A 57,671-nucleotide genomic window follows, 5' to 3' on the forward strand; every position below is an offset into this window, starting at 1 on the left:
GGATCGAAAAAATCATGAAACTCGAATGTATGTGGATCAGTTTTTCAAGAATGATGTATGAAGATCCAACAGCTCTTTGATTTGATTTATGTTTATATTGTCGGACTTATGTTTTGCTACAGGTTCAAAGAAAATTAATTTTACAATTATGTCTGATGAGAATTTGAGAATCGTTTGTCAAAAGAAAACATCTTTACTATATTATATTACCATTAAAATACATTTAAATGTAAAATAAGATCAAAAATGCACATTAAATAAGTCCATACAAATCATCCAAGTTATAACTGACAGTGAAATAATAAAAAAGCAAACATATAAGCATCTATAATTTATTTGATCTTAATGAAGATTTTAACGCTAGTAGATGGATCTAACCATTCACTAAGAGCTTTAGAATATGTCTCGAATCTTCTTGGATCAGTTCCAGAGGATTCCGGCCCAGGAAAAAGTGAATTACTCCCTAAACATGAAATGATAATTTTGACCGTATTACAACCATTCATTTTGTCAAAAGAAGTTATAAAAAATTTTGAGTCCATGGGTCAAGGAAGGAAGAAACTATTAGATAAATATTTAAAAGATATTTATTCGGTAATGCAGACTGAGTGGATCAAAAAACTCTCTTCTCTCAAATCAAAGTATAATAAAATAGGTCTAGCCATAAGTACAAAAATAATCACTGGTAGTCATTCGAGCCGGTTTATTGCCTATACCATTGTTAAATTTGCTGAAGATAAAGGAATTGATTTAATTGTTGTAGGAAGTGTAGGAACGGGAGGCATTTCCAAAAATAAGTCTCTTGGAAGTGTAACAAGGAACATAGCAGAAATATCTACTAGTCCTGTATTAATAGTTCCTTAATGGACAACCTCCAGGTTGTATAAACACCATTTATTCAATGAAAGTATTAATAAACCAAAAATGTGAAATATCCTGTTTCAATTGATTTTCTGGAATTGGAAGGTTACTTGCTATAACCGTAGAGAGCAAATCTTTGTTTTCAACTAAATATCTAAAGATATCTTTATCTGTCAAAATTCCTGCCAATTTATCATTCTCTAAAATGATAACTCTTCTTATTTTTCTCTCATACATCAATTTCATAGCATCTGCAATAGTAGCTTTTGATGAAAGTGTGATTAAAGGATGGCTCATATGTTCTCTTACAGGGACTACCATCTGATGTGGCTGTAACATACCAATTGTCCTAATGACGTCTCTTTCGGTAATAATTCCAATGGGTTTTCGGGTATTAAGGTTGTCTACAATTACCACGCAGCCAATATTATTATTAGACATTATTCTCGATACTCCAATTAAATTTACATTCTGTTCAGCGACTATGATATTTTTGTTCATTAAATTTGTGATCCCAATGGAATCAATACTCATATAGTCTTGATATAATACGTTTATATAAAAATACCTTCTTTCTGATTTGGTTGTATTTTATTATTATTTAAAAACTAGGTTAATGTCAGGGTTATCACTAAGCCACTTTGCATTATACTAATTTAATTGATCAAAAAAATTTTTCTAGTATAAAGATAAGTGATATGAATGGACGGATATATTAGGTCAGCAAGAATTCACGAGTATAACAAACCATTGGAATTGGATAATATTTACAAACCTGTCATAAGTCGTGATGAAGAAGTCCTAGTAAAGGTTGGAGCTTCAGGATTATGCCATAGCGACCTTCATCTTATTAGCGGCGAATGGAGAAATATTATCCCATTAAATCTACCAAAGACACCAGGGCACGAAATAGCAGGATGGATAGAAGAAGTTGGTACATCGGTACCGGAAAATATCATGAAACCAGGTGACTTGGTAGCAGTTTTTGGCGGCTGGGGTTGTGGTTGGTGCATACAATGTAAGTCAGGAGATGAGCAACTTTGTGCTTTTGCTAAATGGCCCGGGTTATCGTCTTTTGATGGAGGATTTTCTGAATACCTGCTAGTCCCCTCATACAGATTTTTGGTGAATGTACGGAGTTCGGAAGTTGTACCTGAGAATTTGGCACCATTAACTGATGCAGGTTTGACGCCTTATAGAGCAATTAAGAAGATAAAGAGCATACTTGGACCAGGTAGAAATATCGGAATACTTGGAATAGGTGGTTTAGGCTCATATGCCGTACAATATGCAAAAATCTTGGGAGGCGGTTCTAAAGTATTTGCGATGGATAGATCTGAAAGCAAATTAGAATTAGCAAGCAAATGCGGCGCGGATCATTTGGTCAATCTGCGTTCTATTGATAATCTGGTTGATAGAATTAGGGCCCAGACAGGAGGTAAGATGCTAGACGTCATCATTGATTGCGTAGGAACAGACAAAACGTTTTACGACTCTATAAGTATACTCGCAAAAGGAGGCTGTGTAGTAATAGTAGGTCTGTTTGGAACGGCTGCCAAGATCCCAATAGCAATGACTGTACTAAATGAATATAAAATATTTGGATCCTTATGGGGCAATTATAATGAACTAAGAGAAGTAATAGAATTATTAAATGAAGGTAGAATTAAGAACCATATAACCAAGTTTAGACTGGATGATGTTAATGAAGCTATCAAATTGTTGAAAGAGGGTCAAATAATTGGAAGAGGTGTGTTAATTCCATGATATTCAAATATTTATGATACGGAATTGTTGTTGATGAACCTAATTGGGGGATTTAACCTAAATGTTAATATCTATCAACAAAGATATACCATACTGTAAATAATTTGACTTTATGAAAATCATAGTTCCTATTGATGGTTCTACTCCATCCATAAAGGCTTTGGGATATGCAATTTATCTACTCAAACTTATGAATCCCAATACCGGCGATTCAAGAAATAAATCTAACGAATACTGATAACCATACTTCCTCAATTTCATCTGCCTTTAGGGTTTGAAAAAAATCCATGTAGTCTATTGAGATGGGTCAAAATGTTTCTTTGTCTCATTTCATCGAAGAAATAAATGGATAATGGAGAAATAGTGGCTAAATAAGTTATCGGAGAAGAGAGCTCGATATCCCAAATCAGATATTTCTATAAGAACAAACTTGTTGGAAGGAAGTAATTCTAGGAGGGCCATTGCTGGAAGAACTGTAAAATTTTCAATAGAAAGACAAGTAGATCATGTCATAGTAGGGAAGTTGGATGAGGAGGTATTTCAAAAATAAAGGCCATTGGCAGTGTTTCAAGAAATTTAGTAGAAATATCAAAACATCCTGTATTAATAATACATTAACGATGACAATGAATTATGTACCTCCAAATCTGCAAGTCGATACTCGGATCACTTTTCTTTAACGAGCTAGCAGTTATTGATTGTAGTTGAAAATTAGACAAAAAAAACTATTACTGAAATAGGCCTTATCATTGTATAAAATTATATATAAAAGCTTAAGAAGGTTCCTACCATATAGGAAACTAGTGCTGCAACGCCTCCTATTATTAATGTGATAAGGCCCGACCTTATTGAGGATTTGTTAACAACTCTTCCCGTTATATAGCCTATGCAAAAAAAAGCTAATAGTGTAAAAACAATCGAATAAATAAAAATATCATTAGTGGTAAAACCTGCAGGATTGTTTATGATAAATAGAAAGATAAAAGGAAGGAGTGGGATAATGCCAACCACATTGAAAGCAACAAATGTTGTAACTGCTTTGAATATTGGATTCTCATCGTCTACATTCGATATCCCCATTTTCTCTTTCATTAGAACATCGACCCAAATCTTTCTATTAGAAACTATAATCTTGATCAAGTTTTCTAATAATTCATCTTTAAAGCCCTTTTCTGCATAAATATTTTTAATTTCAGATATCTTGAATTCAGGAAACTCTTGAACTTCTTTATTCTGTCTATTTCGCTCTTTCTCGATGTACTCAATTCTTGATCTTGTGGATAAATAATTACCCATAGCCATTGAAAACCCATCTGCAAAAAGGTTTGCAAATCCTAAAATTATAACAATGGCAGGTGCTAATGATGCGCCCACTACACCTGCAACTATTGCAAATGTGGTAACAGCTCCATCTGTTGCACCATAAACAAAATCTTCTATCGTCCACTTCAAGATTATGAATATATCTTCTCTAGGTTATATAATACGATTTGGATAGTGTCCCTAAAATTCAAATTAAGTCTTTTCACAAAGCTTTTTGATAAAAAGATTGTACTAAAGAGTTAAAGATAACCCAATTATGGCATATTAATTTCGATATGGGGTCAAGAAATCCTAAATTCGATATTATTTGGATAGGTGGCATTGTAAGAAACACTCAAGAACAACAATATAAACATGCATCTTATTTCATAATATATGAGATTATTAGCATTGGTTGACGGTTCTGAACATTCACTAAGGGCACTAGATTATTCGATAAACCTATTGAACGGAATTGGTATAAGTGAAAATAGACCTAAGAAAAGCGCTAAAAATAATCACGAATTAATAATTTTAAATGTGTTACCAACTATACATTCTTCACCTGGAATTTTAACTCCAATCAAACCATCTAAGGATGGTAAAAGTATTTCATTGGATCAGTATACTAACCAAGTTAATAGAATTATAGAATCAGAATGGGTTAAGAATCTTGAGGAGCTCAAAATAAAATACGAGAAATCCGGAGTACGCACAAGTACGAAGATTCTCAAAGGAAGTCATTCCAGTCGTTATGTTGCATACAGTATCATCAAATTTGTAAAGGACCAAAAGGTAGATCTTATTGTCCTAGGAAGTGTTGGCCTAGGAGGGGTCTTAAAAAATAAGGCACTTGGTAGCGTTACTAGAAATATTGCTGAAATTTCTACATGTCCAGTTCTAATTGTACCCTGACATAGAAATAATTCCTTTGGCTTTTAAGAATCACCCACATATTTTTACAAGATTTCTATATCTCTTTTTAAGTTCATCGCTGATTTGCTGAAAATTCTTTTATCCATTTCCTTTATTTCTGTAGCCATCTGGGGCTTAAATTCCATTTTCTCTAAAATATCTTTGTCAATATCAATACCTGGTGCGGTTTCTACCAAAACCAATTCGGTTCCATTTAACTTGAATACGGCTCTTTCTGTAACATACATAATCTCCTGTCCATATTTAGATGCTTGATACGAACTGAAGGAAATTTTATAAACATCTTTAACAAACTTTGCGATTGGTCCATCCTCGAGTATTTTGATTCCGTTCTCTTTTACATCTATAATATTATTTCCTCCCCTAAATGATCCTGCAAAGTAAATTTTAGATACTCCACCTGCAATAACTGGGAATCCACCTGTGCCAAATAATCTATTAGGTAGTATTGAGGGATTTACATTTCCGAATCTATCAATTTGTAAAAAGCCCAGAGATGCTGCATCGATGATTCCACCCTCAAAGTTAGAAAACATGTCTGGCATTGTGGAGAGTGCAAACGCCCCCATCGCTAATCCAAAGTCATTTCCTGACAATGCCACTCCTCCCCACGGTCCCGATTCAATAACTGTTATTATAATATTTATAATGTTTTCTTCGGCAGCAACTGATGAAATTAACGCAGGAATTCCAATTCCTAAATTCACTAATACAGGGGCCTGTTTCTGTGTAAAGAGTTCGAGGAACTCAAGAGTCACCCTCCTAGCAATCACCATTTCATATTCTTTTGATTTATCTAGAAGAATACCACGATCCAAATTATTATACATGGGAGAAACAATTTGACTAGATAATCTTGGGTCGTATGCAATTGATCCTGTTTGCCAGTGGTATTCCATTGGAGAAATTACAATGTGATCAACAAGTGGAAAAGGTACATCAACATGTCTTGGATTTATGGCCCCAGTCTTTGTTATCCAGCGCACTTGTGAGATTACTTTTCCCTGTTTTGGTCTTGCTTTGGTAGCCTGTGCAATACTAAGTACGGTTCCTCTGATTCCCTCCTCTTGTGTTGACAAATTACCCATTTCATCTGCAATAGAAGTTCTTATTAGTGCATAACTTGGTTTTGGCGCTCTATATAAAAGATAGTCCTCGCTGTCAATACTTAATAGTTCAATATTACATGTTTTTTTGTTTCTCCCCAATTCGTTGAGAGCAGCATCATCATTTCTTGGATCTAAAAATGTATTCAAGCCTATTTTAGTTAATAGACCCGGCCTTCCAGATGCTATTTCTCTAAACCAGTAAGCAGTGATTCCTATCGGCCAACCATAACACTCTATTCTGTTGTCTATAACCATTTTTTGTAACCATGGGGAAAACCCTAAAAATGGCATTAACATACCCACTAAAAATTCTTGATCGGCATCATGAAACAATATTTGAGCAACCTGATCTAAGGATCTCCCTGGGACTGCTGGTAGTGCATCAGAAATTATGAAAATATTCTTTGGGTGACCTGTTCTTTGATACGTTTTAAAAAGCTCGTTTATCAAGTATTCGGGAGTGGTTGCCATATTAAAACCAGATATAGCTACTACAGAATCATCACCAATACTATCGAGGATAGAAACGTCATCCACCTTACCTAACATATTATGAAATACTTATCACAGTATGTTCATAAGGATATTGATATTTGATAATGCTCCCCATCTGGATGGATATTCCTTTAAATTTTGAGTAGAAAGTTGATATTTCTAATCGGCTTCCTCCGTACTGAATTCTTGAATATTTAGATACCCCAATCTTCGGTATTCAGATCCTGATTCCCTTAAAGAACAATTCATAAATGTATATCTTAGTTATAAAAGCAATATCAAATTTTGAGCAGTTTCTCTTTCTATTGATATAGAATTTTCTAGAATTCCATTATCAAGAAAGTTCAACTAAACTCCCAACGATTTGAGACTCTTGTTGGAGAACATGTTCAGAACAATACATGTGGAACAATAAAAGACTAAAATTGGTCCATAGAGGGCCAAACGATCATTTGGTATTAATCTTTTAACGAAAGTGGATCCATCATTCACATATAAATAGTACTCATTAAAGATCAGCCTTGGAGGTAATATTCACCATTTTAATATTTGTACATTTAAACAAATATTGTTATTAAATCCGACTAAATTACGTATAACATGATATCTAGCATATTGGTGACTGATGATGGAACCGAATCTTCTGACAAAGCAATAGAGAAGGCATCAGAACTTGCAAAACAAATGAATGTCCTCCTAATCTTGCTACATGTCATTGATGATATTGGAATGCCCCGAACACTAGTTTTAGGAAATGACAAACCTGCAATTGAAGTAGCTAGAGTAACAATAGGGAAAGCCATAGAAAAAGGATGGAGACAAAGAGCTAAAACTATAATCGATAAATTGGAGAAGGAGGAGAAAATACCAAACGTTCGAAGTCATTGTGTATGGGGAGTTGCTTCAGAAGAAATCTTAAAGTTTGCAGAAAGAAACAAGATAGATATGATTGTCATGGGTCCTGGCAAACGCCTAAAAGGATTTTCAAAGATAGGGGCTCTGGGAAGCGTTACCAGGAAAGTATCTGAGTTGGCTAACTGCCCAGTCCTAATAGTTCACTAAAAAAAGATTGTTATTTACATTTGTAACTCGATTTCGTAATATGTTTAAACAGAAGAGTAATTAATTTTGCATATTTCAATTTTAAAAAATGAGTGTATGCCAGATAATTATTACTAACAAAAGAATCCTCAGTAAACGTGTTAATCGTAGAATAGAATGAATGAAAGGTGAAAAAGAAATGGTCCAAAAACTTGACTAACGGTTTTATCTATCTAAATTATAAAAACATCCACCTCTATTTTCTTTTTTTATTCCCTTAAATCGGAATCTGTTATTTATTTAAGAAATGAACCCTACAAAAATAAGTGGATTAACTAAAATGATTGTGTTAATTATGCACACGAAATGGATATTCTACATTGAATTTACTTTCAGAAAGAAAGGCAGATGGATCCCCCAACCCCATTTCTTATTTGGCCCAACCTTAATATATCTAGATTGAGGATTACCTGTATTCGCCGTATAACTGCTTTGATGATCAACTGCGTCCGCTATTCCTTATATACTAATACACGGGATTTGCAAGGATCAGTATTCTTTAAATCTTCTTTAGTTAGAGCACCCCCTGTTATTTATCAAATATTTATCTAATTTGTAGATTTAAGATTATTCATTCCACCTACACAAAAATACTTGATACCAAAATCAAAACCTACCTGAACATCACCTAGAAGACACTTGCATATCGGAGGTGGAAAATGAACTAGAAGTGGCTATTTTCGAAATTCCGATTTAATATAATCAATTTCTATTTCAGCAAATATTCTTCTTATATTATTAATTATCCGATGTTGGTTTTAAAACTAATCTGTATTTAAAGGACTCGAGGTTTATGACTTTTACTTAGAAGTAGAGATTTGGATTTGGTAAATTTTTATGCTTATAGGGTGTTCGGATGGATATTTGTTTACGAGGTTTTCTTAGAGTAAAACAAACTCTATAATCTATAATTAGGAAGTATCAACTTAGAATTTGTTAATTAGATTCATACCATCTCGAAAAAACAATTTGAGTTCAGTATTTATTAATACCTGATCTAATATTTCATATTCTCCATGTATTGTCAAAAATATTTAAACTGCAAAATGCTAAGCCAATATCCATTAAACAAATGAATGCCGAGGACAGTAAGTATGATTAGTCTCTGTATAATGTAAGTAGTCTACAAAATTTTAATATATATTTAACATCTATCATAAAATATGCGACATATTGCAATCAACGGGTTTGGCAGAATTGGACGAATTTTTTTGAGGACAGCATTGAAAGATAAGGAATTTTCAGCATTGGTCAACGTGGTTGCAATTAATGATCTGGGAGATATAAACACTCTTGCACATTTATTTAAATATGACAGTATTCACGGAAAATTTGACGGTCAAGTTACCGTCGACAATAAAGACAATACCTTAACGATAAATAACAATAAGATAAAAGTATTTTCCGAAAAGGATCCTGAACATTTGCCTTGGAAAACGTTGAATGTGGATCTGGTTTTAGAATCTAGTGGGAAATTTAATGATAGAGAAAAAGCAGTAAAACATCTTCATGCAGGAGCGAGTAAAGTTGTAATTTCAGCTCCCGCCAAAAACCCCGATATCACAATGATTCTTGGGATAAATGATGAAAAGTACAAACCTCTTGATCACCATATCATATCAATGGCATCATGCACAACTAACGCACTTGCTCCTGTTGCAAAGATATTAAATGATGAATTTGGAATAGAGAAAGGGTATATGACTACAGTTCATGCTTTTACCAATGATCAGAACTTACTTGATCTGTCACATAGAGATCTAAGGAGAGCTAGATCGGCCCCAGAATCTATAATTCCAACAACTACTGGAGCAGCCAGATCAATTGGAGAGGTCATTCCGGAACTAAAAGGAAAGTTAGATGGAATGGCTTTAAGAGTTCCTGTCAGTGATGGTTCAATTATCGATCTGGTGGTAACACTAAAAAAGGACGTTACCAATACAGAACTTAATAACGCCTTTAAACAATCGTCTGAGAAAAAATTCAAGAATATACTTTCTTACACTGAAGACCCTATTGTTTCATCGGATATTATTGGAGACCCACATTCCTCTATTGTTGATGGCCTTAGTACTATGGTATTAGGAAAAAAAGGTAACACTGTGAAAGTTTTGTCTTGGTATGATAATGAATATGGGTTCGCATTCAGAATGATGGAACTTATAAAATACATCTTAAAATCTATGGATTAAGTATCTTGCTAAGTTAATCCACAAAAGTTATAGCATGCACATAATTGAGCACTCGACAGCGAACAAACATATTTGAGATTTGTAGTAGACAAACATTATCGAATATTAGAAAGGACAAAATGTAAACTATGGATGTCAATTGTCAGTTTGAATAGGACAACCATTATGGATTCCAACTATTCAAAAAAGAATTGTCCAATTGTATCCTTTATTCCGATTGGGAATAGTTTTTCGTAATGTGATGTACACTATAGTTATGATCATTAACTATTTGAACCACAATAATTTTATATTCAGTTTCGAAACATGTGTTAAATTTTAATAATGCAATGTGAAAACATATGACAAATAAAATCTTGAAAATATTAGAGTATTGCCGTGGAAGTTAAATTGTTTTGGTTCTTGGGAAGAACCTTGTTTGGCAGTATTTATTTCACACTATACCTTTGAATTGACCGTGGATCACTAAAATTGATTTAGGAAGACCTACTTTATGCATCATTCGTTTTTACCCATATCAGCTATTGCTTTTATAATGTCTGTTTTGGTTATTATTCCTACTATTTCCTGTGATTTGTTGATTACAGGAATGCCACTTATACGATTCTCAATCATTATTTTGGCAGCTTCAAATAAGTTTGCCTCCTCATCAATAACTAGTGGATCAGCTGTCATCATGTCCTTGATCATTATAGGTTTTCTTACCTTTGCATCGTTCGTTTTTTTCTCATTTAATGCGTTTTTAAATCCTTTGGATTGAGTTTCAAAATTTAGGTACTTTCCCTTGGGTATGATGTCACGGCTAGTAATTATTCCTATGGGTTTATCTTCCTTTATCACAACTATTCGTGAAATTTTAAATTGACTCATCAGAGATGGTATTACGGATAAATCTTCTTCCGGACTCACACTGATTACATTCTTGGTCATGTATTCACGTACAATAAAGTTACCAAAACCTTGTGTAGCAATTAACGCTATCAAATCAGTCTTTGTAATTATTTTATTTGAGTGGTTTTTCTCATCTAAAATTAAGAGAGAGCTTATGTTTTTGTCCAACATTATTTGAACACATACACCTAGGGATGAATTCTTATTTACAGCATACAGATTCTTCTTATCTTGGAGAAATTCCTCTAATAATACCTCTTCTAAATTCCTTTTGTCATCCAAATGACTGGACAAAAATCTTCCGATATCTTTCTCAGTAATTATTCCGATTGGTTTTTTGTCCTCGGGAGACGTGATCACAATTCTTTTTATATAATATCTTTCCATTATGTTCCTCGCATCAAGAAAATTTTTGTTTGACTCTAAAGATACGAGAGGTTTAGCAACATGGAAAGCATTTAGTACAATCTTATTATTCCTGTTCTGAGACATAAATACAAATGACTGATATATGCTATTAAGACTTTATTATTAGACAATATTGGATGTAAATTTTTAGGTCAAAGGCATAAATGTATTCATTTGTTATAGAAGCCATTTAGAAATTTGAGGATATGAAATGGATGCTATTCAGATTAATGTCACCTCTACTAATGATACAAAACCATTTGATGAGAATGGCGGTCCACCCGCAGGACCCTTTACGGCAGTTAGACATATGTTTGACGATCAGCTCATAGAGTTTACCACATTTGCAAACCGAATGATAAAACAATCATGCTGTGTCAACTATATGGCAGCTTTTCTCCAAATGCAACTTTAATAGGAATAAAATATATGATTGATTTTAAAATGTATCAAACTTCACATTATCCTACAGAAAAGAGCCCGAACTGACATTATCATAAAGAGGAATTCTTACTATACCGACCAAAGCAAAAATTCCCACTATTAAATTACCAACAACAAATGGAATAGTTAGCTAAACTGCCAGAGTCTTGTGGAAAAATCATCTTAACTTGGAATTCTATATTACATTATCTGTATTTTCTCCTCAAAAAGAACAGGTCCAACATCATCTCCCGGTTAACCAGACGGTAAATAATGATATTGAAAAAACGTTGGGAGTGTTAGTCAACCGTTATAGTACTAATCTATTTTTTTATCCTTACGCCTCACCTCAACAAGTTGTCTGATTCTTCCAGATAGATAAACAAAGATGATAATACCAATGATACAAACAACTCCATCCAGCATTACTTGAGCCTCAAACTGAAGCAAAATTGTGACTGACAATACTATTCCTATTCCTGGCAGTAAAGGAAACCTTCTAATACTAAGTGGAGAGGAGAATTGTCTATCAATTTTGATTTTTTTATAGCGTAGCCGTATTAACGCCAAATTTATGATGATATATATTATAAGAACACAAAATACTGTTACTCCGGCAATTACTGGTAAGGCACCTTCAAATAACACGATAATCAAAATTGCGATAAACATGACCGTTAAAATAGATAGCCAAGGTGTCCTTCGTTTTGAGTGTATCTTAGATAAGATACTTGGCAAAGTGGATTTTACATCATTTGAAATTCCATAAATTAACCTAGATCCCGAAATTAACATCATCAATACAGTATTAGAAGTTGCAAAGAGAGCTATTATTGAAAGGATAAGAGTTCCTAAGGTTCCACTTGCTTTTTCAGCTGCCTTCGCTAATGGAGCTTTTGATAGGTATAAGTCATGCCAGCCTACCAAGGATATCGCTGAAATAGCTACTAGAATGTAAATTACACTAGTAACTACTATTGATATCATTAGAGCCTTTGGTATGGTTTTGTTTGGAGACTTTGTTTCATCAGCAATATTTACTATATTTTCAAATCCAAAAAAAGCAAAGAATATCAATCCCACTGCTGAAAATATTAGTCCAATTATTAGATTAGGGTGGAGGATTGATGATGAATAAATTGGAACCTCAAAATAATTTGTATTGTATACGTTTCCATATACAAACGCAGCAATAATGATAAATAAAAGACCAATTAATTCTATGAATGTAAAAAGTATATTGAGATTAATTGATTCAGAAATGCCATAAAAATTAATCATTGATAGCAATATAATCAAAATAATTGCGATGATAATTTCAGGTATATAAGGGATGAATATACTCATGTAGCCTGAGAATCCTACTGCAACCGATGCAGCTGAACATACAATGACAAAAATAACAATGCAGCCTACAGTTAACGATAAGAACTCATTTTCAAATGCTGCTCTTACAAACAGGTATTCTGCAGCACTTCTAGAAAAGAGGGATGAAAGTTCCGCATAACTTAATCCAATTACTAATGCAAGTAAACCTGCAATAATAAAAGAAATCCATACGGTATTGCCGGCTATTCCGGCTGCTTCACCAATTATTGAATATATCCCTGCTCCTAAGATCAGTCCAATCCCAAAAACAGTTGCCTGAAATAGGCTGATTGTTCTTTTTAATCCTGAAGAAGATCGATCAGTATTATTATCATCATCATCTGCTGCTAACATCTTAGGTCTTATATTTAACGAATTCTGCTTACCAATAAATGTAAATACTCAAGCAAGTTCCTACTATATACGAAACTAACAAAAGATGCTTCCTATTTATAATGTAGTTATGCCACACTTTGAGTGGATTTATTGATTACATTCCCAAAGATAAGGTCTATCCCAAATGTAGAAAAAGCAATAAAAACTGCGGAGTATACAACATAATTGAGAATTTAAACCACCAAATTAATCGCAACAAATGGAATAAGTAATTTGAAGATAAAGTTCTCATTTTTTGCCCATCAGACCAGTTCTTTATCTCAGTAATAGTCTGTCCAAACTTTTCGATTGAAATAATAAAGTTTGCCACTTTATCTAGCAATTTTTCTTTATAGCCTTCTTCTACATGAATATCTCTGAATACAGATATATTGAGCCTAGGAAAATTCTGGATTTATTTATATCATCTCTTTGTTTCTCGTCTTTCACATTCTATCCCTGATCTCGTAAAAGGTTGTCTCCTACAGCCATGGCAAATCCATCAGCAAGAAGATTTGCAAAACCTACAATTATCACGATTTAAGGAGACAAAGATGCTCCAATTACTCCTGCATTTATTGAAAATGTATTAACATCTCTCTAAGTCGCTCTATAACGAAATCTTCTATAATCTATTTCAAGGATATCATAGGTATTCTTAATTCATATATTAATTAACAGAGATTAATAGTGGTAATATTTAATCTATTTGTTCTCTTTTAAGATATTACTAACTAATCCGACTAATTCATGCATTCGAAAACAAAATCTAAAAAAAAGATAAATCTATGGATTTTGGCTCGATTGCAATGAGTTTGATTTCGCACCAATTAATAAAAAGAACAAGATTTAAACATTAGCAATTTAATCTATTTCAATGAAAATTTTAACACTTGTTGATGGATCCGAGCATTCTCTAAAAGCTTTGGAATTTTTGTATATCTCTTCTAGGACAGAACAGTGCAAATTCAATTCAATATAAGGATAGAGTGCAGTCTAATCATCGACTGATAATTTTGAATATATTACAACCTCTTAAATTATCAGAAGAAGTAGTGCAACATTTCAACTCCATTGATTCGGAAAGGAAAAATGTTTTACGTAAATACTTGAAAGATATAAATTCAGCCATGAAAGATAGCTGGATTAAGAAGCTTTCAGATCTTAAATTAAAATATGAAAAAACCGGAATTCAGGTAATTACGAAAATAATCGAAGGCACTCATTCAAGTCGCGTCATTGCGTATAATATTGTCAAATTCGCTGAAGATCAGAAGGTGGACATGATTACAATTGGATGTGTTGGAATAGGCGGTTTCCATGAGAAAAAATCACTAGGAAGCGTAACAAGGAATGTTTCAGAGATATCTACTCGACCTGTATTAATAGTTCCTTGATTATTCACAAATCTATAATCTAACAAGAGATGTTAATATGATTAGTAGTATTTACTAAAGTTCAAGGACAAAGTAAACTAAAGATCAAAAGAAATCTTTAAATCATTTTCGAGGTTTTTTGAGATTTTCAGAGTAGAATTTCTAATTCTTTAATATCCGCTAAATCGGTTAATTTTGATTAAATCATGATACATTATGTTTGATCCACTTAATATTTAATTTTTATAGAATTGGAATGAATATTTTACTGCTACCTTGTCAAACATCCACAAATGGTAGATACAATAATAATTAAATATTCCTTTGTCCATGACCTATCATTTACCGGACATAGATGAAATTAATACATTTAGGAGAAGACTGGTGTTGGATGAGTTGGTGAAACTGCGACTTTTAGAACGATTTTCGGATTACTAATAACGTACCATTAGTAAATAGCCATTAAAATCTAAATCTCGAAATTTGAACTATCACAAGATGATTTGTAAAATCCACTTTAACTTCAGTTTGTTTTAAAGTTTCAAGTATACTCTTTATCTTGACGGAAATATATTTACTAAACTGGAGACCTAGATCTAGCTGAATCTTGATAGTCACATGCTCTTTATTTTCTTTATCAATTCGGTAATTGAAGCCTGATATTCTAAGCCATGTTAACAAATAGTGTATATAAAAGGAAACAGACGGATCTCCGTCGAACATTGCGATAGTTTCCATAAAGTAATGTTGAGCATAGGTATTTGCAATCTCCCTTACTGTTTCATCAGGAAGTTGTTCCACAATATCTCTATAAAGAAACCTGTTGATGTAAATTAACCCTGCAATCTTGGAAGGTTTATGCCATTTGATATATGACTTCACTATCTGATTCAATAGTGTATTGACACTTTCCATGTTTTGTTCCGATTCATCACGTAATTCGTTAAGTATCGCCTTGTCAAATCGTAAGGTAATACTTTCGCTCACCTTCTTGTGATGGGTATTTTGATCATTTGTGATGATCTTAGTCATTTTCAGCATTCAAAATATGATTATACCAGTATAATAATGTTGTACAATGTATTACTTTGTACCTATTTATTGCAATTGATTCCTACTCTTTATGTATAATGGAAATCTTAACCCAAAATATGAAATTGGTGATTGTCAAACAAAAATCGATACAATTATGTATGACTCGACGTCTTAAAAGAAGAAAAAGGGAGAGGTAATTATTTAAACTTGCTCGGGTCTGAAATTAAAATCCAGATAGAAGCCAAGATCTGCGGTTGTTATACTAAACATAAAAATATTTCTTATCATTTTGCAGAATCGGATAATACCACGTATTTTGAAAAAACGGAGATAATACTCGCACAAATTCAGGCATGTGAAATACTATTAAAGGATACAAAGGACGATACAGTAGCATCAGTAATCCAAAGTGAAATTGTAGATCTCACCCTTGTTTTGGCAGGAACCATGAATAACAAGAACAGTAAACTTGCATACTGTACTTCATACAGGTGCAAAAATAAGGCAATTATTATATGCTCTGTCTGTTTTGATTTCTACTCATGCGGATACAAACACGCCTACCTGCACAATCATCCCATGGATGAATTCAAAGTTTTGGCATGATCATACTATTTGTGATTATCCTAAATTGAACTATAATCATAATAGCAAAATAGGTAAAAGGATAAAATAATGTGTAATTCGTTTATCAAAGCTGTATTTGTAGTTTGATACAGTATCTAGTAAACACGTGTAGGAATGGGAATTTTCTTATCAAGTTAGGAGGAAAATGGGAATGACCATCTTTGTATAAGCATGAACTCCGCAATAGGGATTAGGGAACCCACTAGGCCATATCTTTTACTCGCTTCGAAGGGGATTGCAAGACAATTATTTTTTCCTTCTAATTATTTATTCGATGGATTAAAGAAGAATTCATTATGGCATTCTCGACTAATGCGGCGGCTTGTTGAATAGTAATATTATTAGCTTGTGACCAGTATTGAGCAATTATCTTTAATCCTGTGTTTGCGCGATACCTTTCGGCTATCTCATGCAGGGATTTAACAGGATTGTACGACAACATTGATGAACTGAAAGCCTTAGTTAATGCAATGGCCTTATCATTTTTGTTCATATAATTCAGTGACTCTTCGAGTTCAAGGTATGGTTTTATCATTTGTCCAATAATTTTCATAATTTTAGAATCAATCTTATTAAATTCTTCAAGTATAATATTATCCAAATAGTCTTCATAATCAAGAGATTCACGAATTGGTTGGAAATTTTTGAATTTGGGAAATTTATTCTGGCGAGAATGTTTTGCTGCTTTTGAACTATTAGGCAAGCCACTCAAATTCGTCGAGTCGAATACAATTTTGCCTAAATCACTATGGACTGTTGTATTGTGTCGAAAAGCATTCCACTTTCTCCTAAATTTACGCTTACACATAGCACAGGTGTATGATTTAGATCCCATGATCAATATCCCCATATCAATTATTTTTGAGTTACTCAGAGTAACCCATGACGATTGTATGAATGATAAAAAGCAAGTCTTAATTAACAATCGGATGTTTGTAGGGCTTTGACCAGTAGAGTTCCATCAAATCAAGAATTATGTGGAGAGCTAAATTACCGAATTGGCCTTTTTTCCTTGGCTTCTAATAATCAGAAAGGTCGCATGTGATTATAGATATAATAGAAGCGAGTATTGTATTGCAAGTCTAATAGCAATTGTAGCTCGGTCGGTACACTTTTCGAATCTTAAAATAACTAAGATACTATTTTTGATTCAAACATTTATTTTTTTTAGGTGCAAACCAACATCAATGATGAAATTATGACGCAATACATAATTTATACAATAATGACTGTACTAATTATCTTGCAGCCCTCATGGCAAAAAATCTATAAATTAAAATACAAATATTCACATTTAACACATTGAATTTTTTTGGGCTTGTTATAGCCGAAAGGTTGTAGTATATTACATTTAGCTAACTCACAATCTTGACACAACACGCGACATCCGAACTTATCCTTGATCCGGTTATTTTTTTTCAAAGTGGTTATAGTAAGATATCTTTTATCATCATTCAAGGCTTCTTCCAAAAACCTTATACTATTTTCATCATATTTTGACACGACGATATCAGAATCTATCTGTGGAGGCTCTAGTCTCTTGCTCAATATTTAGATATGAGAGTACATATACTTAGATTTTCCTTATTAGTACAAAATCTGGCATTGTTATTGATTAATTACTATGATATCAATCCTTCACAAAAATATGGGAGGAAACAAAATCAAACGTCGAATCTACAAATAAAAAGGATTTTATAATATCTATAAATTACTCAAATTGAAGCTCCGGTGGTGTAGTAGCAATAAAAGCTGCACAATCCGGTCAAGCATTGCGGCCTTTCGAGTCGCAGATCCCGGGTTCAAATCCCGGCCGGAGCATCGGTGATTTTGAATTATAAGAAAAATACAGGTAATTCGGGTAACTTTAGTGAAAAATAGAAAAATCAGAAAGAATTTATGTAAATTTTAATGTGGATATACTGGAGAATGTTGACAAAGGGCCAGATGACAGTAATCAAAATTACTTACCAAATTCAGTAAGATTGTCATCATTGTCCTCAGTCACTACAGATAAAGTACAATTATGGGATGACTTTACGGGAAACCTAATCAATGAAGGCCAAAGAAAACATAGCGTTAGAAATAGGGTGGGAAAAGCTAAAAAATTCTGTCACATCCTGAAACAAAACTTGCACAGGACCTAATAAAACTTACTCATGGATCTAGAGTGCATACGATGAAGGCGCTACTTAGTGAAATCGGACAAATTGGATTGAAATCCATCATCGGTTTGACTAGAGTTGTTTTCATAATTTTCCAGTTCGGTTTTCCAATCTACTTCGGACATGTTCATTAGTTTCAAGAAATCATTAACTGATTGAGGACCAAAGCCAGCAAAATGGTTGTTAAATGATATTAATACATCATAGATGTTTGAATTTTTGTCTTGTGTGTCTCTTACCTGCTTGACATATTCAAGCATCTCTTTTCTTCTATCCTTTACAACCTTTCCAAAGTCTGTTTCTGAAATGCTTCTATCACCTATGAATCTGACATAAACTTGATCCGAAGTTACAATTGAAGGAGATTGTAGTTTATCCCTTACACTCCAAACTAAGGATATGTTATTTTCCCTTAAAAAAGAGTATACATTATCATTAAACCATGAGGAATGTCGCACTTCCAATGAATATTTATACCTCTTATCGAGGTGACGAATCATTTCTTGTAAAGGATTAAACCCTTTCTTCTCTGAAAGAAAAGGCGGAAGTTGTATTAGCAAAGTTAAAGTCTTATCAATCAAAGGTTCTAACGAATAAAATAATATTGAGAGAGGTTTAGCAACTTCTTCTAATTTCTTTTCATGGGTGACTACTTTGGGAAATTTAAATGAAAATTTGAAATCATCAGGGGTTTTGTCCTTCCATCCTCTAACCGTAGATCTTGAAGGTATGTGATAATATGTAGAATCAACTTCAACAAATTTAAAAAATTTTGAGTAATAGGATAAATAGTCTTTATTTCCCATTTTCTTTGGATAAAAATTACCTTTCCAGCCTTCGTAACTCCAACCAGAGCAGCCTATATTCAAAGTCAAGTTTCATGTAAATAGATCAAGAAGGTAGAAAAACTTTCAACCACAATCAACTAATATTAACAACATTATTAATTTTCTCAATAATCGAACTGATTTGGATTTCTTCTATGTATAACAATGAATTTAAAGAAAATAGTATACTAGGTGCATGTTACAATTCAAGTTCTTTGTCCTGTTATTGCCGGGTCATAAATTATGTATAATCAGTAAAACAGTAACAAGGAAATACATGCTGACCGTAATGTTAATTTTAGTCAATAGTATCGAGTGTCCATGCTTGGACCATTATCAACATATCGGTATCAATGACATAAGACCAATCCCCTATTTGATCAAAGTAAATATATAAGTTATGTTCTGGGCCTTGAGTAAATTAGTCAATTATTTTGTTTTTCTTAGAAATTCAACTCAAATGGTGGATTTGACAAGCATGCATATTTGAATTAATAAAACCAGTCAAATATGTGATAATATTAACATACTTAGCATAAGAACTAGAATTGACTTTAAGATAATAGAAAGTAAGCCTAACAAGGACTTTATCATTTTACAAAAAATCGATAATTAATAGAATAGAATTGGTTTAGGTTAATTTGAATATTCGCCAAAGGAGCACTCAAGCCCGCCTCATAGTACCTCGGGACTTTGGTTGTTCAAACCCACATCTAGCACGGTTATTACAGAGATGAAAGTGCAAGATCTGGTACAAAATGAAATTATCCCTGTTATTGGTTCTAATAGTTATAACAGATTTGTTGGATCACTCATTTCATCATTATTTCCTAACTAATCGAACCTTACCAAAAACAATATGGAAGATGGTAATTCGAGTCGCAGATCCCGGGTTCAAATCCCCACTAGAGCATTAGTGATTTTTAAGATAGTCAAATATTAATTCATGTATTCTCAAAGATAAATTTGCAAATTTGATTACCGATATGAAAAATTCCTATTCAGCAATTTATACGATAAGAATTATGCAAAGGCACTAAACCAGAACAGGAATCAAATATTCTCGCTTATTCTAATACAATTTCAGAATGCAAATGCATTACATAATTAGTAAAAAAATTCAAATCTCTAGAAATAGAATATGATTATTACTTGATTGCGACATCACCAAAATTACACTAGTTGTAATCTAGGGATCCCCTTCTATATTTGCCTTAAATTGGCGGCTTCGAAAAAGCGATATGGATTAATTAAATCATTTCTTTCTCTAATCTCGTCTGTCTAGCTAAGGAAACCTTAAATTCGATTAGTTCTGGAGTTGTAAACATAGATAGCAAAACATGATTGTCCAATGGTTCCTTGTTGACCTGAATCTCTTTAGCAATCCTATTGTTTCTGCCAGAACCCACCCTTTTTATGATGGATAATTGAATCCCCAAGTGTGCAAAGTTGAAATTTCCGAAGGGTAGTTTTGAAGTAAGGTATTTACAGTCTTCTGCAAGTCTGATCCTCGATTCCCATTCAGATATCATATCAAAAGTTATTAAGTGTCTAAATATAATTTGGTTTGAAATATCTCTTCCATAATAATCTTAAATAGAATTTGTAAGTGACAAAGAGAATGTGGATAATTTCTAAATTGTAGCCCCAATGCCTCTTTACCGACCTTTGAAAAGGCAGAAAAATTGTATAGTCATGATTTAAAATGTTTCAAATATATTTTTTGATGCGTTTGGTTTACAGGTAACGGCGATTTTTCAAGGATGTATTTAATAAGAATGAGATCATGAGTGCATCTATACTCCACGATAAGCATTCTGATTAAAAGAAATTTGTTAACAGAGCATCTGATGAATATAATATCAAGGGCCAACATTGTAAAGATCTATACAAAGTTGTTCATTTATACCGCAACATCTAGACGGCGATAATCGTATGATCAATTTTAACACGGGGTTTTTTGCTTTTCACAAGATAGTCTAAACCGATCAACAAAACTGTTTAACCACTAGTCTCTCTGGATACAAATTTGACAAGTCTACTATCTCGGGTATTATCTCCTCCCAATCATGATAACTTTAGAAATCTATGGTGATTCAAGCTACCGAGTAGTAACTCATGTGATGAATGTTCTTAGACAAATATTTAATTACATATTTGTCCCTTGGTAAGTAGGTATGAATACTATTATTCATATATATTAAGACCAGTGTTCTCACTGGAAGACAGGTCACCAGAATTACAAGAATTTATGATAGTAGCATTTGGTGGTACATAACAATATGAACCCTGCATAGAGCTTTGTGAACTAGTTATCGATCGATCTTCACCGGTATCACTGCCACTAACATCGAATTCCACGTAGGCATAGGTTAAATTAGCCGGGATAATTGAAAATGAAATCACCAGAAATGTAGCCAAAAATAATAAGCAAATCGGGTTCTTAGATTGAATAATACTCATTAAATATATTATTTCTATGTGCTATATCGCGATTATGTTACATTAAACTGAATTTGTTTTACAATAATTTGTTACTGAGTTAGGGCTGATAATCTCCGTATGTATCTATCTAGAAATCCGGGCTCTACAGCACTATCACATACCAAGCAGATGTCACTATGTCTTGTCGTCATGTCCCTTCTGTCGCAATTATGAAAAAATAATGAATCCTCATACGTTGGTAATATTATTTCATTAACTCCTCAGGCATAAAAAATTCAATCATCTGGGAATAAGAATAGCAAACAATCTTTGAGATATTGTCTCATTTTCTCTCGTTTTTAAAGTAGTCCTACACTCAGCAAAATTTAAGATTTAGTATGGTTACAGTAAAATTTATTGCTTCATTCAACTTATTGTCCATAATTTTCTTTCCTCTGGACAAAAGTGAAAATGAAAATGAAATAATATTGTATTTATTCAGAAGCTGTTCCATTATCTGCCGTGGTGGAGTTAATATATGAGTAACTACTCAAAACTGTAAAAGAACTCGACTGATATATAGGAGCACTATAAATAGGCTGACCGTAGGTATCAGTTTGTATAGAATAGTTATCTAGTGATGTCAATAACAATAGTATAAGTATCAAGGTAGGAATCATAGTCAAAGAACAAAAGGTCTTTAATTTCATATTATGGATGACACTTGATCCTTTAAAAATTTATTGTGGGGAATTAGACCCTCGAGTCAAACTCAAAAAGGGCTATTAAACCATTAAAGATCAATAGGCAGAATATCGACAGGCAACATAACAATCATAATCTTCAGAAATTATTAAAATCGAGGCCGTCCTAGCCATATTTCTTCCTTTTTGTTACTTCTAAATTAATACCAATATCAAAAGCCAGTAAATGCTTTTCAATCATTTTCGTTTTCATAATAAATTAGTTAATAGTTTAGGGATTAGGATTTTCCATATTCTTCGAACGAAACCAGTTCGTGCATTGTCAACCTATTCTTCTTCTTTGTCTTTCCATCAATTTTCTTTCTTGGATATCCAAATCCCACTACGATCACTGGTTTATAATCAATTGGAATAGAGAAATCTTTCCTAACACGATCCTCTTCTATTCCCGTAAATAGAGCAGAACCGACACCATAGTTCCATGCAGCAAGCTGCATATTCTGTACCACTTTGCCAGCATCTATTAGGTGAAAACGAAAATACGGATTAGTCAAAACAATTATTGCGAAATTAGCCCCAGAAATCCATTTTCCGCTAGTGCTATCATTGGATAATTTCATCAGATTATCTTTATTCTGTATTACTATGAATCTCCAAGGTTGAGTATTTAAAGAACTACCAGTCAGCCTCGCTGCTTCCAAAATTTTTAACCTTATCTCTGAAGATACGCTATTTTGATCACTAAATTCTCTAACCTCGAGTTTGGTTACTATACAGTCATAAGCATCCATGTTATACCATTTATGACTGATTATATTAATCATTTCAGATAATTCTATAAATCAAAATTTATGAAATATTTACATTCTATTAATGTGAGGATGAATCAAAGTTTTTCAAAAAATATTAATGAAAATTAAATAATTTTGGCCACATTTTATTTGAACTTAGGATCAAGTTCTAATTGTCTAGGAAATTGAAAATTAGCTTTCTTGAATATGACTGCTTTTATCGACTTTAAGCAGATTTTCGCTATTTATCAGCAAACAATCATGTTTTCCTTAGAGAACACGAAAACTAAATCTGGTTATGACATTTACATACGACTAAAAATATTAGATACACTTCCTAGCAGGTCAAAATATTCATTAATTTTGTCCTTTTCATCAGAGGACTATTCCTTTAGAATATTAGTTGAGGAATGAAATAAACCAATCACAAAAATCAACTTGAAATATTCTCCCTGGCTTCACTGGGGGCAAGGAAAAAAAGAAGCCCAAAGTGTATTCACATAATATCAAATGATCAAACAATTGATTTGGTTTTATGGGTCCTGTTTATAATGAGGATTTACCCATTCAATAAAGCTGGCATAGTTTAAGGAGCGGGCATCCTCAAGATAATCGGGAAGAATCTTGATAAAATCAAATCCATTAATAAGATCGAAACTTAACACGAGGTCGTGCAATTTACAGTCTAGCACATTATGAGCATATTCTAATGGTGATAATTTCTCAGAGTGTTCACAGTAGTTATATAGTCTGCCACCTCCGATCATTCTTTTCAAATTCAGGCCCATTGCAATATCCTTTCTCCCTTGATACAACTTGTGACCTATTCCTCTATGTCTAACTCGAGGATGTGTGGATATATCTGCTCCATAAAGAGTATCACCAGCCGGAAAATGGGTTGTAAGCATTCCATTCCCCGTAATACTCTCCCAAGTATGGTCTGCATAAGTAGGATTTAACTGAACAATTAGACTTGTAGCTGATCCTACAATCTTTTTATCAAGCTCAGCAACAAGTTGACCCCCTGGGAATATTTCAAGGTGGCTCTTTAGTTCGTGAGGATGCCAAATATTACCAATTTTTGCTAAATCAGCAAAAGATTCTTCCTGCAACTTTACAATTTCTGGAATATCAGCTACAGTAGTTGGCCTAATAAGCACTGAATCCGAATCAATTACATAAAATGAACTCATTAATTCACTAAGGATTACCCTAATGATTTAAATTTTTTTTCTATGTTTAAATTGGATATAAGATAATTGCAGAACCATCTGCAAATTCTGCACCTATCTACAAGAAACAAACTATTAGATTGTTACACTCAGAGAGCAGGTATGTTAAAAATATTGAGATAAAGTGCATAGGTATCAAATTTCGGCGTTACTACAAAAGTAAATTCAATTTCAAACTCTTACGCCAAGTGAAGAGTCGATGAAAATAAAACCTTCCTATCATATTGGGATTACTACTATGCTAATTCAATACAGCGTTAATCATAGCAGTGGCTTAACAAACAACATAAAAACACAATGTCATGTTTCCCATTCTTCCATCTTCTAATCTGATAACTTCAAATATGCTGGAACAATTTTAGGAGTGACAAGAAAATTAGATCGTTTGTGTTAATCAATCTCTAAGAGGATCTATTAGTAGCATTGGAAAATACTTGTCGCAGATAGTATGACGATGTATTATTATTTATTTGGGCTTTTTTAAGAAATGAAACCACTCATATAAGAAATTAAGTCCTCAAAAGCAGAATGTAATATATACTACTATCGAAATTATTCGTCTTCTATGACATCTAGCCCTTTGTATTGATTGTGTAATAATATCGACTATCGGATTGTAACATTGGCTTAAAAAATAAAAGACATTTCATTAAAAGATTCAAGCTGCTAATTATTATTAACCAAAGTAAACAGCTTTTCTCCTAGATGTTGTATCCTTTAATTTGAAAAGAAGTATTTGATATCACATAGACGTTAAGTGTTAAAAAAACACAGTAGTATATGTTTTTTGAACTATTTATCTAAAGCGAATATTTCAAAATTAATGAAAGAAGCACTACAAATTCTTTTAAGATCCTACGAATAACGTAATTATATTGAAAACAAGCATTAATAAGTTCAGAGCAAATTACTTATGTAGGCTAGGAATTATTATTGAATGAAAGAGACTTTCAGTTAAATCCATTTGTTGAAAGGTTTAATGAATATATTAATAAGATTAATGAGTCCTTATCAAGAGAGATAGAGTCATATTCTTGGTCAGAATTTTATCTTCCGCTTAAGTATGCTTGTCATGGTGGTAAACGAATAAGACCACTGATCTTGACTCTAGCAGCCGAAACTATTAACAATGACAATATAAGCTCCCTAAACTCAAAGTCGAGGGAAAACATTTTTGCCGTTTCTTCGGCAATTGAATTACTTCATACAGAATCAGTTATACATGATGACATAATTGATTCAGATAACATTCGGAGAGGCTTACCTTCGTTCCATGTAAAATATGGATATAACGCAAGTATTCTCACAGCAGATTTCATTTTGGGCATCATATTAAATATTAGTGCTAAAACCAATAATAATCGCGTTACCCATGAGTTATCTACAGCATCAATTAAAATGAGCGAAGGTGAGATGCTTGAGTTACGACTCGTAAAGAACCATAAAATATCTCAAGAGGAATACATCACCGTTATCGAAAATAAAACTGCATCATTGTTTGAGGCTTCTGCTAAAATCGGTGCAATTTTGGCAAATGGGAACGAAGATCAAATCAATGCTCTTGCTAATTTCGGACGCCTTCTGGGTATTGCTTACCAGATCCATGATGATTTGGTTGATTATAACAATGAAGAAAGATTGTTTAATATACTTGTCAAACAAAATGACGAGGATAACATATTTATCGAAATAATGGAGAATACATATCTCAATTACTCCCGCCTCGCCAAAAAAGAACTCGATGGTATAGAATGTAATCATCACTCTAAAAAGATACTTCAGGATCTGACAAATCTTAGTTCATTCTCTTAGGAAGCCTGCTACAGCTTATGACTCTAATATTAGTAACCCGTTATCGAAAACTATTCAAATAACTGGCAATATAAAGAGTTAAATGATTACAGTAAACATTAGACATACAATTTGTTACTAATTAATAAAGACGTTAGAAACCAAACCTAACATAATTCTCTTGAACTCCAGGAGACATTCTCAATGCCGTGCAGTAAATATCTAAAAATTCTTTGACCTCGTTCTAAAGTAGAATGTCTTTAGAATTATACGAGATTAACTAGATTTTGATGTCGACTAGAAAATAGAAATTCACCCCTCTAAAAAAGGTCACCTATTTCAAAACTTTTCTTGCAAAACCTAGGTACGTCGTATGCCCGATCATTCTCATTGATGGACGCGTTTTCCCTTCTCTGGCCTCTATTTTACGGATGAATGTTTCTACACAATCGGAATCGATAAAACCACCATGAAAGAAATGAGTTGCCAAGTTTTCCAATTGATTCATTGTAGGACATATACAAACTACCGAAGCTCCGCTCTTCATAGACGGATAAATAATGTCCAAATAATTCCAGGGATCACCAAGGTCGATAACGACCAAATCAACATCTCGGATTTGACCAATTTTCTCAGGGTCATATATCCCCTGAGTTACGTATGGATCCATGCTAGATTTTTCTAGATTCTTCTTTGCTATGGACATAAAATCCTCATTAACATCAAACGTATAAACGTGACCCTCCGGCATGACAATACTTGCAAGAAAGGTAGAAAGGGCAGCACTTCCCGTGCCTATTTCTAAGACTTTAGAACCATTTCTCAGTCCCGTTCTTGCCGCAATATATCCATAGTCCTTTGGGTATACTATTTGGGTGGTTCTCTGAGATTTCATTACGAAATCATATGTGTTTGGAGGCAAAAGGAAAATTTTTTTATCTTTATTCGTCAGAATATGTGAACCATATTCTAAACCAATCGTTGAACCCGCATCGATAATCCCCAGATGAGTATGCAATTTCTTTTCATTTTCAATCCGTATGAGCCATTTCTTATCACTGTTAAAAAAAAATAAGACTAAAGAGCCTTCTGATATTATCAAGGATTTCTTTTATTTATTTAGGGCTAAATATATATTATTTTAAGATTCCACCAAAGGTTAATCTAATCATTTCTTGCAAATAAAACTAATGAAACGTGAGTTTGTATTTCGCATCTCAAGTAATTTCTTAGGAACCAAATCTTGCCTTTTCCTTTCTGTTTTGGTGATATGTAATATGTCGTTTGCTCTAGCAACTAATGAATCATTGTTTGCCTTAGAAGCAGTACAAACCCAATTGACTGAAGATCAAAACAAATTCCATCACATAATTGGCATAGCTCAAAATAATATGAATATGACGTTGGATAACATTTTTGTGCATGTGATTATCTCGGATAACAATGATACCATATTAGGTAATTATAGCAATCAAGTTGCGGTGCATCCGTTAGGTCCATCGGAAGAAACTCCGTTTGATGTTCTCATATATGATAAGAATCACAACAATCAGGTAAAAAATTATACAGTTGACTTTACTTACAATGGGACAAAAATCACCAAAAAAGCTCTTGAAATACACTCTACGAGTTCCAAATTAGATGCAACTGGATTTTACTATATAAGTGGCAGAATTACCAACAATATGAATAATATTTCCACAAGTACAACCGTAATTGCAGCCTTGTATGATAAAAATAATGATCTAATTGGTATATGGAAAGCCCAGTCAGAACCATACAATATACCCCCATTGTCGACAGCTTCCTTTACAATTCCAGTAACAGATCGCTCACAGGGATTCAATATCTACAATTACACATTGTATTCAAATAATTCGTGAATTTGTTTTTTGAAACGAAACGCGACAACGTAATACGGGAATAGTAAAAAAACAGTTTATTCTGCTCGAGGATTCTTTAATGAGAGCACATATTTCTCTATCTCATTAAATCTTAGAATCGCATTTTCACTTTGCATCACCGGAGCAAATGTCTCGTCATTTTTGATTTTTTGCAAAACTTGAATAACCTCATCTATTGTGACTCCATGTTTAAGATCATAATCTACCTGCTTACAGCAATTTGCTATAGTTCCATACCTTTTGTGCTGGCGTTTTTCCCATATACTAGCAGTCTCTGACAATCCTGTAATAAATTTTTTAATAGTTTTTTCAACATGTTCCAAATGCCATTGCTTCATGGGAAAACTATTTTGGGTCAAAAAAATATCATTATATAGTACATCATACATACATATAAGTGAAACTTGCATTTTTCAGGTTTTGGATATTAACCAATTAAGACCCATGATTGAAGATATAAATTTTAATAAAAGCAGGTGTTTTCCACTTTATCCCCACCCCATCTTAATGATAGAGACCTCAGGTTACAAGAATTTTCTAGTAATTTCAGATATTCATATTGGTCTGGAAGACAAAATAAGAAGAAATGGTATACTAATTGATCCAAGACAAAATATAGATGAATCCATAAAGCTATTGACCAACATTCATTGGGAAACTGGTGTCAATGAATTAATCATCCTTGGCGATTTAAAATCATCCATAAGAATCATAACTAGAACCGAATGGGATAACGTTCCTTATTTTTTGGAATCATTAAACAAATTATTCAATGTCTATCTCATTCCAGGCAACCATGATGGCAACATTAAGCAATTATTACCAGAAAATGTCAATCTAATGCGTTCAAAGGGTATTGAATTTGACAACATTCTTTTAACACATGGTCACACTCTCCCTCGAATTGGAATGAATGTAGAAAAGATTATCGTAGGGCATTTGCATCCGATAATTCAAAAAGAAGGAAGTATATTGCAGGGTAACAAAATTTGGGTAAAAATCAATTTAACCAAAAAAGATTTGTTGGAAAAAAACCAGAAACAAAATACTAGAAAGCTAGAAATCATTATCATGCCACATTTCAACAACATTCTAGACTACTATGGTAAGAGAAATAGGAACACATCTGGGACAAGCGGAAAATCTAAATTACCTTTGCTTGATAACATGATAAATAGGTTAAACTGGTCTGTAGAAAAAGCTTTTTTATTTACCATGGATGGATCGATCATTGGTTCGGAAGTGGATTTAGCAGAGCTACTTTACTAGCAATATTAATTAGAAAACACACCTTATTAGTAACTATCCATTGGTCTTACTGTCGGCTCATTGTGCTTAGTCCACTCCAGAGTTTTCACGAATGAAACTGTACTTTCCACAGTGGTGAGAACCGGTACTCCCATTTCTACTGCTTTGCGTCGTATTTGATATTCATCATAAAGCATTCCAACATATTTTTCAATTGTGGATGTAGAAGGTATATTTACAATAAAATTTATTTTCCTTTCTGTAAGTAGCGATAGTATGTTAGGATTTCTTTCGGGCTCGCTAATTTTATAGACTAATTCCACATTTTCGAGTCCAGATTTCTTAAAGTATTCTGCAGTATGTTCAGTTGCCAATATTTTGAAACCTAGTGCAGATATTAGGGAAACGATTGGAAGTAGTTTTTCCTTATTTCTGGTTCCTCCTATTGTAATTAATGCCGCTCCTGCAGTGGGTAACGAGTATCCTGCAGCCAAATATGATTTGGATAGTGCATCATAGAAAGAATTCCCAAAACAAGCAACTTCACCCGTTGACTGCATCTCAACTCCCAATACAATATCAGCTCCCTCCAATTGCATAAAAGAAAATTGCGGTACCTTGATTCCAAAGCCAGATTTCTTGAGCCAATGCTCATTATCGATTGTTTGAAAATCAAAACCGAGAATGGATCTTGCAGCCAATTCAATTAGATTCAAGTCATAGAACTTTGATACAAAAGGCATTGAACGAGATGCCCTGACATTAGCTTCAATCACATAAACTTCATTATCCTTTACCAGATACTGGATGTTTAGTGGACCTTTTACGTTCAATGCTTTACCTATCTTAACTGTGTTTTCAATTATGGTTTCCATAGTTTCCCGATTGAGTCGCCACGGTGGAATGCACATCATAGCATCTCCGGAGTGGATTCCTGCGTTATCAATGTGCTCAATAATGGAACCAATTACAATTTCATTTGTGCCCCCAATTGCATCAACTTCGACTTCAGATGCTTCTTCCAAAAATTTACTTATTACTATTGGATAATCAGGACTTACACTAGAAGCTTCCAAAATGAACTGCTCGAGTTGAGTTTCACTCCAAATAACCTTCATGGCCGCACCACTTAAAACATATGATGGTCTTACTAAAACAGGATAGCCTTCTATATTCGCAAACCTTTTAGATTCTGCCAAATTGGTAAACATTTTCCAAGGTGGCTGTTTTATTCCTAACACATCCAGTAAATGACTAAATTTAGAACGATCCTCTGCATTATCTACGTCTTTGCTGGACGTCCCTAGGATTTGGACATCATGTTTGCTCAGTTTAGAAACTAAATTGTTTGCACTTTGTCCGCCAACGCAAGCTACTAAACCTTTAGGATTCTCTTTTTCATAAATATCCAAAACCCTTTCCAAAGTCAACTCTTCAAAGTATAATCTATCTGGAACGTCATAATCTGTGGAAACCGTTTCCGGATTGCAATTTATGATAGATATATTATTTACCCCATTCTTTCTTAGGCCAAATACCATGTTAACAGTTGCCCAGTCAAATTCAACGCTACTTCCAATCCTGTATGGGCCAGCTCCAAGGACAATTATGGATCTGTCTTTTTTAACATCACCAAATGACAAGTCATCTGACTTGCCGTTGTATGTAACGTATAAATAATTTGTTTTTGCGGGCCATTCAGCGGCCAATGTATCAATTTGCTTTACCACCGGAGTTATCCCGAATTTTTTTCTAACCTCCCTAACTTGATCTTCTTGTAGATTCATACATCGGCCAACTTGTTTATCAGAAAATCCAAGTTTTTTAGATTCTTCAATTAGATGCAAGTCAAATTTTGAATTTTTCAATTCATTCTCTTTGTCAATAACATTCTTAATTTTAATCAGAAACCAAGGATCAATAGATGAGAGTTTGTTTATTCTATCAATACTGAATCCAACCTTTATTGCTTTTACAACGTTGAAAATTATTTCATCGTCTGGATGAATTAATGAGTATTCTATTTTTTCTATAATGGAAGTATCATGATTAGCTTTCGAGTTTTCAATTTGTCGATTTATGGAATTATATTCATTTTCATCCCCCTCATTTGCCACTAACCCGTCCTTGCCGATTTCGCACATCCTAATGGCTTTCTGTATAACTTCTTCGAAATTTTTCCCAATAGCCATTACTTCACCAACAGACTTCATAGCACTTCCCAATTTTCTTTTTACTAACTCAAATTTCCTGAAATCCCAGCGGGGCATTTTAACTACCATATAGTCCAACGCAGGTTCGAAACATGCTGAAGTCACTTTTGTGATCGTGTTTACAAGCTCAGGTAACGTATATCCTAAACCTATTTTTGCTGCCATATATGCCAAGGGATAACCTGTGGCTTTGCTAGCTAGGGCCGAGGATCGTGATAGTCGTGCGTTAATTTCAATAGCGCAATATTCATCAGATAATGGATTCAATCCAAATTGGATATTACATTCGCCATTGATTTTACAATACGTTGTAGCTCTTAGTGCGGCATCTCGCAGCATATGATATTCGTGATTATTCAGTGTTTGTGATGGGGCAACAACAATATTATCCCCAGTGTGAACTTTCATCCCCAAGACATTTTCCATATTGCATATAATCACGTTGTTTCCGACAGAATCCCTCATTACTTCATATTCGATCTGCTTCCATTCACCAACATATCTTTCAATCAGAACCTGATGAACCATACTCAATGACAAACCTCGTTGAACTATTTCCTGCAAATCATATTCATTGTATGCTACACCACCTCCGCGTCCACCTAGAGTATATGCAACCCTTATTATCACAGGGAAACCAATTTCCTTTGAGACTCTCAGGGCTTCCTCATATGAATAGGCAGTAGCACTTTCTAGAACGGGAACGTTGCTTTTCACCATTGCATCTTTAAATTCCTGTCTATCTTCTGTTAACTTTATACCCTCAACAGACGTATTTAGAACGCTTATACCATATTTCTTAAGAACTTCATTTTCATATAGGTCTACTCCGCAGTTTAATGCAGTTTGTCCACCATAACTTAGCATAATAGAATCAGGTCTTTCTATTTCAATAACCCGCTCAACATAGTTCCTATTTATTGGCAACAAATAGACTTTGTCTGCAAATTTACTATCTGTTTGAATGGTTGCAATGTTTGGATTAATAAGGACACTAGATGTGCCTTCTTCTTTCAAGGCCTTTAAGCATTGAGAACCAGAGTAGTCGAAATGGCGGCCAGATATTTGATCTAGCTTTCGCCTGCTTCTCCGATTTTTATTGCTCCGCTACCTAGTACCAGGACCTTATTTATATTCGGGTTTCGAGGCATTAATTTTCATCACAAGTGACATTTTGACTAAAACTATGAACATTAAGAATTAAATTTATATCTTTTCTATGGTGTCACGATTTTATGTGCCTTTACTAGATCTTTAAACTTATCAAAGACATACAAACAGTCGTCAGGACCAGGTGAGGCTTCGGGATGAAACTGTACTGCTATAATTGGCTTTTCCAAGTGTTTTAAGCCTTCAACTGTCTGATCATCAATATTCTTGAACCATATCTCAAAATCAGTCTTGTCTAGGCTCTCTGACTCGATTCCATATCCATGGTTCTGACTTGTTATTAGCGTATGCTCAGAAAATAGGTCCCGACAGCTTTTATTTTGACCTCTATGTCCAAATTTTAGCTTATGTGTTTTCGCACCCCCTGCCAAAGCGAGAATTTGATTGCCTAAACAAATGCCTAAAGTAGGAATGGATCTTTCGATTAGCTTAGAAGCAGTCTCTATAGTTTCTTTACAAACTATCGGATCCCCAGGACCGTTGCTCAAAACCACACCGGCCGGGTTATGAGCCATTACCTGATCTATTGAGGAGTCCCAAGGCAGCCTCACTACCTGGAATCCAAGTCTTAAAAGGTTTCTTATAATGCTATATTTAGTACCGGTATCAATTAGAACAATTTTTGGAGATAACTCTTTTCCGTAATAGGTAGGCTTACTAATTGAAACCTCGGGCATAAAATTATAAGAATCATAATCAAAACTTTCATCGTCCTGGTTTTCAGACTTATCCATTACAATCCTAGCATTCATGACACCATTAGATCTAATCTTTTTTGTCAATTCTCTGGTATCAACATCACAAACTCCTGGAATTTTCTCTTCAAATAGCCATTGATCTAGAGTCTTCTCACAACACCAGTGACTTGAGACATTTGATAAATTATTAACTATCAAACCTCTTGTTTGAATTCTCTCAGATTCAAAAAATTTAGGCAAGCCAAAATCGTCTAATTCCTGCTGAGATGGAACTCCGTAATTACCAATAGAAGGATAGGTAAAACATAATATTTGACCCCTATATGATGGATCGGTAAGTGTCTCTGTATACCCGACCATACCAGTATTGAATACTATTTCTCCTGACACACTTGTTGGAAAGCCAAATCCTTTGCCTTCAAAAATAGAACCATCATCTAGAATTAGTTTTGCCTTATAATCTATTACTCTGTTTAATAAAGTCGGAATTTTTTTGTCCCTCTCAAACCAAAAATTAAAATCATTTATAAATTTTTGTAAATGATTCTTTAGCAGCTAATCCCCTTGCTATAGTTATATTCTCTATCTCTCCATTTTATCTTTGCATGTTTATCTGAGATCAATATAGACCAAACAAATGAAAGGGATACTACAAAACAACCGACTGGAGTGCCTAAAAAGTAAACCGCATTATGCGTATTGGCTTTTTTTAATTGATAAAAATTTGTCCAATAAATACTCATTATGTTTAGGATTGTAAACGACGCCAAAATACTATAGGACAGATCTTGTTCTGCAAGATGGACATAGTAGGCAACCAAACAATATATGAGAACCAGGAATGGAAAAGACATTAAGAAAAATATCCCAATGGTCATGAGGATTGAGTTCAACCGATCCGTAAAGTATAAAGGAATAATTAATCTTTTCAAAGAATTCCAAAGGGTGTTAAAATCTCGTGCCCAGTAGGCTTCCAATAAGTCTTCACCGCGGAACATTTTTAATTTATATCCTTCTTCCTTCAATTTTTTACCCAAAGCTCCATCCTCAACTATTTCTGATTTGACAATAGCATGAGTCCCAACACTTTCGTAGCATTCTCGGGTAATCACGAAAAAACTCCCAAACAGATATCCAATACTGACATTAGGATCATTAACTCTCATAGGAGAGTATCTAGAAAACATAAAAACTGATAACACAGGTAATACCATTTTTACAATAAAATTTGGGTATTTTAAGTTTGGAACTGCAGTAATAACATCCAACTTTTCCTTGATCAGTGTTCCCAATGAATCCCGAACACTTCTATTTGAATGAATCGTATCAGCGTCGGTAAACATCAGATATTTTCCTTTTGAGTTTTGATATCCGATGTAACAGGGCCAGTTTTTACCGACCCAACCTGACGGCTTTTCACCTGCTTTGAATATTCTAACTCTAGGGTCATTTCTAAAATTCTCCATCAAGTCGAACGTAGAATCGGTTGAATTATCATCCACAAGTAACAACTCATAATTCTTTATGTTTTGATCGAGAAGACTTTGAATGCATTTTTGGATATATTTTTCTTCGTTTCTAGCTGGAACAATCACACTGATCAATTCTCCCTCTAAGGCTAAGTTATCGTTAGAATAAATTTTTGGAGATAATTCAAATGACCTCCTTAATACAAAAAAAAGATAAACCCATATTCCAAACGAGCCAATTATGATTACGGCCAAGAATATGTTAATAATTACGGAGATTTCCACCAATGATTCAACTTTCATTTTGACATATAAATATAACACAATACTATCAGGAAATTAGTAAACATTTTTAAGTAAAACTTTTTATAAGCTTAGATAATGCTTAGAAAAATTAAGATTGATAAACATACCTTTAGTTTATTATTCCTTGTAATTTCCACATTCTTACTTTCTCAAAGTTACAGTGTAGCAATTTCATTCGCCCAAACAGAATCAGTATTAGTTTGCGATTTTGTGCAGTATTGTTCCAATCCTGTTGAATTGAGTACGAGTAACAATGATTCTTCAACTGCTGCCACAGTTACGCCTGAGACTGAAGCTCAAACAACAGCAGAGTCTGAAGCTCAAACAACAGCAGAGTCTGAAGCTCAAACAACAGCAGAGTCTGAAGCTCAAACAGCTCCCGATTCAACAGAACTTTTGCCAGATGTTACCTCAAATATTTCTTTGATAATGACCCCAGATTTACCAGGTAACTTGGCAGAGGAAGTTTCTCAAGACTCCCTTAATCAAGATTTGTTAGCTGCTAATGACACTCAACAGATATCATCAAATGCGACATTGGATAGTCAGTTGGTAGTCCCTGAAAATGCGACCGTAATTACACCGGACGCTCAAATCCCACTTGAAAGCACCACTGAAAACATTTCAATGACTATTCAAGACGATAATGGCACTATCACTGCTGACAGTGGTTCATCTAATCAAAGTGAGATTGCAACTACAATTCCTCCCGATAATGCAACTATGTCTATTGACGACAGCAATATGTCTCAAGTTGCCCCAGTTAATGAGACCATTGATACAACAGCAGGAAATGAGACCATTGATACAACAGCAGGAAATGAGACCATTGATACAACAGCAGGAAATGAGACCATTGATACAACAGCAGGAAATGAGACCATTGATACAACAGCAGGAAATGAGACCATTGATACAACAGCAGGAAATGAGACCATTGATACAACAGCAGGAAATGAGACCATTGATACAACAGCAGGAAATGAGACCATTGATACAACAGCAGGAAATGAGACCATTGATACAACAGCAGGAAATGAGACCATTGATACAACAGCAGGAAATGAGACCATTGATACAACAGCAGGAAATGAGACCATCAGTCCAGCAACCTCGGATGTAAATCAGAGCACTGCAACAAATGAGACCATCAGTCCAGCAACCTCGGATGTAAATCAGAGCACTGCAACAAATGAGACCATCAGTCCAGCAACCTCGGATGTAAATCAGAGCACTGCAACAAATGAGACCATCAGTCCAGCAACCTCGGATGTAAATCAACAAAATAGTGGTTCTAATGTCAATGAGGTCCAATCTAATTCAGGTCCAAATTCTGAAAATCAAACTGCTCCACCTTCCTTCTTGGATCCTTTAATTAACCCATTCAAGGAACTTTTTGGAATCAAATAGTATCCAATACATTTTTTTGCTTCGTCGATACAACATGAGCGAAATCAGGAATAAAATATCATTTGATGAATTCAGCAAAGTTGAGCTTAAGGTTGGTAAAATTTTAAGTGCAGAAAATATGCCCGGATATAAGAAGATATTAAGATTAATCGTCGATTTGGGCGGAGAGGAAAGAGAGATTATGTCGGGGCTGGCCAAGCACTACCAACCGGAAGAGATGGTAAACAAGAATGTCATAGTATGCACCAATCTTGAACCTAGGAAGTTTGGAGATCAAGTTTCAGATGGGATGATTCTGGCTGCTTCAAACGAAAATGGGAAACCCATTCTATTAACGGTAGTTGAAGACACGATTCCAGGCTCTCAAATTACATAACCAAACGCTGTTGGATATTTTTTTGATTGGATTAAATTTTTTTCTTTAATATACAAATTAAGCTAATAATATATTCTCCATAATGAATTTGATTTTAGTATAAGATTATAATCCGCGATAATATTTGATGAGTTGTGGATACTGATTTCATAGACAATGACGATTGTTCAGATGAATCATTACCAACAGGAAGGATAATTCTTACAAAACATTTGTTTTTACCTTCTGGAAATTTCATGTGGGAAATACAAAGTAGAAAAAATAATTCAAGTTACTATGTTGACCATGGCCTAACATTTTGCTCCTGTAAAGGTTTCTATTATAACTACAACAGAAAAAAATGTTATCATCTGTCTGATGCCCATAAGTATATCCAAAATTCAAATTATACAATCTCTCTTTATGAAGACAAAAATTATAATCAGGTGGTTAAAAGCATGATCCTTGCCATTATTTCTAACTCGTAAGGAATAATATCTTAATTTCAAATATATATTAGATAAGAATTCTATCGATCATGCATGATTACGAGAATATACTAATCGTAGGTTCGGGGGGTAGAGAACATGCTCTGGGTTGGAAGATTTCTCAAAATAATAATGTGAAAAAAGTAGTATATGCAAACGGGAATGGTGGGACTCATCAAAATATTCAGATATTACCTACTGAAATAGACAAACTAGTACAATATGCTAAAGAAAAGGAATTATTTACTGTTGTTGGTCCAGAGGTACCATTATCATTAGGAATAGTCGATACGTTTAATTTTTACGATTTACCCATTTTTGGTCCAACAAAAAGCGCAGCTCGACTAGAAACCAGTAAAGAATTTTCAAAGCAGTTCATGAATCGTCATTCTATTCCAACTAGCGAGTTCAAAGTATTTACTGACGCCGAAAAAGCTATAGATTATGTTGAGAGAATTAACTTTAATGCGGTAATAAAAGCTGATGGACTAGCAGCAGGAAAAGGAGTTTTTGTAAGCAACAATAAAACAGAAGCCATAGATGCGATTGACCAGTTGCTGAATAAGAAAATTTTTGGCCCTGCATCCGAAAAAATCATCGTGGAGAAGAAGATAACAGGAGAAGAGGTTTCCCTTATGGCCATTTGTGACGGAGAAACTTTCATGATTATGGATACCTGCAGAGATCATAAGAGAGTTTTTGACGACGATCTGGGCCCTAATACAGGAGGTATGGGCAGTTATTCACCTGTTTCTGAAATAAGTGAAAGTGATTTGGATTATATTTCAGATAAAGTCTTTAAGCCTGCTGTCAACGGAATGCAAGCTGAGGGTAATCCATTTCAGGGCTTTCTTTATGCTGGAATAATGATTGAAAAACAGACCGGCAAACCATTTGTTTTGGAATTCAATGCGAGGATGGGAGACCCTGAGTGTCAACCGCTAATGATGAGAATGCAATCTGACTTGTTTGAGTACATAAAGGCAGCAGAAAATAAATCATTGGATTCCATGCAGCCTATTATGTGGAAGGACAAGTTTTCTACATGTGTCATAATGACATCTAAGGGATATCCTGACAAGTACGAAACCGGATACACAATAAGAGGTTTGGGTAAGCAACCTGAGAATGAAATTATGATATTTCATTCCGGGACAAAACTAAACCAAGATAATGAACTTGTTACTTCAGGAGGACGAGTATTGGGTATAACATCACTGGGCAAGTCAATTGATGAAGCAATGAATAAATCCTATCAAATAGTGCGAGAAATATCATGGGGTGATAATCAACAGCATTATAGAACCGATATTGGCAGAAAAGGCTTGAACTCTGATAGATGAATTAATTCACATTTATCATTCTTTTCTCTGAAATAAGTGTATTCATTTTAACATCTTGATCATTACAAATAATTTTTTCCAAAATTAATTGGAAATCATATCCAAGGCCCACTAAAGTCATGTTTTGAAAACCAATTGAATTAAAAAACTTGTCATAATAGCCCTTTCCATATCCAATCCTGTTACCCGTTACGTCAAACACGACACCTGGCGTTATGACGATATCGAGAAGGTGATTCATATTTTCGCTAGATGTCTCAGGTTCCATTATGCCATATTTGCCAACCTTAAGGCTCTTAGTTGGATCGTATTTGAAAAAACTAATCTGCTCATCTACAATTGTAGGTAGACATACTGTCTTTAAATTCAAAACGGCTTGAGACATTATTTGAAAGGTTTGGACTTCATTTAAAATAGGATAATACAGGCCAATAACTTTACTTTCTGAAAAGTACTTTGAACCAAGGAACCTTTGTTGAGCAGACATACTTTTTATGTAGCAATCATAATAAGGCAAGTTTTTTCGTATCAGGAGATATTTCTTTCGCAAGATTTCTTTTGAATGTACCATTTTTTTACTTTGCGTATGCCTTGGAAGCCTCGACTGTGTTCCGCAAAAGCATGCATATGGTCATGGGGCCAACCCCACCAGGCACGGGAGTGATGAAGCCGGCCTTTTCCTTTACCTTTTCAAAATCCACATCCCCGCAAAGTTTACCATTCACTCTATTTGTTCCGACATCAATTATTGTTGAGCCGTATTTGACCATGTCAGGAGTTAATACAAACGAATCCCTATTTCCTACAGCGGTAATTATTATGTCTGCGTTTTGGGAGAAATGTTTGAGATTCTTGGTGTGAGAGTGAGAAATAGTAACAGTAGAATTTTTCCTTAATAACAATGATGCCAAAGGCTTTCCTACCAAATTACTTCGGTTAATAATCAATGAATGTGCCCCATCCAATTGAATACCATAAAACCTGAATAATTCCATTATCCCGAGAGGGGTACATGGTATTAGATTTGTTTTATTATTAAGTAACAAACCAGAATTGATATATGTTAAACCATCAACATCTTTCTTAGGATCCACTTTGTTGATTATCTGATATTGATCCAGATGATCTGGTAATGGTAATTGTATTAATATGCCATGAACAGTAGAGTCTAGGTTAAGTTTTTCAATTAATGTGATCAATTCTTTCTGTGAGATTTCACCATCTAATCGATAATCAAGAGTCCGTATCCCTATCGAATTGGCAGCTTTTTGTTTGTTGTTAATATAAACCAATGAAGGCGGATCGGATCCAACAATAATTGTAGCCAGACAAGGTATCACACCTTTGGTTGCTAGTCCAGATATTTCATTTCTTAGATTTTCTTTGACGTGATTAGATACCGCTAATCCATCTATTATCTTAGCTGTCAATATATCCATCTAAGTATAAAATTGATATAATTTTAGTTTTTTTATATAAAAATAATCACAGGACCAAAAATTAGAATCAAAATAATAAAGCAAGCCCAGGATTTGCTTACTTGATTTTGACTTTGATTCTCGGAGAATCCGTTACGTTTTTCAATTTGGCTACTGCTAATTCGCCTGCTTTTCGACCTGACAATAGCATTGATCCAAAAGTGGGGCCCATTCGCGGTAGTCCAAAAGTTTCAGTCACAGACATACCAGCAGCGATTAATCCTGGGTAGACTTCTCCTGTTGAATGAACAACTCCGTCTTCACCACCTTCTACCCACATTGGATTCATACCTTTCCAATCAACCAGACCTCTTTGCATTAATCGTTTTACTGCCACAGAATCGTGACCTGTAGCGTCGATTACTATCTTACTCTCAAAGGCGACTGGATCAACACAAGTAATATTTCTAGGCAGTGCAGATACTGGCATCCAGTTTATGACCACCCCACATACCTTTTTGTTTTTCAAAACAAGATCATCAAATTTGGTCAACTGCAAAAATCTTACTCCAGAATCACAGGTTGCCGATATTAATTTAGAGCAGGCATCAGGACCCCAAGCGGCATACAAATTTTCATTGATTTTCCTATAGGGAACTCCTAATTCGTCCCAAACTTTTTGGGCTGGCGCTCTCACTGTGACTGGATTCATCATGTACCCACCTACCCAATAGCCACCCCCAAGATAATTATTTTGTTCAATTATCAGGGTTCTAGCTCCGCTTTTTGCGATTTCTCTCCCAGCTGATAACCCTGCTGGTCCTGCTCCCAAGATTATAACATCAGAATCGCTGTATTCTTGAATAGTTTCAAAAAACATAGAAGCAATGGAACGAGTAATCTCCTTTTCACTCACATCTGCAAATATTTTCTTATCCATATGACAAGTTCTGTATCGTAATATTAATACATTTTTCGACCACTGATTTTTCAGTAAATCCGATGTCCAAAAAGTGATCTCATGAAAATCTCCAGCTCTTTTGAAGATTATCAACCCAACTTGATTAATAGAATCATGATTTGACTAGACGATAAGATTCAAAGGATCATTGAGAGGAAAAGAGGGTAAGACCTAATCTTAGTTTTTTATACCTTTCTTCCTTTTGCTGATAAGCACATAACATGTAATTACTATACCTATTGAGAGCAACGTAACAACAGAGATGATTGGAAAATACTTTGAAAGTGCTTCTGACAAGCTATCCCATGAATTTCCCAGAAAGTAACCTGAAAAAACCAATATTAAGCTCCATACGAGAGATCCAAGAAACGTAAAAATTACGAATTTTGCAAAAGGCATTCGAGCTATCCCGGCTGGGACACTAATTAATTCTCTAACCCCTGGAGCCATCCGCCCTAGGAATACAGCATAAATGCCATATTTTTCAAACCATTTTTCTGCAGATTCTATCTTTTTCTCACTTACGAAAACATACTTTCCAATCTTGATAATAGCAATTCTTCCTATTTTGAAAGAAATAAAATAAATGACTATAGCCCCGATTGTAGCACCTACAGCCCCCGCAGCAGCCATAAAGAATGTCTCCACATAAGTAAAATTAGATTGGAACCCTACGAATCCTGCAAGAGGAAATATTAGCTCACTTGGGATAGGTGGAAACATAGTTTCAGCAAATGCAGCTATGAATATTCCGAGATATCCATAAGAGGAAACAAGAGATGTTATAATATTAATGATATCCACCTTGACTCAAAAGAGAGTAGAATAATTAATTTAATTAATTTTTGGTATATTTGAAAATTTGAAAATAAGGTTAATAAGGTAATATCACTATGTGAACTTATTGAGCGATAAGAGATGTGCTCTTTGTGCGATCGCCCTTTCCAAGGAATCACATGTAAGTATTTGCAGCGATTGTCTAAAGTGTGCTGATTGTTGTGTTGGTCTAGAAAAGTTGTAGAATACGATCAAGTTAGTTCTACAATCTTTAGTGTATCAGTTAATGTGATTATACCGATCACATTACCCTGCTCACTAACTAATACACATTTAGCAAATCGTACTAATGAAACTAGTGCTTTTGCAGGTGTAGATTCATCTACAAGAGGTGGTGGTGGCTCCATGACTGAGCCAATTTTTACCAAGTGTATGTCTTTATCATTATTTTCTATCATTATTTTGGCTAGATCATCCTCAGTTAATATGCCAACCAATCTAGTTCCATTGAAGACTGGCATTTGACTGATACTGTGATCACGCATTTTTAGAATTGCTATACTCAATGATTCTTCACTTTGAATAGTTATGAGATCTCTATTGCATATATCGCCAGCTTTTATAGATGCATCGCTCTCCATCGAGAGCAATATTTCAAATATTCTCTTGGCAGTATCGTAACTTGGCTTACATCTTCCTGACTCGATTTGATTTACCATAGAAGTACTTATCCCGCATAATATAGCTAATTTCTTCTGGGTCACTCCTAATTTCAGTCTGGCCTGTTTGATATAATCAAGTCTAGGTAGCATATTTATCAGTATATTGTTATCATCGACTAATAATTCTATAAAGTACTAAAAGATTTAGGAGGCCTTAGGGTCCAATAGTAATCAATGCGACGGCCGGGATTTGAACCCGGGTTACCAGATTGGCAATCTGATGTCCTAGACCAAACTGGACGACCGTCGCATTCGTGACTTTTTATAAAAATCTAGGTTATATTAATTATATGGTAGGTCATATAGACATCCTCGTCTAACGAACATGATTATGTGTGTTTGAAAGATCGAATTCAACAAAAGAGATACAAATCGCAAAGCTTCGGGCTGTAAATGACAACATATTAGTTCACAATTAGATATTTTACAATTATTGGTAAGAATTTGGAAAACCTATAATTTTTACAGTTCTATCTCATGTGTAGGTTCTAAGATTTTTTCTGTACCAGTAGGTTTTTTCATTACATTGTACTCTTCAAAAAGTGCATCTAAAGTATCTTTCTTTACAAAAAATTCTTTTTCAATAAATTCAGATTCATGATTGTCATTATATTCACGAATCAAGACTTTAAAAACCCCCTTCTTTATTTCCCTTACTAAGAAATCGGCATTTTCTCCTTCATAATTAAAGTAGGTCACATATTCAGAAATAGGTACTTCCAATTTCTCCCAAATAAAGTCAAAAATTAACCAATATGAGTGTATCAACTTTCAAATGATAAGGTATATAACCACCTCTTAATCTTAAACTAGATCAAAGTTTTTTGAAAGCGTTTAAATTTTAAATAGTAAATACGTTTTGTAAAAGTATGCATAAAAAAGATGCTGAAAAACCACCAATGGTTTTAATTTCAGGATCATGTCTCAATTTCAGAAAAGAAAGAGATTCAATTTTAGAATTAGTAGGACAACTAGAGTGGGGCTGCCATTATCAATCGAAGTTTGAATGCTCTTCGGTTGGAAAGACCATGGGTTGGGATTTCTTTAATTTATATTTTGAAATGGAATTTATAACTACATTATCTCAGGTACATCCAAAAATGCTTAAAGAAGAGGGAAACATTTTAGAACAACAGTTCTTGTTATGGCTTGAGAAGCAATTTAAGCGGATGAAAAAGGATTACCACCTAAAGCTTGTTGAAACCCCATTTGAGGTTTCGAAAGGGTTTAGAATAGATCCTGAATTCTATAGAACGGAAGAGACATTATGGGATTTGAGATAGGAGATTTTTTGTTCTCTTCTTAGATACTTTTGAATAGTACGCTCACTGGCAACAGATTGAACTCGATAATAGTTACTCATGAATCTGATGTAGACGGTATATTTTCTGCATCAATAGCACTCATGAGATACCCTCAGTCTAAACTAGTTTTTTCTTCATATGGAAGGGAGAACTTTTTGCGTATTTCAGATTTAATTTACAGGGAAGTTGTCTCAACTCATGGAAATGGTCTAGTCATTTTCACTGATTTGGGCCTAAATGATGATTCGATTTCCTCTATATCGGACACATTTAGTTTCCTTATATCAAACTCGTGGTCCGTACTTTGGATCGATCACCATCCTTGGTCAGAGAGCGCTTTGAACTTATTTGACAAGAATAAAGCCCTTCAACTGGTCCTTGACAAAGGCGGGAACAAATGCGCTTCGGAATTGATATACGAACACCTTTTATATGGGAATAGCAGAGCGAGTCAATTAGCAAGCATTGCACATACCTCAGACTATCTCTTAAAAGATCAAGAGATACCTCCCTTACCCGAATTGATAGTATATTACAGGACACTTCCAAATTTCTATCCAAAACTTACTTTACTATCCAAGCGAGTTTCTGATGGGGTATTGTGGGATACTGACATGCAGGCAGACTATAATGTTTACGTCACCCTTCGGAACGATGCAAAATCAAACTCCCTAAAAATGGTTAGGATTCAAGAATTATCTGGTGGCCTTAAAATGGCAGTAGTCCCAGTTTCACCCTTTATCCAAACAAGTTTGTTCTCAGAAGAAATATTCCAAAAAACTATAGCAGATGTGGCTTTCTTCTTTAATAAAGAAGCCAAAGTCAGTATTCGAAGAAATAATCCCTTAATCGAATGCAACAAGATAGCAAATGAACTCATTGAGGGAGGAGGTCACGAATATGCAGCAGGTGCAAAGATGAAATCTGATCCAGGGCAAATTGATGAGGTCTTAAAGGAGCTTGTAATGGCTACTGAATTATGGTTAAAAAAAAGAAAATAAGATAAAAAGATTACTGAGTTAAAGATACCTCAATATACACATCCTCTGGGATCTTTAGACGCATTAACTGCCTGATAGATCTATCATCTGCCCCTAGGTCAATCACACGTCTATGAACTCTCAACTCATACTTATCCCAAGTATTAGTTCCTTGTCCGCATGGGGACTTGCGTGTAACGACTCGCATCTTTTTCGTAGGTAGTGGATGAGGTCCCTTTAGACGTATTCCGTTTTTTTCTCCAATATCCTTAATTTCGGTGCATACATTTTCCAATGTCAATAAGTTTGTGCTTGTGAGTTTAATTCTGGCTTCTTGAGGCATCTATCGTCACTTATTTCTTATTTGGATCGTGTTTTTCAGTAATGTTTTTCACGATTCCTGCTGCAATGGTTGTTCCCATATCTCTTAGCGCAAATCGCCCTATTTCAGGGAATTCCTTAAAGGTCTCTATTGCCAATGGTCTTACTGGCCTGATTTTCACTATTGCAGCATCACCTGTTTTCAAAAATTTTGGTTTTTCTTCGACAATTCCACCAGTTTTAGGATCAATCTTGGCTACAAATTCTGATATAGTAGCTGCAACTTGAGCTGTATGGGCATGCAATACCGGAGTGTACCCTGGTGCCATAGCTGTAGGATGATGAATTACAATAATTTGTGCTTCAAACTCTTTAGCAACACTAGGTGGGCTATCGATATTTCCTATTATATCCCCCCTATGTATGGCCTTTTTGTCCACACCTCGCAGATTAAATCCAATGTTATCTCCAGCTTCGGCATAATCCATTTGGGTATGATGAGTTTCAATTGACTTTATCTCACCGGGGACACCTGAGGGCATAACAATAACCTTCTCGTTTGTTTTCATTTTGCCCGTTTCTACCCGTCCGACAGGTACCGTACCTACACCAGTTATGGTATATACATCTTGAACTGGAATACGCAATGGTTTATTGATAGGTTTTTCAGGAGGAGTAAAAGAATCCAGTGCCTCTGCTAGTGTAGATCCCTTGTACCAGGGCATATTCTCAGATTTTTTTACAAGGTTATCACCTTTCCAGGCAGAAACTGGAATAAAACTTACTTTTGATGTATTATATCCTACCATTTTTAACATTTTCTCAACAATTTCCTTAACTTCATTATATCGAGCTTCTCCATAGTTAACATCATCCATTTTGTTTAAGGCAACTACTATTTGCCCTACACCGAGGGTTCTTGACAGAAAGGCATGCTCTCTTGCTTGACCACCTGGTTCAGTGGCTGCTTCTGTTTCTCCGGGCTTTACTGAAACTACTAGAATTGATGCATCAGCTTCAGAAGCTCCAGTAATCATGTTCTTGATAAAATCTCTGTGCCCAGGTGCATCTATTAAGGTATAGAAGAATTTTGGAGTTTCAAACTTTTGAAATGCCAAATCAATCGTGATGCCCCTTTCTCGCTCATCTTTTATGCTGTCCAAAACCCAAGCATATTTGAAGGTGTCACCCTTCCCCGTTGCTTCAGACTCCTTTGCAAAAGAATCAATAGTTCTTTGATCTATAACACCTAAATCGACCATTAAATGACCAACAGTAGTTGATTTACCATTATCGACATGTCCTGTAACCACCAAATTCATATGTGGTTTTTTACTTGCGCTCATAGAAGATAAAAATCATTCAGGGGTTTATTTGTATTTCGCTATCTTATTTTTAATAACGTTTTGAAATCATATTTACACTGTTATGGAACAGGTCTGGGAATCGCAAAAACAACAAAAATGGACAAAAATAATCTGATCCTTGATTCTGAATTAATCAGCCAATTAACAACCAATTTGAAGATCTAGCAGAGTCCCTGACCTATCATAATAATAAACTATTGTTTGATAAAGAAACCAGGTGGGTCAAACTAATGGGATGAAAAGTTAGTGACTATTTATTGTGGCCGCCTTATTTTCTGTTATAGGCATCCTCTAGTCGAACTATGTCAGATTCTTCAAATTCGCCCATTGAGATTTCCAAAATGGTAGATGGGAATTGCAAATTCTTAACCCTGTGCTTTGAACCCTTACTAATGAAAATTATGTCGTTTTCCTCTAGTATACTTTTATTATCATCGAGTTCCACAGAAATAGAGCCCTTTAGAACCTTCCACCATTCTTCTCTTTTATGGTGATACTGTAAACTGGTTTGAGAATGTGGATTCAAATGTAATAATTTGACAGTGCATTTTTCATTTTCGACAAATTTTTCAAATTTCCCCCAGGGTCGATTCTCCTCATAAACCTCTATCATGTTTCTAGATACTAATCTCTATCATGTTATTTAAAAATAAATTGCGCTTTTTCTGAGCCTTAGGATTTCATAGTTAATACCGTTGAAATGAGGGGAGCATCAAATACAAGGATGGCAATAAATCGATTAATCTAATTTCCAAAATAGTACTAGCGGATTGATATCAATGAATCATCGAGTGTACCAAAACATTGGACAAAGAGATTATTACTTCTCTTAAAGATCCAAGTAGAGAATTCATCGAATGTGAAGACTCTCTGATGCTGAATTGCGATAGGAACATAGCCTCCAAAAGTAATAACTTGGATCACGACGAAATCCTCATTTACTATTGCAAGTTCTTGTTCCCCATAATCACTTACCTCATCAAGAAGTGTAGTGTAAAGTATTACTGGTTTGCCTGTTTCAGCGACGGTCTGAGAAAGGTCCATCAACTTCTCTTTGAAATTGTCAATCAGGCAATCTTCAAAGGACATTTGTTTGCTTTCTTGTAATCTCCGCACCTTTTTCAAGCAATCTTGTTCAACTAAAAGAATTTATCTACATTAAAGATCATTACATTTGACTCTTAACTAATAATCTTTACACATCATACGCAACTATTTTTTAATTACCGCTAAAAAACGCTTCCCGGCTAAAAATATGAAAATTATTGTATCGAATCAAGGCAACCGCCCCTCCTACAGATCCACTTGGGAATGACCCGATCTATCTAACATTCCTACCCTAGTTATCATGATTGCTATTGTTTTTTTAAAAAATGGATAGTACATGATGTATAAAATTTATTTTGTTTACGCTTCCTCGGCAGAAAAAAATTTCTACATTCTAAAAGAGTAAACTTATTTTCTAAATCAGATTCTATCAGCAAATTGTGAGCTAACTGTAGTGATCCATGTTATGTATGATACTAAAGTATATAAATTGAAATTTCTCTACCGTCTAGTTCTATTTTTTTAAATCCTTTTTCTTCATCAGTCTTATCTGAAAATTCAATCCTGTTTACCCGTACCAAATTCTTTAGATCTATTTCAAAATCACGTAATTTTGAAATTTCCTCAGGAGAAAAATTGGAAATATATGCGATATCAAGTATCTGGGTAGGAGAATATCCTAATTCTTTTCGAAGTTGCTGAATGTTTCGAGCCAAATCCTTCACCAAACCCTTTATTATTAATTCTTCGTTTCTAGAAGTATTTATCAAGAGAATTGTATTTTCCTTCTCCCCCATTACATAACCACTTCTCGGGATAAATGTAAAATCCATGTCAGTCATAGTCAAATCTATTGATTTATTTGGTGAGTAATCTAAATGATAAAACCCCTTCACTTGTAAGTGATTAAGAATCTGTATTTTATCTTCATTTTCAAACTTGTCAACTAATATGCCAATATCGCTTTTAACAATCTTGGCAACACTTTTTCTGTTTATGGCAATTGAAGGTATGATTGGAGCATCAAGGTTCAATAGATTTATTATTTTTTCAACGATGTTATTTGCCCTGAGTTTCTTAACTTCAATACTTTCAATGTTCATTTGTTCTTTTAACAATTCTTTTATCCCTCCCACTTTTAGAAATTCAATCTCATCAACGTAAATCTGTGCTGATTCTAGCGGCCACCTCCTTTTCAACTTGTGTCGGTTTCTCAATGAAAATGATAAGGATGAGATCCCCTTGATCTTGTCAAACGCTGCTTCAACTTTTTTGTTAGCTATCGTGGCTAATTCTTCACCTCCAGGCAGATTTTCCATCAAAATCGAATCAAACAGTTTAAAACATGATTGGTAAAGATATTCAGTAAAAAATGGACAAATAGGATGAAGTATGATATCAATTGTCAATAAACATCGAGATAAGATTCTATATACAGTAAACCTCCTATTTTGGTTATCAAGATCATCACTCCAAAGGTCATATCTTATTAAAGGAACATATGTTTGACTTAATGAGTTTATTATAAAGTCCTCAACCGCATGAGAAGCTTCATGAAACCTACAGTTATTTAACAAATGAGAGGATTCATCGATTAAGTCTTTAAGCTTTGTCAAGATCCAAACGTCTTGACTTCTCAATGAAAGATCCTTTGCCTTCCAACCCGACCTTGAGTACCACTCAGTGAATTTGAATTGATCATAGTTCGCATTTTGCTGATAGTAAATATGTAAGAAAAAAAGTGTACTTAAAACCTGATGAGGTCTAGAAGACATTTCCCTAATGTCAAAATTTAACGGCTCTATTGGAGATGATTTCCATATGAAGTAAAGTCTTACCAGGTCCACAGAATTGCCAGTTAGTAGGGATTTTGCATCAACAACATTTCCTAAACTCTTGCTCATCTTGTTTCCTTTATCATCCAAAACATGCCCTGTGAACAGGAACGATTGAAATGGAGATTGGGGACTTTTTTTAAAAATAACATTTAGCATCAATAATGTGTATGCCCAACCTCTGGTTTGGTCAATCCCCTCTGTTAAGAATTCAGCTGGAATTAATGTATCATATTCTGCATCGGAAAGTGATGAATAAGGGGCACTTCCGCTGTTATGCCATGTATCTAATACAAATAATTCTCTCTTCATTTTGTTTTGACATTTAGAACAATCGATTAGTACCTCATCTATCCAGGGCCTGTGTAATTCAAATGTTTCTCCATCAGGCAAATAAGATGCTCTTGCGATAATTGCCTTCCTGGAAAATAACCCTTCTTTAAAAGAGCATTTGGTACATTTCCAAATTGGAAGCGGTGTTCCCCATACTCGTTCTCGCGATATACACCAAGGGACCTTTTCTCTAATAATCTCTTGGAACCGATTTTTTGGTTGCTCGTAGAAATAGTTTACCTTTGATGCAGCAACTATAGGCTGATCTCCTAAAACATCAATCATATAGAAATATTCCTTCCTTGCCAACCAAACTATTTTGTGATGAGATCGCCAACAAGTAGGGTACTTATGGGTTACCTTGCCTATCTTTACCACCGAATCTGTCAATTGCATGTCAGTAACAACTATTGGATCAACATCTCTTACGAATTGATTTTTGTACTTGCCGGCATCTTTAGTAAAGAATACCTTGTCATCAATGGGTACAAAGATTGGTAATTTACGTCTATTTGCTATTTCAAAGTCCTCCTCTCCATTGGCTGGTGATAAGTGAACAATTCCACTTCCGGTAGTAACATCCACAAAATTTTCTGCCACTACAAAATGGATTTTTCCTTGGGAAGAGAGATCATTCAATCCCGGTATATTTTCTAGTAGGGGATGAATGTAATACTGACCTTCTAGTTTTATGCCCGAGAATGTATCGACTACTTCATAATTTTCAATCTTCAAGTCGGCCATTAATTCTTTAACTCTATTTTCGGAAACAATCCATTTTTCATTTTTGCCTTTAAAATCCACCTCTAAAGTTAAATATTGAGCCTCTGGATTTACACCCACCAATTCGTCAGTAATTAATGTAAAAGGCATTGTGGTCCATACCACTAGGAAAGTTGCTGATTCTTTTAGTCTTACCTTATAATAGAATGAAGGATCTTCTACCTGTTCATAACTTTGATTGATTTCAGCATTACTTAAAGACGTTTGACAAGATGGACAATATGCTACAACTCGAAACCATTCTTTCAATATCCCATCTTCTAATGCTTTGCTGATGTATTTCCATTCTCTTTCAATATATGTATCTGTATAAGTCCAGTAGCCCTTATCATAATTGAAAGACATCCCAATCAAATTATCTACTTCTACCCATTTTTTGTTATATTCAAGAATTAATTTTTTACAAGTTTCGACGATCTTCTTGATTCCAACTTTTCGGAGATTATCTGATTTATTACCGGTTAACCCTAGAATCTTTTCTGCTTGCAGTTCGACCGGTAAACCCTGAGAATCCCAGCCTGGTTGAAACTCCATCTTCTTTTTTTCTAAGGTAGATTTTCTAAACCAGAGATCTTTAATTATTCTCCCTCTAATATGACCCAGGTGTGGCTCCCCATTCATAGTAGGTGGCCCTTCTACGTAGCCTATCGTCTTTTTAAAATTTTCAGGATTTCTAAGATATTCGTTGATGTTTGTTTTTATTGTGGGATCATCATAATAGGCTCTAACTTGATTTTCAAATGTCTTTAGCTCAAATTTATCCCCCAATTTCATACTATACTGAAAAACAAATGTCCATCCATTCTTATATTTTTGGAACTTGGGTTCCTATCAGGGCCAAAAAACACAACCAGATTTCTGCTACATGCTTTGGGCGACCTGATGAGTAAATAAATTCAAATATTCGAGTGCGCGATTTTTGCGCATCCTAGCAACACACAGGAATGACAGGAAATTATATAAAAATTGTTATAGTTCAGAAGCAATTTGACAAAGGATCCTCTCATAAATAGAATTATATTAAAATTGTAAAAATCTCTTAATGTGAATAAATTCAGTCAAATTGGAGCAGGAAAGAATCCACCTGGTGACATTTACGTAGTAGTTGAAATACCTAAGAATAGTAACATCAAATATGAATTGGATGAAGAAACCGGAATTTTGTTTGTAGACAGAAAGCTACATACCTCCATGGTATATCCATTTAACTATGGATTTGTACCCCAAACTAAGGAAGAAGATGGGGACCCAATAGATATCCTGATATTGAGTAACGATCAATTTTCTCCCCTTTCAGTGGTCAAAGCAAAGCCGATTGGTGTCTTGATCATGGAGGACGAAGAAGGGAAAGACTCCAAAATCATAGCCGTACCCAATGATAAGATTGATTTTGATTATGCCAGATACAATGAAATAGATCAATTGGATAGCCGAACTTTAGATAAAATAAAGCACTTCTTTGAGCACTATAAGGAGTTAGAAAAAGGTAAGTTTGTAAAAGTCACCGGCTGGGAGAATAGTAAGATAGCTGAACGGATAATTAATGAGGGAATTGATAGGTTTAAGAAGGAATCATAGGGCTTTGAATTGTTCACTCCAACGCATATAAGCCCTAATCATATCTGAGCTCACACTAGGTTTTCTAACTTTAAACATTTCTTTAAAGTCGGCCAAATTCAATTCCCTGGGCAGATCATCATCTACTAATGGTTCACTTTTTTCAAAGAGTTCATTTACGACCCTTAGCTGTGCAGATTGACAAATGTCTTTGATGTCACTAGCACTGTAAGCTTCGGATAATCTAGCCAATTCATCTACCTTCAGTGAGGGGTCTTTTGTAAGCTTTGAAACATATTGTTTGAAAAGGTTCCGTCTGGAAGCCATATCAGGAAGGGTCACATAGATCCTCTTTTGAAACCTTCTCAAAAATCCAGATTCAAGACTCCAAGGTTTGTTGGTTGCACCTATTACATAGAGGAAGGATTCCTTAGATTTTCCATTAATTCCATCCATTTCGGTCAAGAATTGATTCTTTACACGAACTTCTCCACCAACTTCTCCGTTCCTGGTCCCCAAAAGGGAATCTATTTCATCAATAAATAACAAAATAGGAATTTTTTCTTTCTGGTGCAAAGCTCTGGCAAAGGTAAATAGTTTTGAAATATTTTTTTCTGCTTCTCCCAACCATTTGCTCATCATTGAGGCCGCATCAATATTTATGAAGTAACCATGAATTTCGGCGGCGGCGGCGGCGGCAAGTAAAGTTTTTCCGCAACCAGGGGGTCCAAAAAGCAAAATACCTCTGGGCCAACCCAATGGGAATAAATCGGCACGTCTTGTTGGGTATACAATGGATTCACGAATGGCTCTTTTGGCATCTTCAAGCCCCACTACTTCTTTCCAACTCACCAGAGGTTTTTCCTTCAGTATCAGGTTTGCTAGCTCTGAACCTAACTCTTGAATTTTGTCTGAATCTGTAGACTGTGGGTTATTCCGTCCATTCTGAATATCATTGTGCAAATTTGTCTTATTTGGAGGAATAACGTTATTAATTCTGGAGTTCATCTTTGGCACCGGATTTTCCATGATACTATTTCGCTTTAAATCGGGCTCGGCTGAAGGCTTCCTATCCTCCCCTAGTATTCCATTTGCCATTTGTATAGCTTTAATCCTATTCTGATAGGCACCTGCCCTTTCTAGATACACTCTATTTAACTTGTATTCTGGATAGATTTGAACTAACTTTATTAATGCTTCACTAGCCCTTTGATAAGAGTTTATTGCTGATGAATGTGATCCTTGAGAATCCAGTTTGATAGCTTCGGCGGCAAATTTGCTTGCAGTATTCTCTAATTCCTGTGGCGCAAGTGTCATAGTATTACGTTCTCATGGTATATTTCTAATTTGTTTGATAGGATATGAAGTAAATAGTTTTAAGCAAAAGAATAAAAAAAAATAAACCTGTTTTGCATTAGTCGAAAAGGACTTGTGGTTGTCTTTTTTTAATTATTAATACAATAATTTTGACACACGTTCTTACTATCCTTTATGCAAAATTATTATTTGTCATGTCAACTGATGGTAGTGTAAATAACGAAATTCTTGGTGGTCTAGAAGAGTTAGGATTAACAAAATACGAGGCATCAGCTTATTATAGTCTGCTTGGCAAGGGCATGATTTCAGCAACTGAAATAGCGTATTACTCAAATTTGCCAAGGACGAAAATCTACTTTATTCTAAAAAAGCTGGAAAAAAAGAACCTGGTTTTTATAAACTACCAAAAGCCATTAATGTTTAGGGCCCTTTCTCCCAAGGATTCCTTTGACAACATATTAAGTGAGTATGAAAGCAGGATTACCAGTTTAAAAAAAATAATAGATACACTTCAGCAAATTAATGAAAACGGACTAAAGAATAAGGGAATTGAGGAGAAAAGATACCTAGTCCTAAATCAATTCTGCACGGATAGCAAGATTACTGAATTGTTAAAAAATACAAATGAATCAATTGCCATATCTTTAAATCATTGGGGTAACGTGATTTTAAATGCCTCTAAGGAAGAAATATTGAAGGCCATATATAGAGGCGTAAAAGTAAGAATACTGTTTGATTTTCTGTGCCAGGCGGATTCAATAATTTTACCTAACGCGATAGATAAGAAAAGTGCTAAAATTAGTACAAATATGTTTATCTTTGATAATAATAGTATGATTATTATTAATAACGATGGCACAAAATCAGCCTATTTTGATTCTCATGAAATTTTTGTTCCCACTTTAGTTAGTCAATTCAATGACACTTGGGCCAAGATGGAAACAACCCCTTTGGAGAATAATAAAATAGACCCTATCAATATGTGATTTGTCGGTAAATTAGTTCATAATGTTATCAGTTGATAGTATCATATTCCTTCATTACGAAGGGTAACTCGCTTAAAAGATCAGAAGCTAGCATGTGAAATCCTATCTTACTCGATAACCGTGATGCTGCCTTCCCGTTAAAAAATAAACCAAGTAAACAAGAATGTAATGATCCATATTTTGTCCTGAATCCCGTTATTAGACCTGAAAGCACATCTCCTGTCCCCCCTACAGTCATTGATGGGGTGGACCTTTCCAAAACAAAAGTGCTCACCCCGTCAGAGACTATATTCTGATATCCCTTCAATACAATTACCAAGCCGAATTCCTTTGCTTTTCTCGATACCAGTTCGATCTGCTCAGATAACTTTGTAGTAGGGCTATCACCAAAAAGCCGTTTGAATTCTCCAGCATGTGGGGTAACTATGGTGTCATTCTTGGATATATTTGGTAATATCTCAGGAAGGAGAGCCCCAGCGTCTATTACTAGATGAGAATTAGCCCCCAAAAGATCCTGGATAAGCAAAATCAAAGGTTGCGATTTGGATACATTCAATCCCATCCCAATCGCTGCAGCATTAATTTTTTTCGGTAGGGTGTTTAATAGTCTTCTAACTGATCCAGTAGTCAACTTGTCATCTGGAAATGGTAAGATTATAAGATCCGGTGAAAAAATTCGAGATGAAATTAAGTTGATCTTTGGAATAGCAGTATAGACCAAGTCAGTCCCACTCCTTAAAGCAGCTAAGGAAGTTAGTAGAGGAGCTCCATGATAGATTCGGCTCCCCCCAACCACTAGGGCTATACCGTTTTCCCCTTTTCTCGACAAGATACTTCGCGGCTTTATAATTTTTCTAATAAGGTCATCATTAACTAAAGAGTAGTCTTTCATCTTGGATTAATAACATAGAGGATCCTCATAATAATTAGTTTTAACGACAATTAAATAGAAATAGGGGATTGCCTTCTATAATAACTTGAGTATTGAATAAAAAGGATAAGGGTTCAATTAAAGATCCCCAGTCAGAGAACACAGATCAGAAATTTACTGTTCCTTTAGAAATCGATACACATTATCAACTATATGGCAAACACATGTGGGAGGTCAACTACTTTGAAAAATGTCCCCGGTGTGATAAACGGATAGACGAATTTGGCTATTGTGCATGTACAGGTTTTGCAGATTAATCATTTGTTCATATTCACGGTATTCTCAACCAATTTGACCAAAATAATAGCCAAATTAGTGAGAAAGAACAGGTAGGTGTTTTACTTTACATCTATTGTTTGGATAATAATTATATAGCTGTTCGGAGAGATATTACGTATGAGTAACGAAGTTATGGGTGCGGTAACGTATGAATGTATGTCATGTGGCACTAACGTAACAGCAGAAGAATTGTCATACTTACCAGAGATAAAATGTATTTGCGGGTTCAGGGTATTTAGAAAGGTAAGACAGCCAATCATAAAACAACTAAAAGCGATTTAAGTGAAAATAAGATGTCCTGATTGTAAAGAGGCGGCATTTCTTAGCGATGATTTTTCTATAGTCAAGTGTGATAATTGCGGTTTTGATAAGACCTATGGAGAATATGTTAAATACGTTGCATACAAGGATCCAAGATACTCAGACATACTAAGCGATTATAAGTAGAAAATGGAACTATTGCCACCAGATCATTTAGAATGAGATGAAATTTGGATGGCAATCAGTACTGAGGTTAAGGAGGAAGATGAGGTAGGAAAATCCGAATACTTGTGGGCAAAGAAGCACATGCCCGTTCTAGACCGTTTAACTCGTAGATTCGTATCTAAAAAGTCCTTGCAAAATTTTAGACTGGGTATTTGCCTACACATAACAAAAGAAACATCGGTATTGCTCATGGCACTGAAAGAAGCTGGTGCAGAGGTTAATTTGTGCCCTGCCAATCCACTCTCAATTCAGGATCCCGTCAAATCATTTTTGATAAAAAATGACATTAAGATTTTTTCTAAAAAGGATGATACCCTCTTAGATTTTTACAGCAATATGGAAGGCGTACTAGATACCAAGCCTAACATTATTACCGATGATGGAGGAGAGCTTCACAAAAGGGCATTGTGTAGAAAGTTCAACGTTATGGGCGGAACTGAGGAAACTACTTCTGGAGTTAACAGACTCATGGCATGGGGTAAAGAAGGTTTGTTGATGTACCCGATCATCGCAGTAAATCGTTCAAGGACAAAATATCTGTTTGATAATAGATATGGAACAGGACAGAGTACAATAGAAGGGATACTAAAAACTACAGGGATACTATTGTCTAGTAAGAGGATTGTAATTTGCGGCTATGGATGGGTTGGAAAGGGAGTAGCAAAGTGTGCTAACGGGATGGGAGCCAAAGTTACAATTACAGAGGTCAATCCACTGAAAGCATTGGAGGCATATTTTGATGGCTTTGAAGTAAAGCCGTTAGATGAAGTAATATCAAATGGAGATATTTTCATAACTTGTACTGGTCAAGTAAATGTTATTGGCCAAGATCAATTTGAAAAAATTAACGAGGGGGCAATATTATGCAATGCTGGCCATTTTGACGTAGAAATCGACATAAATTATTTGAATTCTATAGACCAGAATCACTTCTCTCCAAGAATGAATATCGAATGCTATAGGGTCGGAGAGAAAAAAAAGAAAATTTACTTGTTAGCGAAAGGGAGGGTCATCAATTTGGTAGGTGCAGAAGGTAACTCTCCAGAAGTAATGAGTATTTCTTTTGCAAATCAGTTCTTGTCTATTGTTTACCTTTCTCAATTTCATGAAAAATTAGATAACCAAATCTATAATACACCAAAAAAAATTGAAAGAAAGATAATATTGGCTGCAATGGATTCATTTGGTTTAAAGATAGACAGGTTAACTCCTCAGCAAAATGATTACTTTAAGAAATGATTTTATCGACCAGTATATCAATCATTTTTTCTTGATTGTCAATGTTGACTAAAACGTAATCGCTGTTTAGAAAATGAATTATGCGGTCTACTCCTCAGAATAGTGTTACAACATGGACATTTAAATCCCTGCCATTCAAGAAACAATTCACATTCTTTGCATAATTTATAACCTTGACTGTAGTAACTAAAAGAGTCGTTAGTCTTGTATGCTTTATACTTTTT

The 57,671-nt window shown here is 34.6% G+C and carries 54 protein-coding genes and 2 tRNA genes; 25 read left to right on the top strand and 31 right to left on the bottom strand.

Going from position 1 to position 57,671, the window contains the following annotated elements; translation table 11 throughout:
- Positions 1 to 345: 345 nt before the first annotated feature.
- Positions 346 to 864: a universal stress protein gene (locus tag NMY3_RS12745; RefSeq protein ID WP_196816226.1), complete on the top strand. Its 519-nt coding sequence runs from the start codon at positions 346 to 348 to the stop codon at positions 862 to 864.
- Between the two features lie 30 nt (positions 865 to 894).
- Here the strand turns inward: NMY3_RS12745 and NMY3_RS12750 are convergent, their stop codons facing one another.
- The gene (locus NMY3_RS12750) at positions 895 to 1,362 is read right to left on the bottom strand and encodes a CBS domain-containing protein (protein ID WP_196816207.1); all 468 of its coding nucleotides are present in this window, start codon (positions 1,360 to 1,362) and stop codon (positions 895 to 897) included.
- Between the two features lie 201 nt (positions 1,363 to 1,563).
- Here NMY3_RS12750 and NMY3_RS12755 point away from each other — a divergent pair, with 201 nt between their 5' ends.
- Together NMY3_RS12755 and NMY3_RS16735 are read left to right on the top strand one after the other, a co-directional pair.
- Positions 1,564 to 2,628 (top strand): NAD(P)-dependent alcohol dehydrogenase, encoded by a 1,065-nt coding sequence (locus NMY3_RS12755; RefSeq protein WP_196816227.1) that lies wholly within the window; start codon positions 1,564 to 1,566, stop codon positions 2,626 to 2,628.
- Between the two features lie 112 nt (positions 2,629 to 2,740).
- Positions 2,741 to 2,866, top strand: coding sequence for a universal stress protein (locus NMY3_RS16735; protein ID WP_231100061.1), 126 nt, complete (start codon positions 2,741 to 2,743; stop codon positions 2,864 to 2,866).
- A 521-nt stretch (positions 2,867 to 3,387) separates the two neighbouring features.
- Here NMY3_RS16735 and NMY3_RS12760 read toward each other — a convergent pair.
- The gene (locus tag NMY3_RS12760; protein WP_196816228.1) at positions 3,388 to 4,080 is read right to left on the bottom strand and encodes a VIT1/CCC1 transporter family protein; all 693 of its coding nucleotides are present in this window, start codon (positions 4,078 to 4,080) and stop codon (positions 3,388 to 3,390) included.
- 246 nt (positions 4,081 to 4,326) lie between these two features.
- Here NMY3_RS12760 and NMY3_RS12765 point away from each other — a divergent pair, with 246 nt between their 5' ends.
- On the top strand, positions 4,327 to 4,845 hold the full coding sequence (locus NMY3_RS12765; RefSeq protein ID WP_320410455.1) for a universal stress protein: 519 nt from the start codon (positions 4,327 to 4,329) through the stop codon (positions 4,843 to 4,845).
- A 44-nt stretch (positions 4,846 to 4,889) separates the two neighbouring features.
- Here the strand turns inward: NMY3_RS12765 and NMY3_RS12770 are convergent, their stop codons facing one another.
- Positions 4,890 to 6,512 carry an acyl CoA:acetate/3-ketoacid CoA transferase gene (locus NMY3_RS12770; RefSeq protein ID WP_196816230.1) on the bottom strand — a complete coding sequence of 541 codons (1,623 nt, stop codon included), beginning with the start codon at positions 6,510 to 6,512 and terminating at the stop codon, positions 4,890 to 4,892.
- 558 nt (positions 6,513 to 7,070) lie between these two features.
- Between NMY3_RS12770 and NMY3_RS12775 the strand changes: the two genes are divergently transcribed.
- A complete protein-coding gene (locus tag NMY3_RS12775; RefSeq protein WP_196816231.1) occupies positions 7,071 to 7,532 on the top strand; it encodes a universal stress protein in 462 nt (153 codons plus the stop codon).
- Positions 7,533 to 8,734: 1,202 nt separating this feature from the next.
- Positions 8,735 to 9,763 (top strand): type I glyceraldehyde-3-phosphate dehydrogenase, encoded by a 1,029-nt coding sequence (gene gap / locus NMY3_RS12780; protein WP_196816232.1) that lies wholly within the window; start codon positions 8,735 to 8,737, stop codon positions 9,761 to 9,763.
- 498 nt (positions 9,764 to 10,261) lie between these two features.
- Here the strand turns inward: gap and NMY3_RS12785 are convergent, their stop codons facing one another.
- A complete protein-coding gene (locus tag NMY3_RS12785; protein WP_196816233.1) occupies positions 10,262 to 11,146 on the bottom strand; it encodes a CBS domain-containing protein in 885 nt (294 codons plus the stop codon).
- A 127-nt stretch (positions 11,147 to 11,273) separates the two neighbouring features.
- On the opposite strand from NMY3_RS12785, the gene NMY3_RS12790 reads away from it, so the two are divergent.
- Together NMY3_RS12790 and NMY3_RS17105 are read left to right on the top strand one after the other, a co-directional pair.
- On the top strand, positions 11,274 to 11,477 hold the full coding sequence (locus NMY3_RS12790) for a hypothetical protein (protein WP_196818619.1): 204 nt from the start codon (positions 11,274 to 11,276) through the stop codon (positions 11,475 to 11,477).
- On the top strand, positions 11,432 to 11,551 hold the full coding sequence (locus NMY3_RS17105) for a hypothetical protein (protein WP_196816234.1): 120 nt from the start codon (positions 11,432 to 11,434) through the stop codon (positions 11,549 to 11,551). The genes NMY3_RS12790 and NMY3_RS17105 overlap by 46 nt, the downstream gene beginning before the upstream one ends.
- Before the next feature lie 252 nt (positions 11,552 to 11,803).
- Here the strand turns inward: NMY3_RS17105 and NMY3_RS12800 are convergent, their stop codons facing one another.
- Positions 11,804 to 13,207 carry an APC family permease gene (locus NMY3_RS12800; RefSeq protein ID WP_196816235.1) on the bottom strand — a complete coding sequence of 468 codons (1,404 nt, stop codon included), beginning with the start codon at positions 13,205 to 13,207 and terminating at the stop codon, positions 11,804 to 11,806.
- 1,010 nt (positions 13,208 to 14,217) lie between these two features.
- Here NMY3_RS12800 and NMY3_RS12805 point away from each other — a divergent pair.
- Entirely contained in the window at positions 14,218 to 14,625 is a 408-nt protein-coding gene (locus NMY3_RS12805; RefSeq protein WP_257719984.1) for a universal stress protein, read from the top strand.
- 441 nt (positions 14,626 to 15,066) lie between these two features.
- Here the strand turns inward: NMY3_RS12805 and NMY3_RS12810 are convergent, their stop codons facing one another.
- The gene (locus tag NMY3_RS12810; RefSeq protein WP_196816237.1) at positions 15,067 to 15,636 is read right to left on the bottom strand and encodes a hypothetical protein; all 570 of its coding nucleotides are present in this window, start codon (positions 15,634 to 15,636) and stop codon (positions 15,067 to 15,069) included.
- A gap of 210 nt (positions 15,637 to 15,846) precedes the next feature.
- Here NMY3_RS12810 and NMY3_RS12815 point away from each other — a divergent pair, with 210 nt between their 5' ends.
- Positions 15,847 to 16,245, top strand: coding sequence for a hypothetical protein (locus tag NMY3_RS12815; RefSeq protein WP_196816238.1), 399 nt, complete (start codon positions 15,847 to 15,849; stop codon positions 16,243 to 16,245).
- 280 nt (positions 16,246 to 16,525) lie between these two features.
- Here the strand turns inward: NMY3_RS12815 and NMY3_RS12820 are convergent, their stop codons facing one another.
- Positions 16,526 to 17,101 carry a hypothetical protein gene (locus NMY3_RS12820; protein ID WP_196816239.1) on the bottom strand — a complete coding sequence of 192 codons (576 nt, stop codon included), beginning with the start codon at positions 17,099 to 17,101 and terminating at the stop codon, positions 16,526 to 16,528.
- An 890-nt stretch (positions 17,102 to 17,991) separates the two neighbouring features.
- Between NMY3_RS12820 and NMY3_RS12825 the strand changes: the two genes are divergently transcribed.
- Both NMY3_RS12825 and NMY3_RS12830 read left to right on the top strand, forming a co-directional pair.
- Positions 17,992 to 18,087 (top strand) — tRNA-Glu (locus tag NMY3_RS12825).
- A 92-nt stretch (positions 18,088 to 18,179) separates the two neighbouring features.
- On the top strand, positions 18,180 to 18,413 hold the full coding sequence (locus tag NMY3_RS12830; RefSeq protein ID WP_196816240.1) for a hypothetical protein: 234 nt from the start codon (positions 18,180 to 18,182) through the stop codon (positions 18,411 to 18,413).
- 41 nt (positions 18,414 to 18,454) lie between these two features.
- Here NMY3_RS12830 and NMY3_RS12835 read toward each other — a convergent pair whose 3' ends face one another.
- From NMY3_RS12835 to NMY3_RS12855, 5 genes are all read right to left on the bottom strand, one after another.
- Positions 18,455 to 19,306: a DUF72 domain-containing protein gene (locus tag NMY3_RS12835; RefSeq protein WP_196816241.1), complete on the bottom strand. Its 852-nt coding sequence runs from the start codon at positions 19,304 to 19,306 to the stop codon at positions 18,455 to 18,457.
- A gap of 1,202 nt (positions 19,307 to 20,508) precedes the next feature.
- A complete protein-coding gene (locus tag NMY3_RS12840; RefSeq protein WP_196816242.1) occupies positions 20,509 to 20,790 on the bottom strand; it encodes a hypothetical protein in 282 nt (93 codons plus the stop codon).
- A 655-nt stretch (positions 20,791 to 21,445) separates the two neighbouring features.
- A complete protein-coding gene (locus NMY3_RS12845) occupies positions 21,446 to 21,721 on the bottom strand; it encodes a hypothetical protein (RefSeq protein WP_231100063.1) in 276 nt (91 codons plus the stop codon).
- A gap of 943 nt (positions 21,722 to 22,664) precedes the next feature.
- Positions 22,665 to 23,210 (bottom strand): nitroreductase family protein, encoded by a 546-nt coding sequence (locus NMY3_RS12850; protein WP_231100064.1) that lies wholly within the window; start codon positions 23,208 to 23,210, stop codon positions 22,665 to 22,667.
- 500 nt (positions 23,211 to 23,710) lie between these two features.
- Positions 23,711 to 24,370: a GNAT family N-acetyltransferase gene (locus tag NMY3_RS12855; RefSeq protein ID WP_196816244.1), complete on the bottom strand. Its 660-nt coding sequence runs from the start codon at positions 24,368 to 24,370 to the stop codon at positions 23,711 to 23,713.
- 972 nt (positions 24,371 to 25,342) lie between these two features.
- Here NMY3_RS12855 and NMY3_RS12860 point away from each other — a divergent pair.
- Complete coding sequence (locus NMY3_RS12860; RefSeq protein ID WP_196816245.1) at positions 25,343 to 26,221, top strand: polyprenyl synthetase family protein; 879 nt, start codon at positions 25,343 to 25,345, stop codon at positions 26,219 to 26,221.
- A 313-nt stretch (positions 26,222 to 26,534) separates the two neighbouring features.
- Here NMY3_RS12860 and NMY3_RS12865 read toward each other — a convergent pair whose 3' ends face one another.
- Positions 26,535 to 27,302 carry a tRNA (adenine-N1)-methyltransferase gene (locus NMY3_RS12865; protein ID WP_196816246.1) on the bottom strand — a complete coding sequence of 256 codons (768 nt, stop codon included), beginning with the start codon at positions 27,300 to 27,302 and terminating at the stop codon, positions 26,535 to 26,537.
- Positions 27,303 to 27,477: 175 nt separating this feature from the next.
- Here NMY3_RS12865 and NMY3_RS12870 point away from each other — a divergent pair, with 175 nt between their 5' ends.
- Positions 27,478 to 28,083, top strand: a complete 606-nt coding sequence (locus tag NMY3_RS12870; protein ID WP_196816247.1) for an FxLYD domain-containing protein — start codon at positions 27,478 to 27,480, stop codon at positions 28,081 to 28,083.
- 56 nt (positions 28,084 to 28,139) lie between these two features.
- On the opposite strand, the gene NMY3_RS12875 is transcribed toward NMY3_RS12870, so the two are convergent.
- The gene (locus NMY3_RS12875; RefSeq protein ID WP_196816248.1) at positions 28,140 to 28,463 is read right to left on the bottom strand and encodes a hypothetical protein; all 324 of its coding nucleotides are present in this window, start codon (positions 28,461 to 28,463) and stop codon (positions 28,140 to 28,142) included.
- A gap of 148 nt (positions 28,464 to 28,611) precedes the next feature.
- Between NMY3_RS12875 and NMY3_RS12880 the strand changes: the two genes are divergently transcribed.
- Complete coding sequence (locus NMY3_RS12880; protein ID WP_196816249.1) at positions 28,612 to 29,373, top strand: metallophosphoesterase; 762 nt, start codon at positions 28,612 to 28,614, stop codon at positions 29,371 to 29,373.
- A gap of 26 nt (positions 29,374 to 29,399) precedes the next feature.
- Here the strand turns inward: NMY3_RS12880 and carB are convergent, their stop codons facing one another.
- The 3 genes from carB to NMY3_RS12895 all read right to left on the bottom strand — a co-directional run bounded on the left by carB (position 29,400) and on the right by NMY3_RS12895 (position 35,205).
- Positions 29,400 to 32,582 carry a carbamoyl-phosphate synthase (glutamine-hydrolyzing) large subunit gene (gene carB / locus NMY3_RS12885; RefSeq protein ID WP_231100065.1) on the bottom strand — a complete coding sequence of 1,061 codons (3,183 nt, stop codon included), beginning with the start codon at positions 32,580 to 32,582 and terminating at the stop codon, positions 29,400 to 29,402.
- 200 nt (positions 32,583 to 32,782) lie between these two features.
- Positions 32,783 to 33,898 carry a glutamine-hydrolyzing carbamoyl-phosphate synthase small subunit gene (gene carA, locus NMY3_RS12890; RefSeq protein WP_231100420.1) on the bottom strand — a complete coding sequence of 372 codons (1,116 nt, stop codon included), beginning with the start codon at positions 33,896 to 33,898 and terminating at the stop codon, positions 32,783 to 32,785.
- Positions 33,899 to 33,981: 83 nt separating this feature from the next.
- Positions 33,982 to 35,205, bottom strand: a complete 1,224-nt coding sequence (locus NMY3_RS12895; protein ID WP_196816250.1) for a glycosyltransferase — start codon at positions 35,203 to 35,205, stop codon at positions 33,982 to 33,984.
- 78 nt (positions 35,206 to 35,283) lie between these two features.
- Here NMY3_RS12895 and NMY3_RS16740 point away from each other — a divergent pair, with 78 nt between their 5' ends.
- The 3 genes from NMY3_RS16740 to purD all read left to right on the top strand — a co-directional run bounded on the left by NMY3_RS16740 (position 35,284) and on the right by purD (position 38,804).
- Positions 35,284 to 36,618 carry a calcium-binding protein gene (locus NMY3_RS16740; RefSeq protein WP_231100066.1) on the top strand — a complete coding sequence of 445 codons (1,335 nt, stop codon included), beginning with the start codon at positions 35,284 to 35,286 and terminating at the stop codon, positions 36,616 to 36,618.
- A 34-nt stretch (positions 36,619 to 36,652) separates the two neighbouring features.
- Positions 36,653 to 36,994 (top strand): methionine--tRNA ligase subunit beta, encoded by a 342-nt coding sequence (gene metG, locus NMY3_RS12905; RefSeq protein ID WP_196816251.1) that lies wholly within the window; start codon positions 36,653 to 36,655, stop codon positions 36,992 to 36,994.
- 517 nt (positions 36,995 to 37,511) lie between these two features.
- On the top strand, positions 37,512 to 38,804 hold the full coding sequence (gene purD / locus NMY3_RS12910) for a phosphoribosylamine--glycine ligase (RefSeq protein WP_196816252.1): 1,293 nt from the start codon (positions 37,512 to 37,514) through the stop codon (positions 38,802 to 38,804).
- A gap of 1 nt (position 38,805) precedes the next feature.
- On the opposite strand, the gene NMY3_RS12915 is transcribed toward purD, so the two are convergent.
- From NMY3_RS12915 to NMY3_RS12945, 7 genes are all read right to left on the bottom strand, one after another.
- Positions 38,806 to 39,375 (bottom strand): 5-formyltetrahydrofolate cyclo-ligase, encoded by a 570-nt coding sequence (locus NMY3_RS12915; RefSeq protein ID WP_231100067.1) that lies wholly within the window; start codon positions 39,373 to 39,375, stop codon positions 38,806 to 38,808.
- Between the two features lie 4 nt (positions 39,376 to 39,379).
- Positions 39,380 to 40,234 (bottom strand): bifunctional 5,10-methylenetetrahydrofolate dehydrogenase/5,10-methenyltetrahydrofolate cyclohydrolase, encoded by an 855-nt coding sequence (locus NMY3_RS12920; RefSeq protein WP_196816254.1) that lies wholly within the window; start codon positions 40,232 to 40,234, stop codon positions 39,380 to 39,382.
- A gap of 106 nt (positions 40,235 to 40,340) precedes the next feature.
- Positions 40,341 to 41,162, bottom strand: coding sequence for a sulfide-dependent adenosine diphosphate thiazole synthase (locus NMY3_RS12925; RefSeq protein ID WP_196816255.1), 822 nt, complete (start codon positions 41,160 to 41,162; stop codon positions 40,341 to 40,343).
- 198 nt (positions 41,163 to 41,360) lie between these two features.
- Positions 41,361 to 41,987 carry a DedA family protein gene (locus NMY3_RS12930; RefSeq protein ID WP_196816256.1) on the bottom strand — a complete coding sequence of 209 codons (627 nt, stop codon included), beginning with the start codon at positions 41,985 to 41,987 and terminating at the stop codon, positions 41,361 to 41,363.
- A 224-nt stretch (positions 41,988 to 42,211) separates the two neighbouring features.
- Positions 42,212 to 42,772: a CBS domain-containing protein gene (locus tag NMY3_RS12935; protein WP_196816257.1), complete on the bottom strand. Its 561-nt coding sequence runs from the start codon at positions 42,770 to 42,772 to the stop codon at positions 42,212 to 42,214.
- Positions 42,773 to 42,857: 85 nt separating this feature from the next.
- Positions 42,858 to 42,932: transfer RNA gene (locus tag NMY3_RS12940), tRNA-Gly, on the bottom strand.
- 212 nt (positions 42,933 to 43,144) lie between these two features.
- Entirely contained in the window at positions 43,145 to 43,381 is a 237-nt protein-coding gene (locus NMY3_RS12945) for a hypothetical protein (protein ID WP_231100069.1), read from the bottom strand.
- Positions 43,382 to 43,551: 170 nt separating this feature from the next.
- Here NMY3_RS12945 and NMY3_RS12950 point away from each other — a divergent pair, with 170 nt between their 5' ends.
- Both NMY3_RS12950 and NMY3_RS12955 read left to right on the top strand, forming a co-directional pair.
- Entirely contained in the window at positions 43,552 to 43,965 is a 414-nt protein-coding gene (locus tag NMY3_RS12950) for a hypothetical protein (protein WP_196816259.1), read from the top strand.
- A gap of 56 nt (positions 43,966 to 44,021) precedes the next feature.
- Complete coding sequence (locus NMY3_RS12955; RefSeq protein ID WP_196816260.1) at positions 44,022 to 44,987, top strand: DHH family phosphoesterase; 966 nt, start codon at positions 44,022 to 44,024, stop codon at positions 44,985 to 44,987.
- A 10-nt stretch (positions 44,988 to 44,997) separates the two neighbouring features.
- Here the strand turns inward: NMY3_RS12955 and rpsJ are convergent, their stop codons facing one another.
- The 5 genes from rpsJ to NMY3_RS12980 all read right to left on the bottom strand — a co-directional run bounded on the left by rpsJ (position 44,998) and on the right by NMY3_RS12980 (position 51,426).
- Complete coding sequence (gene rpsJ, locus NMY3_RS12960) at positions 44,998 to 45,309, bottom strand: 30S ribosomal protein S10 (protein WP_148686504.1); 312 nt, start codon at positions 45,307 to 45,309, stop codon at positions 44,998 to 45,000.
- A gap of 10 nt (positions 45,310 to 45,319) precedes the next feature.
- A complete protein-coding gene (gene tuf / locus NMY3_RS12965; protein ID WP_196816261.1) occupies positions 45,320 to 46,633 on the bottom strand; it encodes a translation elongation factor EF-1 subunit alpha in 1,314 nt (437 codons plus the stop codon).
- A gap of 289 nt (positions 46,634 to 46,922) precedes the next feature.
- Entirely contained in the window at positions 46,923 to 47,267 is a 345-nt protein-coding gene (locus tag NMY3_RS12970; protein ID WP_231100070.1) for a phosphomannose isomerase type II C-terminal cupin domain, read from the bottom strand.
- 149 nt (positions 47,268 to 47,416) lie between these two features.
- On the bottom strand, positions 47,417 to 47,743 hold the full coding sequence (locus NMY3_RS12975) for a hypothetical protein (protein WP_196816262.1): 327 nt from the start codon (positions 47,741 to 47,743) through the stop codon (positions 47,417 to 47,419).
- A 434-nt stretch (positions 47,744 to 48,177) separates the two neighbouring features.
- Entirely contained in the window at positions 48,178 to 51,426 is a 3,249-nt protein-coding gene (locus NMY3_RS12980; protein ID WP_196816263.1) for a class I tRNA ligase family protein, read from the bottom strand.
- Between the two features lie 270 nt (positions 51,427 to 51,696).
- Here NMY3_RS12980 and ppa point away from each other — a divergent pair, with 270 nt between their 5' ends.
- A complete protein-coding gene (ppa, locus tag NMY3_RS12985) occupies positions 51,697 to 52,230 on the top strand; it encodes an inorganic diphosphatase (RefSeq protein ID WP_196816264.1) in 534 nt (177 codons plus the stop codon).
- On the opposite strand, the gene NMY3_RS12990 is transcribed toward ppa, so the two are convergent.
- Positions 52,225 to 53,526, bottom strand: a complete 1,302-nt coding sequence (locus tag NMY3_RS12990) for an AAA family ATPase (protein ID WP_196816265.1) — start codon at positions 53,524 to 53,526, stop codon at positions 52,225 to 52,227. The two genes, ppa and NMY3_RS12990, sit on opposite strands and share 6 nt — an antisense overlap.
- A 194-nt stretch (positions 53,527 to 53,720) precedes the next feature.
- Between NMY3_RS12990 and NMY3_RS12995 the strand changes: the two genes are divergently transcribed.
- Positions 53,721 to 54,512 (top strand): TrmB family transcriptional regulator, encoded by a 792-nt coding sequence (locus NMY3_RS12995; RefSeq protein WP_196816266.1) that lies wholly within the window; start codon positions 53,721 to 53,723, stop codon positions 54,510 to 54,512.
- 28 nt (positions 54,513 to 54,540) lie between these two features.
- On the opposite strand, the gene NMY3_RS13000 is transcribed toward NMY3_RS12995, so the two are convergent.
- Positions 54,541 to 55,404 carry an NAD(P)H-hydrate dehydratase gene (locus tag NMY3_RS13000; RefSeq protein ID WP_196816267.1) on the bottom strand — a complete coding sequence of 288 codons (864 nt, stop codon included), beginning with the start codon at positions 55,402 to 55,404 and terminating at the stop codon, positions 54,541 to 54,543.
- Between the two features lie 92 nt (positions 55,405 to 55,496).
- On the opposite strand from NMY3_RS13000, the gene NMY3_RS13005 reads away from it, so the two are divergent.
- The 3 genes from NMY3_RS13005 (at position 55,497) to NMY3_RS13020 (ending at position 57,447) form a co-directional block, all read left to right on the top strand.
- The gene (locus NMY3_RS13005; protein ID WP_231100071.1) at positions 55,497 to 55,700 is read left to right on the top strand and encodes a hypothetical protein; all 204 of its coding nucleotides are present in this window, start codon (positions 55,497 to 55,499) and stop codon (positions 55,698 to 55,700) included.
- A 139-nt stretch (positions 55,701 to 55,839) separates the two neighbouring features.
- Positions 55,840 to 56,004 carry an RNA polymerase Rbp10 gene (locus NMY3_RS13010; protein ID WP_134482808.1) on the top strand — a complete coding sequence of 55 codons (165 nt, stop codon included), beginning with the start codon at positions 55,840 to 55,842 and terminating at the stop codon, positions 56,002 to 56,004.
- 213 nt (positions 56,005 to 56,217) lie between these two features.
- The gene (locus tag NMY3_RS13020) at positions 56,218 to 57,447 is read left to right on the top strand and encodes an adenosylhomocysteinase (RefSeq protein WP_196816268.1); all 1,230 of its coding nucleotides are present in this window, start codon (positions 56,218 to 56,220) and stop codon (positions 57,445 to 57,447) included.
- The last annotated feature ends 224 nt before the right edge of the window (positions 57,448 to 57,671 follow it).

Source organism: Candidatus Nitrosocosmicus oleophilus (genome assembly GCF_000802205.1).
In the GTDB taxonomy this organism is placed as follows: Archaea; Thermoproteota; Nitrososphaeria; order Nitrososphaerales; family Nitrososphaeraceae; genus Nitrosocosmicus; species Nitrosocosmicus oleophilus.

Excerpts from the sequence above, each read along its gene's own strand:
- NMY3_RS12750 (WP_196816207.1), bottom strand. The coding sequence starts at position 1,362 with ATGAACAAAAATATCATAGTCGCTGAACAGAATGTAAATTTAATTGGA.
- NMY3_RS12845 (WP_231100063.1), bottom strand. The coding sequence starts at position 21,721 with ATGAGTATTATTCAATCTAAGAACCCGATTTGCTTATTATTTTTGGCT.
- NMY3_RS12810 (WP_196816237.1), bottom strand. The coding sequence starts at position 15,636 with ATGACTAAGATCATCACAAATGATCAAAATACCCATCACAAGAAGGTG.
- NMY3_RS12800 (WP_196816235.1), bottom strand. The coding sequence starts at position 13,207 with ATGTTAGCAGCAGATGATGATGATAATAATACTGATCGATCTTCTTCA.
- NMY3_RS12820 (WP_196816239.1), bottom strand. The coding sequence starts at position 17,101 with ATGGGATCTAAATCATACACCTGTGCTATGTGTAAGCGTAAATTTAGG.
- NMY3_RS12870 (WP_196816247.1), top strand. The coding sequence starts at position 27,478 with ATGTCGTTTGCTCTAGCAACTAATGAATCATTGTTTGCCTTAGAAGCA.
- NMY3_RS12925 (WP_196816255.1), bottom strand. The coding sequence starts at position 41,162 with ATGGATAAGAAAATATTTGCAGATGTGAGTGAAAAGGAGATTACTCGT.
- NMY3_RS12980 (WP_196816263.1), bottom strand. The coding sequence starts at position 51,426 with ATGAAATTGGGGGATAAATTTGAGCTAAAGACATTTGAAAATCAAGTT.
- NMY3_RS13000 (WP_196816267.1), bottom strand. The coding sequence starts at position 55,404 with ATGAAAGACTACTCTTTAGTTAATGATGACCTTATTAGAAAAATTATA.
- NMY3_RS12935 (WP_196816257.1), bottom strand. The coding sequence starts at position 42,772 with ATGCTACCTAGACTTGATTATATCAAACAGGCCAGACTGAAATTAGGA.
- NMY3_RS12880 (WP_196816249.1), top strand. The coding sequence starts at position 28,612 with ATGATAGAGACCTCAGGTTACAAGAATTTTCTAGTAATTTCAGATATT.
- NMY3_RS12775 (WP_196816231.1), top strand. The coding sequence starts at position 7,071 with ATGATATCTAGCATATTGGTGACTGATGATGGAACCGAATCTTCTGAC.
- purD (WP_196816252.1), top strand. The coding sequence starts at position 37,512 with ATGCATGATTACGAGAATATACTAATCGTAGGTTCGGGGGGTAGAGAA.
- NMY3_RS12895 (WP_196816250.1), bottom strand. The coding sequence starts at position 35,205 with ATGAAAGTTGAATCATTGGTGGAAATCTCCGTAATTATTAACATATTC.
- NMY3_RS13020 (WP_196816268.1), top strand. The coding sequence starts at position 56,218 with ATGGCAATCAGTACTGAGGTTAAGGAGGAAGATGAGGTAGGAAAATCC.
- NMY3_RS12995 (WP_196816266.1), top strand. The coding sequence starts at position 53,721 with ATGTCAACTGATGGTAGTGTAAATAACGAAATTCTTGGTGGTCTAGAA.
- NMY3_RS12950 (WP_196816259.1), top strand. The coding sequence starts at position 43,552 with ATGCATAAAAAAGATGCTGAAAAACCACCAATGGTTTTAATTTCAGGA.
- rpsJ (WP_148686504.1), bottom strand. The coding sequence starts at position 45,309 with ATGCCTCAAGAAGCCAGAATTAAACTCACAAGCACAAACTTATTGACA.
- NMY3_RS12840 (WP_196816242.1), bottom strand. The coding sequence starts at position 20,790 with ATGATATCTGAATGGGAATCGAGGATCAGACTTGCAGAAGACTGTAAA.
- gap (WP_196816232.1), top strand. The coding sequence starts at position 8,735 with ATGCGACATATTGCAATCAACGGGTTTGGCAGAATTGGACGAATTTTT.
- tuf (WP_196816261.1), bottom strand. The coding sequence starts at position 46,633 with ATGAGCGCAAGTAAAAAACCACATATGAATTTGGTGGTTACAGGACAT.
- NMY3_RS12970 (WP_231100070.1), bottom strand. The coding sequence starts at position 47,267 with ATGATAGAGGTTTATGAGGAGAATCGACCCTGGGGGAAATTTGAAAAA.
- NMY3_RS12990 (WP_196816265.1), bottom strand. The coding sequence starts at position 53,526 with ATGACACTTGCGCCACAGGAATTAGAGAATACTGCAAGCAAATTTGCC.
- NMY3_RS12915 (WP_231100067.1), bottom strand. The coding sequence starts at position 39,375 with ATGGTACATTCAAAAGAAATCTTGCGAAAGAAATATCTCCTGATACGA.
- NMY3_RS12855 (WP_196816244.1), bottom strand. The coding sequence starts at position 24,370 with ATGAGTTCATTTTATGTAATTGATTCGGATTCAGTGCTTATTAGGCCA.
- NMY3_RS16735 (WP_231100061.1), top strand. The coding sequence starts at position 2,741 with ATGAAAATCATAGTTCCTATTGATGGTTCTACTCCATCCATAAAGGCT.
- metG (WP_196816251.1), top strand. The coding sequence starts at position 36,653 with ATGAGCGAAATCAGGAATAAAATATCATTTGATGAATTCAGCAAAGTT.
- NMY3_RS17105 (WP_196816234.1), top strand. The coding sequence starts at position 11,432 with ATGCTGTGTCAACTATATGGCAGCTTTTCTCCAAATGCAACTTTAATA.
- NMY3_RS12755 (WP_196816227.1), top strand. The coding sequence starts at position 1,564 with ATGGACGGATATATTAGGTCAGCAAGAATTCACGAGTATAACAAACCA.
- NMY3_RS12745 (WP_196816226.1), top strand. The coding sequence starts at position 346 with ATGAAGATTTTAACGCTAGTAGATGGATCTAACCATTCACTAAGAGCT.
- NMY3_RS13010 (WP_134482808.1), top strand. The coding sequence starts at position 55,840 with ATGAGTAACGAAGTTATGGGTGCGGTAACGTATGAATGTATGTCATGT.
- NMY3_RS16740 (WP_231100066.1), top strand. The coding sequence starts at position 35,284 with ATGCTTAGAAAAATTAAGATTGATAAACATACCTTTAGTTTATTATTC.
- NMY3_RS12790 (WP_196818619.1), top strand. The coding sequence starts at position 11,274 with ATGGATGCTATTCAGATTAATGTCACCTCTACTAATGATACAAAACCA.
- NMY3_RS12850 (WP_231100064.1), bottom strand. The coding sequence starts at position 23,210 with ATGATTAATATAATCAGTCATAAATGGTATAACATGGATGCTTATGAC.
- NMY3_RS12765 (WP_320410455.1), top strand. The coding sequence starts at position 4,327 with ATGAGATTATTAGCATTGGTTGACGGTTCTGAACATTCACTAAGGGCA.
- NMY3_RS12975 (WP_196816262.1), bottom strand. The coding sequence starts at position 47,743 with ATGTCCTTTGAAGATTGCCTGATTGACAATTTCAAAGAGAAGTTGATG.
- NMY3_RS12785 (WP_196816233.1), bottom strand. The coding sequence starts at position 11,146 with ATGTCTCAGAACAGGAATAATAAGATTGTACTAAATGCTTTCCATGTT.